Source organism: Chitinophaga sp. 01L420 (assembly GCF_056399985.1).
Genome location: NZ_JBFTSK010000049.1, coordinates 1 through 57,671, shown reverse-complemented (window position 1 = coordinate 57,671; position 57,671 = coordinate 1). Strand labels below are relative to the sequence as shown.

At 44.2% G+C, this 57,671-nt stretch carries 46 protein-coding genes and 2 tRNA genes (1 of these 48 running past the window's edge); 24 read left to right on the top strand and 24 right to left on the bottom strand.

Annotation, left to right across the window (positions count from 1 at the left end; translation table 11 throughout):
• Positions 1-445, bottom strand: partial view of a DUF4476 domain-containing protein gene (locus AC1DP6_RS30850; protein WP_477058320.1) — the beginning only. It extends 1,094 nt beyond the left edge of the window; the window shows 445 of its 1,539 coding nt (coding positions 1-445); its start codon is at positions 443-445; its stop codon lies off the left edge, out of view.
• A gap of 37 nt (positions 446-482) precedes the next feature.
• The gene (locus tag AC1DP6_RS30845) at positions 483-980 is read right to left on the bottom strand and encodes a biotin/lipoyl-containing protein (RefSeq protein WP_477027132.1); all 498 of its coding nucleotides are present in this window, start codon (positions 978-980) and stop codon (positions 483-485) included.
• 134 nt (positions 981-1,114) lie between these two features.
• Here AC1DP6_RS30845 and AC1DP6_RS30840 point away from each other — a divergent pair, with 134 nt between their 5' ends.
• Positions 1,115-3,664: a M1 family aminopeptidase gene (locus tag AC1DP6_RS30840; RefSeq protein WP_477058319.1), complete on the top strand. Its 2,550-nt coding sequence runs from the start codon at positions 1,115-1,117 to the stop codon at positions 3,662-3,664.
• Between the two features lie 108 nt (positions 3,665-3,772).
• Here AC1DP6_RS30840 and AC1DP6_RS30835 read toward each other — a convergent pair whose 3' ends face one another.
• The 4 genes from AC1DP6_RS30835 to AC1DP6_RS30820 form a co-directional block, all read right to left on the bottom strand.
• On the bottom strand, positions 3,773-4,693 hold the full coding sequence (locus tag AC1DP6_RS30835) for a hypothetical protein (RefSeq protein ID WP_477058318.1): 921 nt from the start codon (positions 4,691-4,693) through the stop codon (positions 3,773-3,775).
• A 17-nt stretch (positions 4,694-4,710) separates the two neighbouring features.
• Complete coding sequence (locus tag AC1DP6_RS30830) at positions 4,711-5,493, bottom strand: TPM domain-containing protein (RefSeq protein WP_477058317.1); 783 nt, start codon at positions 5,491-5,493, stop codon at positions 4,711-4,713.
• 36 nt (positions 5,494-5,529) lie between these two features.
• Positions 5,530-5,988: a TPM domain-containing protein gene (locus AC1DP6_RS30825; RefSeq protein ID WP_441576579.1), complete on the bottom strand. Its 459-nt coding sequence runs from the start codon at positions 5,986-5,988 to the stop codon at positions 5,530-5,532.
• Positions 5,989-6,107: 119 nt separating this feature from the next.
• Positions 6,108-6,686 (bottom strand): LemA family protein, encoded by a 579-nt coding sequence (locus AC1DP6_RS30820; protein ID WP_134643531.1) that lies wholly within the window; start codon positions 6,684-6,686, stop codon positions 6,108-6,110.
• Between the two features lie 389 nt (positions 6,687-7,075).
• On the opposite strand from AC1DP6_RS30820, the gene AC1DP6_RS30815 reads away from it, so the two are divergent.
• The 6 genes from AC1DP6_RS30815 (at position 7,076) to AC1DP6_RS30790 (ending at position 14,376) form a co-directional block, all read left to right on the top strand.
• Positions 7,076-7,540, top strand: a complete 465-nt coding sequence (locus tag AC1DP6_RS30815; RefSeq protein WP_477058316.1) for a response regulator — start codon at positions 7,076-7,078, stop codon at positions 7,538-7,540.
• Positions 7,541-7,706: 166 nt separating this feature from the next.
• Complete coding sequence (locus AC1DP6_RS30810; RefSeq protein WP_477058315.1) at positions 7,707-9,077, top strand: dipeptidase; 1,371 nt, start codon at positions 7,707-7,709, stop codon at positions 9,075-9,077.
• A 72-nt stretch (positions 9,078-9,149) separates the two neighbouring features.
• The gene (locus AC1DP6_RS30805; RefSeq protein ID WP_477058314.1) at positions 9,150-9,548 is read left to right on the top strand and encodes an RNA-binding S4 domain-containing protein; all 399 of its coding nucleotides are present in this window, start codon (positions 9,150-9,152) and stop codon (positions 9,546-9,548) included.
• Between the two features lie 418 nt (positions 9,549-9,966).
• A complete protein-coding gene (locus AC1DP6_RS30800; RefSeq protein WP_477058313.1) occupies positions 9,967-10,188 on the top strand; it encodes a helix-turn-helix domain-containing protein in 222 nt (73 codons plus the stop codon).
• A 383-nt stretch (positions 10,189-10,571) separates the two neighbouring features.
• On the top strand, positions 10,572-11,795 hold the full coding sequence (gene lysA, locus AC1DP6_RS30795; RefSeq protein WP_441576573.1) for a diaminopimelate decarboxylase: 1,224 nt from the start codon (positions 10,572-10,574) through the stop codon (positions 11,793-11,795).
• Between the two features lie 226 nt (positions 11,796-12,021).
• On the top strand, positions 12,022-14,376 hold the full coding sequence (locus AC1DP6_RS30790; protein ID WP_477058312.1) for a GAF domain-containing protein: 2,355 nt from the start codon (positions 12,022-12,024) through the stop codon (positions 14,374-14,376).
• An 82-nt stretch (positions 14,377-14,458) separates the two neighbouring features.
• Here the strand turns inward: AC1DP6_RS30790 and AC1DP6_RS30785 are convergent, their stop codons facing one another.
• Positions 14,459-18,109 (bottom strand): BamA/TamA family outer membrane protein, encoded by a 3,651-nt coding sequence (locus AC1DP6_RS30785; protein ID WP_477058311.1) that lies wholly within the window; start codon positions 18,107-18,109, stop codon positions 14,459-14,461.
• Positions 18,106-18,957, bottom strand: coding sequence for a hypothetical protein (locus tag AC1DP6_RS30780; RefSeq protein ID WP_477058310.1), 852 nt, complete (start codon positions 18,955-18,957; stop codon positions 18,106-18,108). The genes AC1DP6_RS30785 and AC1DP6_RS30780 overlap by 4 nt, the downstream gene beginning before the upstream one ends.
• Before the next feature lie 161 nt (positions 18,958-19,118).
• Here AC1DP6_RS30780 and AC1DP6_RS30775 point away from each other — a divergent pair, with 161 nt between their 5' ends.
• From AC1DP6_RS30775 to AC1DP6_RS30755, 5 genes are read left to right on the top strand one after another with little or no spacing between them, the layout of a single operon-like run.
• The gene (locus tag AC1DP6_RS30775) at positions 19,119-20,360 is read left to right on the top strand and encodes a Pycsar system effector family protein (protein ID WP_477058309.1); all 1,242 of its coding nucleotides are present in this window, start codon (positions 19,119-19,121) and stop codon (positions 20,358-20,360) included.
• A 6-nt stretch (positions 20,361-20,366) separates the two neighbouring features.
• Positions 20,367-22,358 carry a polyphosphate kinase 1 gene (gene ppk1 / locus AC1DP6_RS30770; RefSeq protein WP_477058308.1) on the top strand — a complete coding sequence of 664 codons (1,992 nt, stop codon included), beginning with the start codon at positions 20,367-20,369 and terminating at the stop codon, positions 22,356-22,358.
• Between the two features lie 28 nt (positions 22,359-22,386).
• Positions 22,387-22,890 (top strand): thioredoxin family protein, encoded by a 504-nt coding sequence (locus AC1DP6_RS30765; RefSeq protein WP_477058307.1) that lies wholly within the window; start codon positions 22,387-22,389, stop codon positions 22,888-22,890.
• A gap of 7 nt (positions 22,891-22,897) precedes the next feature.
• Positions 22,898-23,407, top strand: a complete 510-nt coding sequence (locus tag AC1DP6_RS30760) for a DUF4442 domain-containing protein (protein ID WP_477058306.1) — start codon at positions 22,898-22,900, stop codon at positions 23,405-23,407.
• Positions 23,408-23,439: 32 nt separating this feature from the next.
• Positions 23,440-24,843 (top strand): MBL fold metallo-hydrolase RNA specificity domain-containing protein, encoded by a 1,404-nt coding sequence (locus tag AC1DP6_RS30755; RefSeq protein WP_477058305.1) that lies wholly within the window; start codon positions 23,440-23,442, stop codon positions 24,841-24,843.
• A 37-nt stretch (positions 24,844-24,880) separates the two neighbouring features.
• On the opposite strand, the gene AC1DP6_RS30750 is transcribed toward AC1DP6_RS30755, so the two are convergent.
• From AC1DP6_RS30750 to AC1DP6_RS30740, 3 genes are all read right to left on the bottom strand, one after another.
• The gene (locus AC1DP6_RS30750) at positions 24,881-28,087 is read right to left on the bottom strand and encodes a two-component regulator propeller domain-containing protein (protein WP_477058304.1); all 3,207 of its coding nucleotides are present in this window, start codon (positions 28,085-28,087) and stop codon (positions 24,881-24,883) included.
• Between the two features lie 157 nt (positions 28,088-28,244).
• Positions 28,245-28,316, bottom strand: a tRNA-Glu gene (locus AC1DP6_RS30745).
• Between the two features lie 256 nt (positions 28,317-28,572).
• Positions 28,573-29,259, bottom strand: coding sequence for a DUF1345 domain-containing protein (locus AC1DP6_RS30740; protein ID WP_477058303.1), 687 nt, complete (start codon positions 29,257-29,259; stop codon positions 28,573-28,575).
• A 299-nt stretch (positions 29,260-29,558) separates the two neighbouring features.
• Between AC1DP6_RS30740 and AC1DP6_RS30735 the strand changes: the two genes are divergently transcribed.
• A complete protein-coding gene (locus tag AC1DP6_RS30735; protein ID WP_477058302.1) occupies positions 29,559-32,336 on the top strand; it encodes a TonB-dependent receptor in 2,778 nt (925 codons plus the stop codon).
• A gap of 67 nt (positions 32,337-32,403) precedes the next feature.
• Here the strand turns inward: AC1DP6_RS30735 and AC1DP6_RS30730 are convergent, their stop codons facing one another.
• Both AC1DP6_RS30730 and AC1DP6_RS30725 read right to left on the bottom strand, forming a co-directional pair.
• The gene (locus AC1DP6_RS30730; protein ID WP_477058301.1) at positions 32,404-33,057 is read right to left on the bottom strand and encodes a hypothetical protein; all 654 of its coding nucleotides are present in this window, start codon (positions 33,055-33,057) and stop codon (positions 32,404-32,406) included.
• Between the two features lie 596 nt (positions 33,058-33,653).
• Positions 33,654-33,725: transfer RNA gene (locus tag AC1DP6_RS30725), tRNA-Glu, on the bottom strand.
• 141 nt (positions 33,726-33,866) lie between these two features.
• Here AC1DP6_RS30725 and gap point away from each other — a divergent pair.
• From gap to AC1DP6_RS30710, 3 genes are all read left to right on the top strand, one after another.
• Positions 33,867-34,883: a type I glyceraldehyde-3-phosphate dehydrogenase gene (gap, locus tag AC1DP6_RS30720; protein WP_441576558.1), complete on the top strand. Its 1,017-nt coding sequence runs from the start codon at positions 33,867-33,869 to the stop codon at positions 34,881-34,883.
• A 161-nt stretch (positions 34,884-35,044) separates the two neighbouring features.
• Complete coding sequence (locus AC1DP6_RS30715) at positions 35,045-36,238, top strand: phosphoglycerate kinase (RefSeq protein WP_477058300.1); 1,194 nt, start codon at positions 35,045-35,047, stop codon at positions 36,236-36,238.
• Between the two features lie 134 nt (positions 36,239-36,372).
• The gene (locus tag AC1DP6_RS30710) at positions 36,373-37,785 is read left to right on the top strand and encodes a cation:proton antiporter domain-containing protein (protein ID WP_477058299.1); all 1,413 of its coding nucleotides are present in this window, start codon (positions 36,373-36,375) and stop codon (positions 37,783-37,785) included.
• Between the two features lie 153 nt (positions 37,786-37,938).
• Here the strand turns inward: AC1DP6_RS30710 and AC1DP6_RS30705 are convergent, their stop codons facing one another.
• The 9 genes from AC1DP6_RS30705 to AC1DP6_RS30665 all read right to left on the bottom strand — a co-directional run bounded on the left by AC1DP6_RS30705 (position 37,939) and on the right by AC1DP6_RS30665 (position 46,098).
• Entirely contained in the window at positions 37,939-39,240 is a 1,302-nt protein-coding gene (locus AC1DP6_RS30705; RefSeq protein WP_477058298.1) for a lytic transglycosylase domain-containing protein, read from the bottom strand.
• Between the two features lie 10 nt (positions 39,241-39,250).
• On the bottom strand, positions 39,251-40,696 hold the full coding sequence (gene gatA / locus AC1DP6_RS30700; protein WP_477058297.1) for an Asp-tRNA(Asn)/Glu-tRNA(Gln) amidotransferase subunit GatA: 1,446 nt from the start codon (positions 40,694-40,696) through the stop codon (positions 39,251-39,253).
• 62 nt (positions 40,697-40,758) lie between these two features.
• Entirely contained in the window at positions 40,759-41,058 is a 300-nt protein-coding gene (locus AC1DP6_RS30695) for a Sec-independent protein translocase subunit TatA/TatB (RefSeq protein ID WP_441576553.1), read from the bottom strand.
• Between the two features lie 161 nt (positions 41,059-41,219).
• On the bottom strand, positions 41,220-41,567 hold the full coding sequence (gene rplS / locus AC1DP6_RS30690; RefSeq protein WP_133807268.1) for a 50S ribosomal protein L19: 348 nt from the start codon (positions 41,565-41,567) through the stop codon (positions 41,220-41,222).
• 119 nt (positions 41,568-41,686) lie between these two features.
• A complete protein-coding gene (trmD, locus tag AC1DP6_RS30685) occupies positions 41,687-42,358 on the bottom strand; it encodes a tRNA (guanosine(37)-N1)-methyltransferase TrmD (protein ID WP_133807269.1) in 672 nt (223 codons plus the stop codon).
• A 70-nt stretch (positions 42,359-42,428) separates the two neighbouring features.
• The gene (gene rimM / locus AC1DP6_RS30680; RefSeq protein WP_477058296.1) at positions 42,429-42,950 is read right to left on the bottom strand and encodes a ribosome maturation factor RimM; all 522 of its coding nucleotides are present in this window, start codon (positions 42,948-42,950) and stop codon (positions 42,429-42,431) included.
• A 159-nt stretch (positions 42,951-43,109) separates the two neighbouring features.
• Complete coding sequence (rpsP, locus tag AC1DP6_RS30675) at positions 43,110-43,577, bottom strand: 30S ribosomal protein S16 (RefSeq protein ID WP_477027103.1); 468 nt, start codon at positions 43,575-43,577, stop codon at positions 43,110-43,112.
• 109 nt (positions 43,578-43,686) lie between these two features.
• Entirely contained in the window at positions 43,687-45,012 is a 1,326-nt protein-coding gene (ffh, locus tag AC1DP6_RS30670; RefSeq protein ID WP_477027102.1) for a signal recognition particle protein, read from the bottom strand.
• Between the two features lie 219 nt (positions 45,013-45,231).
• On the bottom strand, positions 45,232-46,098 hold the full coding sequence (locus tag AC1DP6_RS30665) for a sigma-70 family RNA polymerase sigma factor (protein WP_079473598.1): 867 nt from the start codon (positions 46,096-46,098) through the stop codon (positions 45,232-45,234).
• Between the two features lie 363 nt (positions 46,099-46,461).
• Here AC1DP6_RS30665 and AC1DP6_RS30660 point away from each other — a divergent pair, with 363 nt between their 5' ends.
• Entirely contained in the window at positions 46,462-46,842 is a 381-nt protein-coding gene (locus AC1DP6_RS30660; RefSeq protein ID WP_089888975.1) for an START-like domain-containing protein, read from the top strand.
• On the opposite strand, the gene AC1DP6_RS30655 is transcribed toward AC1DP6_RS30660, so the two are convergent.
• Complete coding sequence (locus AC1DP6_RS30655; protein ID WP_477058295.1) at positions 46,839-47,456, bottom strand: hypothetical protein; 618 nt, start codon at positions 47,454-47,456, stop codon at positions 46,839-46,841. The two genes, AC1DP6_RS30660 and AC1DP6_RS30655, sit on opposite strands and share 4 nt — an antisense overlap.
• A 132-nt stretch (positions 47,457-47,588) precedes the next feature.
• On the opposite strand from AC1DP6_RS30655, the gene AC1DP6_RS30650 reads away from it, so the two are divergent.
• The 3 genes from AC1DP6_RS30650 (at position 47,589) to AC1DP6_RS30640 (ending at position 51,465) form a co-directional block, all read left to right on the top strand.
• The gene (locus tag AC1DP6_RS30650) at positions 47,589-49,019 is read left to right on the top strand and encodes an LptF/LptG family permease (RefSeq protein ID WP_477058294.1); all 1,431 of its coding nucleotides are present in this window, start codon (positions 47,589-47,591) and stop codon (positions 49,017-49,019) included.
• Between the two features lie 11 nt (positions 49,020-49,030).
• A complete protein-coding gene (locus tag AC1DP6_RS30645) occupies positions 49,031-49,705 on the top strand; it encodes a phosphatase PAP2 family protein (RefSeq protein ID WP_477027099.1) in 675 nt (224 codons plus the stop codon).
• A gap of 137 nt (positions 49,706-49,842) precedes the next feature.
• Positions 49,843-51,465 (top strand): ArnT family glycosyltransferase, encoded by a 1,623-nt coding sequence (locus AC1DP6_RS30640; RefSeq protein WP_477058293.1) that lies wholly within the window; start codon positions 49,843-49,845, stop codon positions 51,463-51,465.
• A gap of 87 nt (positions 51,466-51,552) precedes the next feature.
• On the opposite strand, the gene AC1DP6_RS30635 is transcribed toward AC1DP6_RS30640, so the two are convergent.
• On the bottom strand, positions 51,553-52,278 hold the full coding sequence (locus AC1DP6_RS30635; protein ID WP_477058292.1) for a superoxide dismutase: 726 nt from the start codon (positions 52,276-52,278) through the stop codon (positions 51,553-51,555).
• Between the two features lie 450 nt (positions 52,279-52,728).
• Here AC1DP6_RS30635 and AC1DP6_RS30630 point away from each other — a divergent pair, with 450 nt between their 5' ends.
• The 4 genes from AC1DP6_RS30630 to AC1DP6_RS30615 form a co-directional block, all read left to right on the top strand.
• The gene (locus tag AC1DP6_RS30630) at positions 52,729-53,826 is read left to right on the top strand and encodes a ThiF family adenylyltransferase (RefSeq protein ID WP_477058291.1); all 1,098 of its coding nucleotides are present in this window, start codon (positions 52,729-52,731) and stop codon (positions 53,824-53,826) included.
• An 86-nt stretch (positions 53,827-53,912) separates the two neighbouring features.
• A complete protein-coding gene (locus tag AC1DP6_RS30625) occupies positions 53,913-54,563 on the top strand; it encodes a hypothetical protein (protein WP_477058290.1) in 651 nt (216 codons plus the stop codon).
• A 59-nt stretch (positions 54,564-54,622) separates the two neighbouring features.
• The gene (locus AC1DP6_RS30620) at positions 54,623-56,773 is read left to right on the top strand and encodes a sensor histidine kinase (RefSeq protein WP_477058289.1); all 2,151 of its coding nucleotides are present in this window, start codon (positions 54,623-54,625) and stop codon (positions 56,771-56,773) included.
• A 19-nt stretch (positions 56,774-56,792) separates the two neighbouring features.
• Positions 56,793-57,671 (top strand): response regulator (locus AC1DP6_RS30615; protein WP_477058288.1); only part of this gene is annotated, 879 nt, incomplete at its 3' end.

The window sequence follows — 57,671 nt, the reverse complement described above, 5'->3', positions numbered from 1 at the left end:
CCATCATTTCCTTTTTAGCCGTATCCAGCACTGGCACCAATGTATCAGCCACCACAAGTGTTTCGGCAGCTGCTACTGCGGGCGTGCCTGCATCTGACTTCATTTCCCGGAAAGTTTGCAGATTATATAAAGAATAACCCGCTTCCCCGGATTGCTTCAACAGGAAGCCCTGATCATTCTTGGCTATTTTCAGATAAAACTGCGCTTCGTGCGATTCATCCTTCGGAAAACCAACGGTGATAGGCACCGTACCGTTGTCCAGTTTGGGCAAAATGATATAACCCCGCTCTGTGGAACTCAGCACTTTGCCATTATGCTTTACATAAAATGGTTGCCCTTTCTCGCTCTGAATATATACGTAATGATGCTGTTCCTGCGCCCAAAGACGGCCGCAGAGTAACAGGCATGCCCAAACGAATATTACTGTCCTGTATTTGAGATGCATACTATAAATTGGTATAAAAACTATTCCTGTGCAAATATTATTCCAGCACGATCAGCACTTCACCTTTTTCAACGGCAGTGCGCTCTGCGACTTTAATTTCTTTAACGATGGCATCTGAAGAAGCTTTAAACACATTCTCCATCTTCATGGCTTCCAGGATCAGCACCGGATCGCCCTTGTGAATAGCCTGCCCGGGGGTTACCAGCACCTTCAGTACCAGTCCCGGCATAGGCGCCTTGATATCATTCACCTTCTTCGTCATGGCATCTTTAATCCCCATAGACGCCAGCAACTGGTCAATAGGTTCTTCTATAGCCACTTCAAACTGTTGCTGATTTACCTGTAATACGACTGTTTTGGTATCCCTGTCGATCCGCAAAACCTGCGCCTGGTAGCTATTTCCATCCATTATGATGCTATAATCACCGGTAGGCAATTTTGCGGCTGACCAATCTACTTCCTGGTTATCGCAGGTAAGCTTTGTGTCTGTATTCACGGCAAATGTAGATTTGCCATTCACTATTGCTTTGATCATAATACTGTTTTACTGGCCTATAAGCGTAACAAAAATAGCATTTTTAACCACTTACCTCATATTTGGCCCATTTGTTTAAATTTGACTCTTTTTAATATCGCAAGCCGATACATTTGTTTAAAACTGCCTTTTACATGAATCAACATCTGAAGCAATCCCTGATGGGAATGCTGATCGGAGGAATAGCCGGACTGGGAATGAGCACTTCCCTGATGGCCCAATCTGATAAAGCTGCCCAGGAAGACCCCGCATTAAAGATTTACCGTGCCGCTGCCACTAAAGTAAATGATCTGGTACATACCAAGCTGGACGTACGTTTCGATTATGCGAAAAGGTACCTTTACGGCAAAGCATGGATTACCCTGAAACCCCATTTCTATGCCACCGACTCCCTTACACTGGATGCAAAAGGCATGGATATTAAAGAAGTATCCCTGGTAAAAGCCGGCAAAAATAACCCACTGAAATACAGCTACGACAGCCTGCAGCTGCATATTGCACTGGACAAAAGCTACAAGCCATCTGAGTCTTATATTATTTATATCAGTTATACCGCCAGGCCTGATGAGCTGAAAGCGAAAGGCAGCGCCGCTATCTCTGATGCCAAAGGATTATATTTTATCAATCCTGATGGAAAAGATCCCAACAAACCTACCCAGATCTGGACACAGGGCGAAACAGAAAGTTCTTCCGCCTGGTTTCCTACTATCGATAAAACCAACCAGAAATGCACCGAGGAAATCAGCATGACGGTGGAAAAGAAATACGTAACCCTCTCCAATGGTAAGCTGGTAAGCCAGAAGAACAACGCTGACGGCACCCGTACAGATACCTGGAAGATGGATCTCCCCCACTCTCCCTACCTTTTCATGATGGCCGTAGGTGACTATGCCATTGTAAAAGATACCTGGCACGGTAAAGAAGTAAGTTATTATGTAGAAAAGGCATACGAGAAATATGCGAGGAATATTTTCGGCAACACACCGGAAATGCTCACCTTCTACTCTAACATATTAGGCTACGAATACCCATGGGTGAAGTATTCCCAGATCTCCGGCCGTGACTATGTTTCCGGCGCAATGGAAAATACCACCGCCACACTTCATGGTGAATTTATACAGAAAACAGATCGTGAACTCCTCGATAACAATAATTATAACGAAGGCGTAATTGCCCACGAACTGTTCCACCACTGGTTTGGCGACCTTGCCACCGCTGAGTCCTGGAGCAACCTTACCGTGAATGAATCTTTTGCAGACTACAGCGAATACCTGTGGCTGGAACATAAATATGGTAAAGACGCGGCAGATGAACATAGCCAGGAAGCTGCACAGTCTTATATGTCGATGGTACAATACTCCGGCGACAAAGACCTGGTACGCTTTCACTATCACGATAGAGAAGATATGTTTGACCAGATCACCTATCAGAAAGGTGGCCGCGTGTTGAACATGTTGCGTAATGCAGTAGGTGATTCTGCCTTCTTCAAATCCCTGAACCTCTACCTGAAAACAAATGCCTTCAAGGCTACAGAAGCACACCAACTGCGTCTCGCGTTCGAAGAAGTAACTGGTCGTGATATGAACTGGTTCTTTAATGAATGGTATTTCGGTAAAGGCTTCCCACAGCTGGATATCAGCTATAAGTACAATGACGCCGCTAAAACAGTGACCGTTATTTTACAGCAGATACAGAAAGAAGCTAAAGTATGGCAGATCCCTATGGCCATTGATGTATACACAGGTGGTAAAGCCGAAAGACATCAGATCTTCATGGAAAACCGGGTGGATTCATTTACTTTCTCTTATACTACCCGTCCTGATCTGGTGAACGTAGATGCAGATAAAGTAGTATTAGCCAAGATAGATGATCACCGTGCTTTCAGCACCTACGCTTATCAGTACGCACATGCTCCTAACTATATGGACCGCCGCATTGCCATCGATGAGGCAACAGACGCGCAAGCCACTAACCCGGAAGCAGTGAAACTGTTACAGTTGGCGTTGAAAGATAAATACCATGGCTTAAGGACTTACACCATTGGCAAACTGAACATGGCTAACAACGCTGTAAAATCCGCTGCCCTCCCCGTTTTGCTGGAATTGGCCAAACAGGATCCAAGTTCATTGGTACGCGCAGCCGCCTTACAACAACTGGGTGAACTGAAAGATGCACAGTATAGCCCGCTGTTTGAAAACGCTACAAAAGACAAGTCTTATGGCGTGGAAGCAGCTGGCCTGGAAGGCTTAGCCTCCCTGGATCTGGATAAAGCTTATACGATTGCCAAACAAATGGAAGGCGATACTAAAGGCAAGCTGGTAAATGCGATCGCAGGTGTATATGCCCGCAAAGGCAACGCTGCTGATGTTGGTTTTGTGGCTACCAAGTTTGATGAAACCAGCGGTCAGGACAAGCTCAATGCAGCTTTCGACTACCTTGGCTTCTTATCAAAAGTGAACAACACGACGGCGGTAACGAAAGGTGTGGATCAGGTGAAAGCGATGACCGCACAGTTCAACAACTCACAGGTAAGCACTTATATCAGTAACTGGATGCAGGAAATCAGCAAGAGTAAATCCCAGGAAGCAACGGGTGTTTCCGGCACTAACAGGGATGAACTGCTGAAACAGTCAGACTATCTGCGTAAAGCTGCTGAAGAAATAAGAAAATCCATTAAAGAGTAGTCAGCGGATTTTTTCTTTTTCGGAAGATATAAAAGGCAAAGAGGAAACAGCAGTGGCAATATCCACTTCGGTTTCCTCTTTATCTTTTAGTACATATCATGAAAAGTGTCAGATGGCCACTTCAACTAAAGCGCTGATAGCAGGATTCCATCGCCAGGTGGTATCAGCGAGTTTTACTCCTCCCAGCCAGCGATGTTCCAGGGAAACATAGTCCAGGTAATTTTCTTCTTCTTCCAATATTTCCCTACCAAGGCTGGTAATTTTAAGTATCTGTTCATGCTCCTCAATCACACCGGCATTTACCATACGATGGATGAGGATGTCCAGTTGAAAATTGCTGAAACCATATATTTCCAGTTCGTTCCAGAAAAGCATATAGAGATCATACCAGCGATAGCTGCCCAGCGCCAGTCGTAGCAGGAAATAGTTTTCAATAGTACTGAGTCCGGTATTTACATCCGGGAATCTTTTAAGGTGAGCAGTGATCGCTGCCGGCAGGGATGTTAGATTTCCGGCAGATAGTTTACTGATAGTTTCCAGCACCTGTGGCGTGCGAAGGCACCATGCATCCCATACATCCTCCGCCCATATCAGGTCATCGGGTTGCAGGCGAACGCGCTGTTCAAATATTTTTGGTAAGTCTTCTGGCTGCGCGTGATGTGGCAGGTCAATGATACTAATGGGGGGAAGTGTGGGAAGTTGACTGGTGATGTAGTGCAGGATAAACAACATATTTATCTGGCAAAACRGGTCGTATTCAAACCAGAGGACGATTTCATCAGCAGAGGAGCCGGAGAGATCTAACTTCTCCAGCTCCTGTACTACATTGGTATAATAAGTTTGTCGGTCTATTCCATATTGGAATTCGAGGTGTTTGGCGCGACTTTCAAAGAATTCAGTAAGGTCTTTGGTATACTTTACTTTTCCTTCGCACATCATTTCTCTACATACTACAATTTCTCCCGGCACCTCACTTTGCCGGAACAAGGTAAGGGTAGCATCTCCATTTAACACATGCACGTATGACATAAAATAGTTTTCATCTGTTACCAGCTGCCGCTGGCGCCGCCGCCACCGCCGGATCCTCCTCCGAAGCCGCCGAAGCCGCCCCCTCCGGAACCACCACCGCCTGACCAGCCGCTTCCACCACCGCTGCCAAAGCCACCCATACCGCCTAATACCGGCCATATCCAACCGCCACGTCTGTTGTAGGTAGTTCCACCACCTCCTCCTCCGCCACCACCGCGGCTAATGAGAGAAGCGATAATCACTATCACCATTATAATAAGAAAAATAGCGCCGGGACTAATGCCTGGCTTACTTTTCCGTGGGTCGGCCCTGTACTCACCTGCTGCGGCTTTTATCACCGCATCCACTGCACCATCTAGTCCTTCGTAATAATGTCCTTCGCGGAAGTCGGGTTTAATAATGTTGTTGATGATATCGTTGGCAATGGCGTCAGGTACTACCCCTTCCATACCATAACCCGTTTCTATCCTCAACTTTCTATCTTCTAGAGAAACAAGAATTAGTATCCCATTGTTCTTGCCTTTTGTGCCGATCCCCCAATCACGTAATATTTTTAACGATACCTGGCTGATATCGTAGTCGCCGATTGATTTCAGTGTAACGACAGCTATCTGGGTGGAAGTAGAATCGTAGTAAGCCCGCACTTTTTGTTCCAGCGCATCATCTTCATTCTTCAACAATACACCGGCAAAGTCATTTACTAAAGTTGGAGGATTAGGCCGGGGCGGTATGTTCTGTGCTTTTGCCAGCAAGCCCGCCATCATTAATAATCCCGGTAAAAACCAGCGTAGTATCCTCATTGTTTCTAAGCTAAAATCGTTTAAAAAGAGTGGCCTTTATTTGCCGAAGACGATATCATCCGGTAGTTCATTCACATCGCTGCCGGCTTCGTGCGGAAAGAAAGTGCGGAGTGAGGCACCTATTTCCTCAATGCATGCTTCTATGCCTTCGATAATACGATTGTCCTGAAAGTGATTGATCAGCATTCCGGCTTCTTTCACCCAGAAGTCATCGCCTACTTTCTCATGTATGCCCTGGTCGCCCAGGATGGCAAACTGCCGGTCTTTAATGGCCACATATACCAAAACGCCATTACGCAATTTCGTTTTGCCCATTTCCAGCGACGCGAATGCTTCTTTAGCTCTGTCCATGGGGTTTACATAAGTGCAATGACTTTCAACAAACAACCTGATTTCTCCGGAAGTAAGCCGCTCAGCTACCCGGATAGCCTGCACTAACCTGTTCTTCTCCGTTTCTGAAAAAATCTCTTTTCGTTTAAAAGGAAAAATGCGCATGCTCTATCTATTTTTTTAATTCCCGGTTTTCTGGTGCCGGGAAAGGATCGCAGAAAAAGTTGCCTTTCCCTGTGATCCCATCTCCACAACAAAAAACCGGAAATACTATTTTGGGTTGTTTAGAATTTTACCTGTGGCGCATTTTCAGCACCTGCAGTTGCTTCGAAATAACCTTTTGCTTTGAAGCCTGTGATGCCGGCAATGATATTATTAGGGAACGTACGTACGGAGCTGTTATAACCATTCACTGCTTCGTTGAAGTCGTTTCTGGCTACGTTGATCCTGTTCTCAGTACCTTCCAGTTGTGCCTGCAGGTTCTGGAAATTGGCATTTGCTTTCAGGTCCGGATAGTTCTCAGACACGGCGAGTAAACGGCCCAATGCCTGGCTTAACTGACCTTGTGCTGCCTGGTATTGCTGAATTTTTTCAGGGCTCAGGTCATTCACATCTACCTTGATCTGAGTAGCGCTGGCACGTGCCTGGATTACTTTTTCAAGGGTTTCGGTTTCGAAGTTAGCCGCACCTTTCACGGTGGCAACCAGGTTAGGAATCAGGTCAGCGCGGCGTTGATAGCTACTCTGTACCACACCCCATTTATTTTTCACGTTTTCATCTTTAGTCACAAGTCCGTTGTATTTGCCACAACCAAACATGACTAATAATACGAGTACTACAATTGCAATAATTCCTGTTTTCATCTGAATTAAAATTTAAGTTTTAAGTGCCGACAATAGTGCAAAACCTATTCCTGTTTTGAGGCTTGCCGGCGTAAGTGTTGTTTTCACCGGTGAACGCTATAAAAAAAGCGGTAAACGCACGCTTTTCATAACTACACGAAAATATGGAAACTAAGCCACTAAATAGCTATTGGATAAGGAAACGGCATTTTTTTAAAAAAGTTCATTCATCCTTGAAATATTCATCATAAAACAGTATGTTTATATGTACCTTTGCTACGTATAAAACGTTGAACGTTTTACTATATGATTTAAGGTGAATGGGGCAGAATGGATAACAAAATCGATATCGAAGGTTTCATTGTTTCTAACTCATTTATTATCAATAACTTGGAACTAAGTCTGCTTAAATGAGTGCACAACACATCCATATACTCTATATTGATGATGAAATACACAACCTGAATGCCTTTAAGGCTTCGTTCAGAAGGCTGTACAATGTTGTTACGGCCACCTCTGCAGAAGAAGCGGAAAAGCTCCTGGCAGAACAGGAATTTCATATCATTATCTCGGATCAGCGTATGCCCAAAACAACCGGGATAGAGTTTTTCGAATCAATACTGGAAAGATACCCCGAGCCGATACGCATGCTGCTGACAGGTTATGCCGACATCAACGCTGTAGTAGACGCCATTAACAAAGGACAGGTATACAAGTATTTCTCCAAACCCTGGAACGAGGAAGAGCTGCGGCATAATATTGAAAAAGCGTATGAAGTATATGCGCTCCGCAAGGAAAATAAAGAACTGACCGCCAAACTGTTGGATGTAAACCAGAAGCTGGAATTCCTGGTAAGACAGAAGTTGATTTCCTGATCATTTATAGGTGAACAATGTATTGCGTATGTTCCTTACAGGAATATTCCATCTTTTATGTGCCTGCCTTTATACATGGCCGTTCATCAAAATCCCATCGTCTGCAATTTCTGAATGTTGATTTTCCTTTAACTTGCACCACATTGTGAACTTAATTTCCTGAATCATGCAAGTTTGGAAAGATTACCAGGCAGAGAATAAAGATCGTTTCCTGGATGAATTACTGGCGCTGTTACGCATTCCTTCTGTGAGTGCGGATTCCCGTCATAATGGAGATACCCAACAATGTGCAGAAGCTGTAAAACTGCGACTGCAGGAAGCTGGCGCCGACAAAGTAGAAGTGTGTCAGACTGCCGGTCACCCGATTGTATACGGAGAAAAGATTATAGACCCATCCTTACCAACTGTATTGGTATACGGCCACTACGATGTACAACCCGCAGATCCGCTGGAACTGTGGCATAGTGGTCCATTTGAACCGGTTATCAAAGACGGTAACATATATGCCCGTGGCAGCGCAGACGACAAAGGCCAGTTTTACATGCACGTAAAGGCTTTTGAAACGATGAACAAAACCAACACCATCCCCTGCAATATCAAGTTTATGATTGAAGGAGAAGAAGAAGTTGGTTCCGCCAACCTGGGCATCTTCCTGAAAGAAAATAAAGAACGCCTGAAAGCAGACGTGGTATTAATTTCAGATACGTCTATGATCAGCCTGGAAAACCCTTCCATAGATACCGGCCTGCGTGGCCTGGCTTATATGGAAGTAGAAGTAACCGGTCCTAACCGCGACCTGCACAGTGGTGTATATGGTGGCGCTGTGGCTAACCCGGCTACCATCCTCGCTAAAATGATTGCTTCCCTGCACGATGAGAACAACCACATCACCATCCCTGGCTTCTACGACAAAGTACAGGAACTGAGTGCAGCAGAAAGAGAAGCGCTGAACGCTGCTCCATTTGATGAAGAGGAATACAAAGCAGATCTTGGCGTAGCAGACGTTTGGGGCGAAAAAGGTTATAGCACCATCGAAAGAACCGGCATACGTCCTACCCTGGAAGTAAACGGTATCTGGGGCGGCTACACCGGCGAAGGCTCTAAAACAGTATTACCATCCAAAGCATTTGCCAAGATATCCATGCGCCTCGTTCCTAACCAGGACTGGCACGAAATATCTGACCTGTTCACCAAACACTTTGAAGCCATTGCGCCAAAGAGCGTGAAAGTGAAAGTCACCAAGCACCATGGCGGCAGCCCTTATGTAACACCGATCGACTCTGTTGCATTCAAGGCAGCTCACCAGGCCATCCTTACTACTTTTGGTAAAGATCCTATTCCTGTTCGCGGCGGTGGTAGCATTCCTATCGTAGCCCTGTTTGAAAAGGAACTGGGACTGAAAACAGTACTGATGGGCTTTGGTCTGGATAGCGACAACCTCCACTCTCCTAACGAGAAATATGGTTTAGCTAACTATTACAAAGGCATTGAAACCATTCCTTATTTCCACAAGTTCTTTGCGGAAATGAGCAAATAATGATACAGCCTTTAGCTATTAGCTTTTAGCAGTCAGACTAAAAGCTAATAGCTAAAGACTAAAAGCTTTACTATGAGTAACAACGAAAAAGTACGCGTAGATAAATATCTCTGGTCTATCCGGGTGTTTAAAACCCGTAGCCAGGCTTCAGATGCCTGTGACGGCGGTAAAGTAAAGATGAACGGCAACTCCGTGAAAGCCGCTAAACCAGTATCTATAGGCGATAAATTTGAAATCAGAACAGAAGGCCGCAAATGGATGCTCGAAGTAACCGGCCTGCTCTCCAACAGACAAGCCTATAGCGAAGCCATTAAATATTATATAGATACTACCCCGGAAGAAGACAAATTAGCCCCTGCTTTCGTGGCATCCGTATTCCAGACAGGTAAGCGTCAAAGTAAAATTGGCCGCCCTACCAAGAAAGACCGCAGAAATATAGAAGGCTTTATGGAAGGAGATGAAGAAGAATAATTGTTAACAAGATATTTTATAAAAAGGTTCCTCTTTGTACTTCAGAGGCACCTTTTGTTTTTTAGAACCGGTCTTTTAAATCCTGTTGTACCTCCCAGGCCAGGTCTTTTATCTTTTCCATTTCAGCGATGCTCAAAGCTTTGTTGCTCCCTGCTTCACGCACTTTTTTGTAAAAGGTACTTTCACTCCAGCCGCATTCCTGGCAAACTTTTTTCGCGGAATTTAATGGCGCTGCCGGCAAAGCCTTCAAAGAGTGAGCGGAGATGGTTGTGTGTGGAGGATTTGGTTGTTTGCATGGTGTATATGGTTATGGTTAATCATAATTTCAACGTGAGTCAAAGATAAGTATATTTTACTGATTAAGGGGGAATACCCCCTCTGTTTTTCTATTCATTTTGTTCATATTCGGTTTGAGAATATGGATATCAATAAACAAGAAAAATTGGAAAGTTTTGGTCGAAAAGTCCGCGCATTTCGCGAAGCAAAAGGATGGAGTCAGCGAGATATGGCTGCAAACTGTAATATTGATTCCGCAGATATAGGCCGAATTGAACGAGGCCAGGTAGATATCAGATATACTACCATTCTTCAGTTAGCCGAAGTGCTGGAAGTGTCTCCTTGTAAGTTAATTGATTGTTAGACCAGGTGTAACCTCTCCTTAAAATTCATGGTAACCAATAAAGATTCGCTTTGTCTCAAAGCGCTGGGACATAGTGCGGTGAAAGAGTAGTGAAAGAGTAGTAACAGGGTAGTAAAAGAGTAATGTAACAGTAGTAAGAATGCCGTGGAACAGTAATAGAAGTATAATGGGAATGTAATAGATAGACGAGTCCTAAGTACCGGAGAAGTATGCGAGAAGTATACGAGAAGTAATAACTGCACCATCCCCCTGTCCCTATTGAATGGAAAATCCCAACAAAACCAGCTACTTACCCCTCTATTACCGGGTATTCGCCTTTTTTCTACAATTTCTCACTTTTGCGTAGTAATTTTGCCAACTCATTCTTAAACTAAGGATTTTCAATGCCTAAACAAAGCGACGTACTTACTGCCGATTTCCTGGTGAAAGTAGCAGAAGAATTTGGTACCCCGGTATATATATACCATGCAGAAAAGATTAAAACTCAGTACGAAAAGCTGCAAAAGGCCTTTCATAAGTCGGACACCCGCTTTTTCTACGCCTGTAAGGCATTGACCAATATCAACATCCTTAAGTACATCAATTCTATTGGCTGCGGACTGGATACTGTATCCATCCAGGAAGTACAATTGGGCCTGAAAGCCGGATTTGATCCTAAGAATATCATCTTTACCCCTAACTGTGTGGATTTGCAGGAAATCATTGCTGCCAAAGACCTGGGGGTAATCATCAATATAGACAACCTCTCCATCCTGGAGCAGTTTGGTAACAAGTTCGGTGGCAGCTATCCTATCTGCATCCGTCTGAACCCGCATATCATGGCTGGTGGTAACTTTAAAATCTCCACCGGGCATATCGATAGTAAGTTTGGTATTTCCATCCACCAGATGCGTCATATCGAACGTATTATCAATTCTACCAAATTGAAAGTAACCGGCCTGCACATGCATACCGGCTCTGAAATCAAGGATGTAGATGTGTTTCTGCGTGGTGTAGAGGTGATGTTTGAAATGGTGCAGCATTTCCCTGACCTGGAGTCTATTGACCTGGGAAGTGGCTTTAAGGTAGCTTACCAGCAGGGCGACCCGGAAACGGATATCGATCTGCTCGGTAAAAAACTGAGCGAGGCTTTCAACAACTTCGCTAAATCATATGTACGTCCGCTGCAGCTGTGGTTTGAACCAGGAAAGTTCCTGGTAAGCCAGAGCGGCTACTTTGTAGTAAAGGCGAATGTGATCAAACAAACGACTGCCAATGTATTTGTAGGTGTAAACTCAGGATTCAACCACCTGATCAGACCTATGTTTTACGAGGCATTCCACTTAATACGTAATATTTCCAATCCAAAAGGTACGGAACGCATCTATACCGTAGTAGGTAATATCTGTGAAACAGACACCTTTGGATGGGACAGGAAAATAAATGAGGTAAGAGAAGGTGACTACCTGGTGTTTTATAACGCCGGCGCCTATGGCTTTGAAATGTCTTCTAACTTTAACTCCCGCCTGAAACCAGCGGAAGTACTGGTAAAAGATGGTAAGCCACACCTGATCCGTAAACGTGATACGATAGACGATCTGCTTAGAAACCAGATTGAATTACAATAATTTGCAGCCTGGGGAATGCAGGTATTTGATTTTCAGGGAGATACTCCTGCTAACAATCACCTGCATTTCCCAATGCTGTCAATCATACAATATTTCCCCTACCTTTACGTCTACATTTAGTACCCCCCACTGTAATCCTGCACACTGATTTTACTGTAAATTGTAATAAGATATTTATTACTGGCACACCAAAAACGATGGCCTTTGGTTATAATTATACGTAGATATGAAAGTTTTAACTGCACACCCAGGTATATTTAACGATGATAAAGTAATTGAGTCTAACATATCATTCGTTCCCTTCCTGAACTATTTAAAGGAGAAGGTGAAGAATGCCGAAGAAGTTCGCTCCTCCTTCTATAAACTGATCATTGACAAGTTTGAAAGCAACCCGGAAGTACTGCAACCTATCCCCCCGGATAGTGATCTCAGTAAATATAAAGACTACCTGGATCTGTTGATATCCGCCATTTTCCCGGTTACCACAGATTCCACTAAAGATATTTATGGCATTGGCGTACCCTTTAAATTCGCCATCTTCTACTATTCCGATCTCTTTAAACAACTCTTTACACAAAATGGCCAGGAGCTGAGTACCGTTCCGGATGGTGTTTCCCTGACCCAGGTAAAGAAAGATAAGATGACCTGGCTCTATAAACTGATCCTGGAAAAAGTGTATCATTTTCCCATGACCTATAAAAACGAAATAATCCATACCGTGGAAACACCGGATGGAGGCAAGCGTTATGTGAAAGTGAACATAGACCCCCGGTTTGTAGATGTAAAAGTAAATGGAGATCTTCCCCCATTGGATTATGGACAGTTTTGCTCCAAACAGGTCACGGAAGAATCACTCCAGCAACTACTGCCTACCAGCATGTTTTCCCTGGAAGGCTTTGTGATATGGACGGTGAAAGATGTAACTCAATCAGAAACCCTCAATAATATCAAAAGCCTGGTGATGAATATGCGCACCAGCAACGAGGTGGAAAGCTACCGCACCCTGGAAAAAATGATCCCTACTATATTAGGTATTCCAGACGTTACCGCCCACCTGGTTCCCTTCCCTAAAGTGAATGGAAAGAATGTACTGGAAGAACAGTTTTCCAATACAGACCCCATTCTGGGCATAGGCAACAAAAAACAACAACAGCATTTCTTTTCGGCATTACTGGAGCACCTGGAGCTGCATCCTATTCCATTGATCATTCCGGATGTAAATGAAACGACCATTGCGCCGCATACATTTCTCAAATATTTGCCGATAAAGAATATCAAAAGCTTCCTGGTATTCCCCATCACACATAAAAAGGAGATACTGGGTGTGCTGGAACTGGCATCCTCCACTCCTAACCGGTTATCTGCAGATCCTTTATGGAAATTTCAGAATACCTATCCCCTGCTGGTGTTGATGCTGAACCGCAGTATGAACATACTGGAGAGCCGACTGAATGAAGTAATCAAAGATCAGTTCACTGCTTTACAACCTTCCGTAGAATGGAAGTTTGTGGACGCAGCCTGGGATTACCTGCTCACACCGCCAGAAGAAAGAAAAGATATTGAAAGCATTAGCTTCGATGAGGTATATCCACTCTACGGCGCGGTGGATATCCGTAACTCCTCCGTACAGCAAGGCAATGCCATCCGGGAAGATTTACAGGAACAACTGGAGCTGATCCGCGATACCCTCGCCACCATCGAACAAACCATACATCTTCCTTTGCTGGAAGAACTTCAGTTCAAAACAAATGACCTGCTCAACAATCTCAGTAATAGCTTGCAGGCAGGTGAAGATCTGAAAGTGAATGAATTCATGGACAACGAAATACAACCAGTGCTGGAACATCTGTGTGATGATAATGAATCGCTGAAACCATTACTGGCAAGCTATTTCGCCAAAATGGATAAATCAGAAGGACATGTATATCATCACCGGAGAGAATATGAAGAAAGCTTGTCTAAGATTAACGCAGCGATCAGTCAATACCTGGAGAAAGAGCGTCAATACATACAACACTCTTTCCCTTGCTATTTTGAGAAATACCGTACCGATGGCGTAGAGTACACCATTTACATTGGTCAGTCTATTGCACAGGAAAAGAAATTCGATCAACTGTACCTGCGTAACCTTCGTTTGTGGCAGCTTTCGTCTATGGCGCACATCGCAAGACTTACCAATAAACTGGGCCCTAAACTGAAGGTACCGCTGCAAACCACGCAGATGATCCTGATGCACAGCGCACCTATCACCATCAGCTTCCGTAGCGATGAACGCCGGTTTGATGTGGAAGGCGCTTACAACGTACGTTATGAGATCATCAAAAAACGTATCGATAAAGTACATATAAAAGACACCGGCGAAAGATTAACTCAACCCGGTACCATTGCTATGGTATACTCTTATGTAAGAGAAATGGAAGAACTGAAGAAATATATCACCTTCCTCCAGAGCAAAAAAATATTGCTACCTGAAATTGAAATGCTTGACCTGGAAGAATTACAGGGCGTAAGCGGATTGAAGGCGCTCCGGGTGAAAGTAAATATGGAAGAAGTGGAAGCTACTCCCAAAAACGTTGACTAACATTATAAGCTAAAAGTAAAAGCCCCATCTGATAAATGATCAGATGGGGCTTTTACTTTTAGCTATATACTACAAATGCACATCAGAATTTAAATCCAAATGTTACATATGGTACGGTTTCTTCCTTGGAATGCCCTACCACAGCAGTAATGATGAGTGCATTGATAGGTGCTATAAAAACACCACCACCATATCCATCATGCCATACATGTGAGGTTTCATTTTCTCTCCATACACGGCCTACATCATTAAAGGCAATCAATCCTACACCCGCAGGCAATATGTATGTTTTCAGGTCAAATAATTTTACCCGTATTTCTGTATTGTTATATACGCTGGCATCACCTGCAAAACGGAAGTTGCGATATCCGCGCAAATTCTGTACACCGCCTACCGTGAGTGCCTGGAAGTATTCATAGTTACCCCATAATTTACCACCACCAAACCTGCTTACAATAACAAAGTTAGCAGGGATGCGGAAGCTCATATACAGGCTCAGATCAGATTGCAGCTGCGTAGTACTGTGACTGTTGCTATTCAATCCAAAATTACCTGCATAGGTAGTCGTCCACAAAATACCACGGGTAGGAATGATTTTGTTATTACGGGTATCTATGGTAGCCACTATTTTACCACCGGCGTATGATTTATTACTGTAGATGCCGGCAGAGTCGAGTCCATTGTCTTTAAAGTTGGTGATGAAACGGTTATCGTTCTCCTCTTTATTAAAGGCATAGTTATTAAAAGTAGGGCCGTATGCCACGTACATATGATTGCCGAATGATGTTTTCAGCAATGCTTCTGCCGTATAGAAATTGAATCTGGCCCGGTAGTAGGAAATGGTTTTATTGGTCTTGTCAAATACCGTCTCGTTACCATAGCCAAAAAAGTTGATGGTATTGTTCGGCGCTTTCGCTCTGGCGAAGAGTAACAGATCCGTTTTTCCGATCACGTCTGTCAGTTCTCCTTCATAGCGAAAGTTCCAGGCGCGTGTAGCCAAAGCGTGTGTAGCGGTGAACAGGTGCTTCGCTGAAAAAGGCTCCCTTCTGAAAGCATGGCGGGTAACAGATAAGCCCAGACCTAATAAAAGACCGTCGTCCCTGTTATAGCCACCAGCCAGTAAAGGCATTGTTTTTTCGTACTGGAAAGCACTTCTGTTGTACTTAATATTAGCCGGATCATTAGACAGGCGGCGCTGTTCATTGCGGGAAAGTGCAAATGTATCATTGCCGGTGCGCTGATCGTATATGCGTATCCGTTTCCCTGCTTTTACAGTAGTGCTGTCAATGTAGGTATCCGCCTCTTTACCGCCAATGAGTCGTATACGTATAGGCGTGGCGTGGTCTCCTTTTATTTCAAAACGGTCATTGCCGCCCATGCCATATACATTCAACTCTTTGGTGACTGCCGGGTCAAAAGTGCGGGAATAGATATTCTGCTGTATAGCGCCCTTCTTACTGATCTTAAATATATTCAGCGCCACATTTCCACCAGACTGCTTTTCAACGGTGATCAGCTCATTTTTTTCTGTAGCCGGTACATCCACTCCTTTAGCAAGGAAACGATAATACTTCAACATATTTTTCTCCAGAATATCGCGGCGAACAGACAACCGATGTATCATCATAGGACCTACTAACGCGCGGATAGTATCCGGAAAAGCGTTTACTGCAGCCTGTATCACGCTGTCAGTCATCTTCTTCAGAAATTTATCTGTTTGCTTTTTCCAGTCCTTTTCTTCCAGTTCATTCAGGAAGGAGCGATCAAAAAAGCGGGAACTAAAGTTAAAGCCGTTCACGTCAGGGATGTTATCCCGGAAGCCCTGCACTCCTGGAAGCAGCCATGGGCGCGCAGCAGCACGCGGTATTATTCCTCCGTTAATAAAAAATGCCTGATCACGGTCGCGGGGTACCGGATAGTAATAATCTTCTCCCTTATGTGATTCCTTATACCAGCGCCACTGATCATCGTGACGGTCAAAGTCCATGATATAGGTATCCAGTATGCGGGCACGCAGTACCGATTTCTGGTCTACATGCACATCATTATCACCCCATATTTTTGCCAGCACCTTTTGGGTGTTATAGGTTTTATCATTTTTGCCGGTAACGGGTTCTCTTTCTTCAAAGAGATATACTTCATTCCCAAAAGCATTGGCAAATGAGCCCAGTGCGGTATCAGCGGGCAGGTATACAAAAGTGGGATTAGTATGTGGTACACCGGCTGCTTCGGCCAGCACGCTCACCGCGAGCGGAGCATATGGATTGGCGGCTGATATCTGATCCTGCACTACATCCCGGGCAATGGTTTCCCGCAGCAATTCAGGGAGCGCGGCCAGCGGAAATTTCTTCAGGGAGCGCATGGCGTATTCTGTGCCGGTGCTATCTTCCAGCCGAAGAGAATGTGTTTGTTTACCACCGCCGCGTTGCAGGATCTTTAAGCCTCCTTTGGCGGTTTTCAGGTCTAATACCGGGAAGTTCAAAGGCGTTGCCCATACTTTCCGGTAATTTTCTCCCAATAAAAATTTATGAAAACTACCTACCTTATTATACTGTGTATCGGCGGCCATTGCTATAAATGGAGGTAATTGTGCCGGCGTAGTATAGGTCATCGCCTGCTGTTGAATATCCTGCAAGCGGAAAAGATTATTGCTGTAAACCGGTGTAGCTCCGCTGTCTGCGAAATAATACTGTACCCGCACCGTACCATCCGACATTAATTCCACAGCACTGAAACCGTTGGCCGTAGAGGCAAACAAAGACTTCGATCCTTTCTTAACCCGGTTATGTTTTGCCCCGCTGCCGCTGACAACATAGCTGTTTTGCTTATCCTTTATGAGCTGCAGCGTATGATCATGCCCCGATACAAATACTACCGGACCATGTGGTTTAAATGCTTCCTCTACCCCTTTGATCATCTGCTGGTATTTGGGATTGGGAATATCTTCCGGGGTACCAAATACGCCACGTGCAATAGGATAGATAGAACCTATTACCGGCAAAGGCACATACAGGGCGGGATTCAGATCTGTTAACGGGAAAATGTGTTGCTTGATGGTATAATATCCTCCGTGAATACCGTAACTGCGGAACGGGTGATGCGTAGCAAAAATGATCAGCTTATTACGATTCAGGGCTACTATTTCAGATAGTTTGGTGAGTACTTCATCATTGTCTTTACAATCGCAGGAAGACTCTATCCCTGGCTTTTGATAGGGAAACACCCACCATTCACTGTCCATGATGATGAGGGTGATCTTATCTGAGATCTTCACTTCTATGGGACCAGGACAACCTTCTTTGGGTTCAAACTGTACATTATCCAGGTGTTGTGAATCTACATACTGTTGCTGGTTGCGGATAATATCCCAGCCATCGGGCTTGCTTTTATCCCAGTCGTGATTACCCGGAATGATATATCCCTGAGCTTTGGTACCGCGTACCAGGTTAATCTGGTAGTCGAGAATTTCTTTGGCGATGGGAAACTTGGGGCTGCTGGAGTCAGGTACCCCTCTCGGGTATACGTTGTCGCCCAGGAATAAAATGGTATTTCTATTATCCTGCAGATCGAATGTTTTACGAACGGCATCCACTACGGCATTTTGTCCGTTGCTGTGCAGCTCTCCTGCATCGCCGATGAGAATAATACGTTTTACTACATCGGGTGTTTGGGTATATCCGGTATGGTAACCGAACATGAATAAGGCAATAAAGATGATGGCTGATCTGATCATTTGGACTTGTAAGTGAATTTAAGAATACTGGCGGTACCGTCATATCCGCCTTCATTAGAAATAAACATATCCCCGTTAGGTGCAAAAGCAATTCCCTCCGGCTGTAGGAATAAACGATGTTTCAGGTTATAGGCTTCCTGTACATGGCCCTGCAGGTCGCAAATTACCAACAGGCCGTTAACGGATGCCACGATATACAGTCTTTTTTCAATTGGGTGAATGGCGGCGGCAGAAGGTTTGAAGAAACGCATATCTGAGCCCACCAGCTTGGCAATTTCCCGGTTATCGAAACGGTAAATGGCAGTGGTATCAAATGTTTTGGAGGCCAGGTCAAACCGGTAGGCGCTGGTAAATCCCACCTTTTTATCGTCTTCGCAGTTCTTACAGATCATCACGATACTGTTTTTAACAGAGTCATAATAGGTGGTTTCGAATTCCTTTTTACCCTGCTTTGGCAGTTTGTAATGGTCAGCAGAAATGCTGTCGGTAAACAGGCCATGTACGTGGAAGAGAGAACCGCTGCTTTTGAGCACAAACCAGCCGCTGTCGGTATGACAAATATCTTCATAGTCCCCGTCTTTGGCGAATTTATAATATGGGTACGGCTTTGTTGCCGCCACATCTACATCATAAATTCTACCTTCCTCATCGTTGATAGCTATTATCCTATGCTCATCGGGAAACAGCTCTATACCTGAAATTTCCTGCATAGACTCCCGCAGGCGATAGCGTACCGGCTCCTTTAGATCATAGCCAGCCGGAGAAGCATAGACTTTTTGTTCCCTGTCGCTGAAACCATTGCATGACAGTAAGAAAAGGAGAAAGATTAACCCGATCCGGACATCCATAGTGTAACTTTATAGCATAAATTTAACTCAAAAATGCAGTAACTTAGGTTACAATTGCGATTTGTATACGCGAAATAGCGAACATACCGTTATATGCACAACAAAAAGCGAGAAGCATACAACATATTTCGCCGTTCCTTATCTTAATTTTCGTCTTCCTTATGCAAAACAATGTTATTATAGATGCAGCCCGGGATTATGTACTAGCCCAGTATGAACAACACCCGCACCCTAACCTGGTGTATCACAATCTTGTTCACACACAACAGGTAGTACAGGCTGCTGCACAGATTGCCGCCCACTACCGTTTACAGGATGACGAATTACTGGCAGTATATGTGGCTGCCTGGTTTCATGACGCCGGTTATTTATTGGGAGAAGGAAAGCTGCACGAAGAAAATGGCGCCAAAGAAGCCCTGCAGTTTTTACAACAACAACAGGTCCCTGAAAATGTTCAGGCCATGGTGCAGGGAGCTATTCTGGCTACCAAAATGCCCCAGTCACCGCATACCCTGGTAGAACAAATTGTATGTGATGCGGATCTTTCCCACCTGGGATCCAAAGAATTTTCAGACCGCAACAAATTATTGAGGCAGGAATTACAGCTTACTTATGAGCAGGAAATACCCGCCGTTAAATGGCTCACCAACAATATCGCTTTTTTAACAGCACATCACTATTGGACAGATTACGCCCAAACGCTGTTCAAGCAACAAAAAGAAGAGAACCTGGCTAAGCTGCAAAAGAAGCTGGAGAAAAAATCAGCTGAAGCGGCCGATGAAGCCAGCGTTATTCCGGGTAGCCCTGAAGCTCCCAAAACTGCTACCGAAAAGGTGAAGAAAGATAAAGACAAGGATAAGCTGAAGAAGCCGGATCGGGGTGTGGAAACCATGTTCAGAACCACTTCTACCAATCATATCCGGCTTAGCTCCATGGCCGACAGTAAAGCCCATATCATGATTTCGGTGAACTCTATTATCATTTCCGTGATATTGAGTGTGCTGGTAAGAAGACTGGAGGACTATCCTAATATGGTGATTCCTTCTATCATATTCCTGACCACCGCCGTACTGACCGTTATATTCTCCGTGTTGGCCACCCGACCCAATGTAACCAGTGGCGTATTTACCAAAGTAGATATTGAGAAGAAAGATGCCAACCTGCTGTTCTTTGGTAACTTTTATAAGATGCAACTGGAAGAATATCAGTGGGGCATGAAACAGATGATGAATGATTCTGACTTCCTGTATAGCAGCATGACAAGGGATATCTATTTCCTCGGCGTAGTACTGGGACATAAATATAAGCTGCTGCGTATTTCTTATAATATTTTCATGTTTGGTCTTATTATTTCTGTGCTCGCATTTTTGATTGCAGCAATTTTCTTCCCGGTAAAAGCATAATGATTCATGGGTGTTCCTTTATATAACCGCGATCTCAGTTGGTTATCGTTTAATTACCGGGTATTACTAATGGCGGCAGACCAACAGGTACCACTATACGAACGAATTAAGTTTCTGTCTATTTTCTCCTCTAACCTGGATGAGTTTTTTCGCGTGAGAATGCCGGCGGTATTAGCCATCAACAAAGTACTGGAGAATGATCCGGCAGCAGGCGAAAATGAATCTATCAGCAGCGATACCCTCACCGAAGTGTTGCAGGAAATCAACCGGCAACAACAGGAATATGGACAAATATTTACCGGCAGTGTGCTGCCGGCATTATTATCTCAGGGTATACAACTGTACTATAATCAGCCATTGCTGGAAGCACATCATGCGTTTACCAAAAACTATTTCCTGACTACTATACTGGCTTATTTACAGCCGGTATGGCTCGTGGGTAAACAAAAGAACCTGTTCCTCGAAAACAATGCGCTTTACCTGGCAGTTACACTGGTACCTAAAAACAATGATACCATACAGGAATATGTCATTGTAAATATACCGGCATCCCTGCCCCGTTTTCTGCAGCTACCTTCACTGGAAGGCATTCACTATATCGCTTTCCTGGATGATATTATCCGTACACATCTGGGCTATCTCTTCCCTGACTATATTATTGCCGGCTGCCATAGCGTGAAACTCACGCGCAACGCGGATATGGATATGGATGAGATAAAAGGGGATATACTGGAAGAAGTAGAAACGTTGATCCGTAAACGTGAGTTAGGCGTACCTACCCGTTTCCTGTATGATGCCTCCATCCCACTGCCCCTGCTGCATTTCCTGGCGCAACAGTTTGATGTACGGGAAGATGAAATGGTGATGGGCGGACGTTATCATAACCTGAAAGACCTGGCCAATCTGCCGGAGCCTCCGGGTTTGGTACATGCAGATTATCCCAAAGTAATTCCTGCGGAAAATAAAACGATAGCTGCTACCGATCGCTTACTGGACCTGGTATTACAGCAGGACCTGCTGATTCACCTTCCTTATCAGCGCTATGATTATATATTGCGCTTTTTCAGCGAAGCCGCCACTGATCCGGATGTAGCAGAAATCTACGTCACACTTTACCGCATCGCTTCCGGTTCTCAGATAGCACAGGCATTGATCAGTGCCGCCAGGAACGGTAAAAAAGTTACCGTGTTCGTGGAGCTGAAAGCCCGTTTCGATGAAGCCAATAATATACGCTGGGCAAAGAAAATGAAAGATGCCGGTGTAAAACTGATCTATAGCATTCCGGGCATGAAAGTACATGCCAAAACCGCGCTGGTAAAACGCAATCGTGGCTATCAGTGGGATTACTGCGGATTAATTGCTACCGGTAACTTTAACGAAAGCACCGCCCGTTTCTATACTGATCATGTGTTGTTTACCGCCCACACAGGTATTACCAGGGAGATGGAATTGCTGTTCCTCTACCTGCAAAGCAGGGAACAACCGGTGGCCTATAATTTTTTGCAGTTCGAACATTTGCTGGTAGCACAGTTCAATATGACAACTCGATTTGCCGGCCTGATAGACCGGGAAATCAAACACGCAAAAGAAGGCAAGCCTGCCCGCATCATCATCAAAATAAATAACCTGCAGGAAAGAGGCATGATAGGCAAACTGTACGAAGCCAGCGAAGCTGGTGTACAGGTAGACCTGATTGTGCGCAGCATCAACTGCCTGGTACCGGACATTCCGGAAAGTAAGCATATCCGCATCATCAGGATTGTAGACCGCTACCTCGAACATGCCCGCGTATTCATCTTCCATAATAATAACCAGGAAGAAGTGTATATGGGCTCCGCAGACTGGATGAACCGAAACCTCCACCGCCGCATAGAAGTATGTGTGCCGGTGTATGTGCCGGCCCTGCAACAACAACTGAAAGACATTGTAAACCTGCAATTGCAGGACCCCAACAATGCCCAGCAGGCCATTCAGTCGTATGTGCAAAATATAGTGTAAATTAGATATCCTGATTTAATCGATTCTTATGAAGAAGTACGTTTGGACATTGTTACTCAGTATTGCCTTTGCGATTCCTGCCACCCAGGCGCAAACCCATGACCTGGAACACATTTATAATCCTGCCGCCGATGCAAAAGCCGACATCGCCGCCGCCGAAAAACAAGCCGCTAAAGAAAACAAGCATGTGCTGCTGCAAATCGGTGGTAACTGGTGCATCTGGTGTAAAAGATTCTATAAATTTATCGAGGATGATGCCGAGCTAAAAGCGGATTTGAACAACAACTATGTAGTGTATCATCTTAACTACAGTAAAGAAAATAAGAATCTGCCTATACTGAAAGAGCTGGGATTTCCACAGCGCTTCGGTTTTCCGGTAATGGTAATACTGGATGCAAAAGGCAACCGCTTACATACACAGAATTCCGGGTTACTGGAATCTGCAGATTCCTATGATAAGAAAAAAGTGCAGGAGTTCCTGAAACAATGGTCACCAGCAGCTTTGCTGCCTTCCCATTACATCAACGAATAACATTGTCATGGATAACGGCATTACCACTTTTAATACGGATGCTGTGCAATCTTTTCAAAAGTTTGCACAGCATCCGTTTAAATTTTCAGCCTATTTGTTCTGGAAACTTCCGGCAGCATGGCTTTCCGGCGTTCGACTACAATCACTCGAAGCAGATACCTGTGTTACCTCCGTACCTTTTCGCTGGTTATCACAGAACCCTTTTAAATCTACTTACTTTGCCTGCCTGGCCATGGCCGCAGAGCTAAGCACCGGGCTACCCGCGATGATGTATGTGCGCAGCGCTCCACGGCGTGTATCCATGCTCGTTACCGGCATGGAAGCTACGTTTGTTAAAAAGGCCACCGGCCTCACGTTATTTACCTGTTCGGAATTGCCTCTGCTGAGAGCTGCTATCGAGAGAGCGCTCAACAATAATTCAGCGGAAACCATTACCCTCCATAGTGAAGGCAGAGATAAAGACGGCATATTAATTGCCTCCTTCGCGATCACCTGGTCGTTTAAAAGTAAATCGTAAATGGTGAACCCGGTTCACCCAAAAACACAGATATGAAGATTGCATTTCATGGCGCCGCGCGCACCGTTACCGGATCAAAACACCTGATCACACTCAAGAATGGTAAAAAGGTTTTATTGGATTGCGGCATGTTCCAGGGTATGGGACATGAAACTGATTCCCTGAACAGGGACTTCGGATTTGATCCGCAGGAGGTGACCTACATGGTATTATCGCATGCACATATCGATCACTCCGGGCTGATTCCCCGCTTAGTGAAAATGGGCTACGGTGGCCATATTTTCTGTACACCGGCTACCCGCGATATGACAGAAATCCTGTTGATGGATTCTGCCGAAATACAACAATCAGATGCAAAATTCACTAATAAAAAAATGGCCCAGGAAGGTCTCCCCTACATACAACCACTGTACAGTGTGGAGGATGCCAAAATCGCCATCGGCTCCTTAAAGCCGATGGGCTATAACACCTGGACCCATATAGATCCGGATATTCAGCTTATGTTTACTGATGCAGGCCACATTGTAGGCGCCGCATCTGTGCATCTGCGGATTACGGAAAACGGTAAAACAGAACAAATCTCTTTCAGCGGTGATATAGGCCGTTATAACGACGCTATCCTGAAATCACCGGCTACCTTCCCGCAGGCAGATTATATCCTGATAGAATCTACCTACGGCAGCACCCTGCACGCCGATGCCGCACCTGCCGATGATGAACTGCTCCGCTACATCCGCGAAACCTGCGTAGAAAAAAGAGGTAAGCTCATTATTCCTGCTTTCAGCGTAGGCCGCACACAGGAATTGCTGTATGCCCTCAACAATGCACAGCTGAAAGGCACCCTGCCTAAGGTGGATATTTTTGTAGACAGCCCGCTCTCTACGGAAGCCACCGCCGTTACCAAAGCACACCCGGAAGTATTCAATAAGGAAGTATCCAATCTCCTGAGAAGAGATGATGATCCATTCGACTTCCCGGGCCTGCGTTACATCAAGTCTGTAGATGAATCCAAAGCACTTAACTTCCGCAAGGAACCCTGCGTGATCATCTCTGCATCAGGCATGGCCGAAGCAGGACGCGTAAAACATCACATCGCCAATAACATCGATGAACCACAGAATACCATTCTCATTGTAGGTTACTGTGAACCTCAATCGCTGGGTGGTCGCCTGATGCGCGGCGCCAAAGAAGTATCTATTTATGGTACCCGTTTCCAGGTAAATGCAGAAGTAGGCGTTATCCGCTCTATGAGTGCACATGGCGACTATGAAGACTTAAGTCAGTGGCTCGCCTGTCAGGATCCGAAAGCAGTGAAGAAATTATTCCTGGTACATGGAGAATACGAAGTACAACAGATTTTCAGAAACTGGTTGCTGAAAAAAGGCTTCCAGGATATTGAAATTCCTGAGCGGCATTTTGAGCTGGGGCTCAGCTAAATAACAGGGCACTGTGATGAGCAGCTCATCACAGTGCTTACTCTTCTACGAATGGAAACCACAAATTAACCCTGGTCCCTGTTGCCTTTCCTTCTTCATCGGTAAGATCTTCAATATCAAAGCTGGCATCTACATTAAAACGGCTGTTATACAGTGATAGCCGGTCTCTGGTAATTTGTAGTCCACGGGACTGATGCCGGGGTTTATTCAATCGCTTCATGGCGGCAGACCTTTCTCTGCCAATACCGTTATCTTCTATTGTACAACGTATACGATCATCTACTTTTTTGAAGATGATGGTCAGTTTACCTTTGTTTTTTTCATGCAGTAATCCGTGCCAGATAGCATTTTCCACAAAAGGCTGGATGATCATGGTAGGAACTTCTACCATATGGGCATCCAGTGACGGATCTACAATAATTTCGTATTCAAATTCATCTGTAAAGCGCAGCTTTTCCAGTTCCATGTAGTTTTCCAATACACTTACTTCCTGCGCAACTGTGATGTTATTGAGTTGTGAGTTGTCCAGTACATTACGGATTAATTTCGCAAAGCGGCTCAGGTAAGACAATGCCTGTTCTGTTTCGCTTTTCATCATAAATGTCTGGATGGAATTCAGTGCATTAAAAATGAAGTGTGGATTCATTTGTGCCCGCAGGGCTTTCATTTCCAGTTGGGCTATTTGTTGTTGTATGGCCTCCCGTTGTTTTGCTTCTTTTTTGATACCGTGAATACGCAATCTGAAATAAAGATATACCAGCGATACCGCCAGCAGAAAACATAACAGCTTAAACCAACCGGTTTGCCAGAAAGCAGGTTTAATAAATAACAACAACGTGGTGATATGATCTGAAAACGTGCCGGCCGTATTCACCGCACGCACCTTGAAAACATAATTGCCTGGTGGCAGGTTGGTATATTTAGCAACCAGGATGTTATCTGTCAGTACCCAGTTTTCGTCTACCCCTTCCAACTGATAGTAGTAACGGATCCTTTCCTGGTGGTATTGCAGACTCTTAAATTCGATGCCAATGAAGTTCTGCTTATGGGTCAGGTTCACCGGTACGCTATCCCTAAGGGCCGCCTGAATAAGCACTACGCTGTCCGGTACCCTCAGGTTTACGATGGTTACATCGGGTGGGTGGGGCGCCACGCGCAAACTTTGCGGATCGAAAGAAACAAAGTGGTCGGATGCACCTACCAGCAGACTGCCGTTTTTTAGTTTAACAATTCGCCGGCGTACTTTGCGGGCGTTGTCAATAATATCATCTCCCTGGATAAATGTTTCCAGCTTGTCGTCCAACGGGGAATACCGATAGAAGCCATATTGTGTAGTAAACCAGATTTCACCGGCCCCGCCTTCTTCCATACTCAGTACCCACTGATCAAACAATTTGTTGTTCGTTAGCAATGGTTTATAAGTATGTTTCAGGGGATTATAGATCCACAGGCCGTGGTCTGTTCCGGCCAGCAGCGTGCTGTCGTTATAAGGCAGCAAACAGGTTATATTGTTGTACATACGCGCATTCCAGGTAAACGATTCCCTGATGGCAATCTTACGCGTACGGGTGTTGAATAACATAAGTCCCGCGCTACTGGTCCCCAGCCACAGAGAGGTATCGCCTTGTGGCACAATATCCATTACAGATACCGGTCGTTTCAGTGAGTCGGTTATCTGATTGAAAGCCTGGAAAGTGTTTCGCACCGGGTTCCAGCTGGCCAGCCCTCTTTTGTATAAGCCAATCCAAACGGTGGTATCGTTTTGTACCTGTAGATGCAGCAGCGTTTGTTCATAGAAAGTAGGCGATGACAGGTGTTTGATGAACTTACCGGTAGTGGGATTGAAAAGGGAAAGATTCCCGTTTTCCTGTCCCACGAGGATGGTGCCATCTTTTAATTCAGCGAAACTCCACACCAGCCCGCGTTCTTCCGGGATTGTTATACCTGGATCGCCATCATCGTGTACATAATTTTGTATCAGATTCAGGTCTGCTGTTAAGCGGCTGAACCCTTTCCCCCAGTAGCCTACATATACATTGCCATTGGTGGCCTGGTAAATGCCGGTGACTTCCGTTGCCGGGAGATGTTCTTTGGTATTGGGAAATCTGGTGCGGTCATCCAGTAAACGGAAGGTTTTATTATGCAGACTAAGAATATTTATGCCGCGATCTGTACCAATCCAGAGATGACCTTCCCGGTCAGTTAAAAAGCAGTTGGCTTCATAGGTATAATGAAATCCTTTTTCATCTGCATTGTCGGCAATGATTTTCAGATCAAAAGTCTTCAGAGCGCCATTATACCGGAAAACGCCCCCCTTTTCGGTAGCCATCCAGGTATTTTTTTCCTTGTCGGAGATGATATCGAAGATGGCATCGCCATAAACGGGCTTTTGCCAGTTTGGTTTACCGGTTGGCTTGTCGAAAATATAGTTGTTTACTTTATGAGTAACAGGGTCATAGTAGTACAGTTGTGCACTTCTGCCTGCCAGCCATATCTGGTGGTAGGCATCCGTATATATTTTCTTAAAGGTATTATCGATATCCAATACGGACAGGTGTTCGGGGTTGTTAGCCCTGCTGTACAAATGTTTGCGCTGGCGATCCAGTATATAAACCCCTTTTTTTCCGCTGATCCAGAGATTACCTGATTCATCTTCCATGATAGCGTCCATCATTTGGATCCTATCGCCTTCGGGGATAATGGCCGCTTTTTGGAAATTAAATGCTTTTTCGTTGAAGCGGAGCAGCCCATCATGGGTGGTAGCCCATATGATACCGTCATGATCCTGCACAATCTGGCTGCATTGCAGCCCTTCCGGCCGGATATCCCTGTCGGATATCTTCAATGCCCTTACCTGGTCTGTAACAGGGTCGTATACACGAATATTATCGGGAGTACCCATCCAGATACGACCTTTCTTGTCTTCACACAGGCAGATGTCATCATAATAGATGGAGCCGGGCACACGGTCAAAGCTGGCGACGGTCACCAGGTTGGTACCGTCATATCGCTGCAGAGCGGTGCTGGCAATCCATATAAACCCTTTCCTGTCCTGCATAATGGCGGAAACGTGGTTGCTGGCCAGTCCGTTGCCGATATCCAGGTGGGAAAAGTTATAGGATACATTCCCAGGCTGCTGGGCAAAGGAAGCAGGGGGGTATGCAAGTATCCACAGCAGGTAAATGATATACCTGACTGCATTTTGCCATCGTTGGGCTTTAGCCTTGATATGCCTTAGAATCATTGCAATTTCCGGGAAAGAAGCAGTGTAGGAATAAAAGTACTAAATGTTGTTGTGAATATGCAGCATGTCAGACGATTGCTGGCAAACTAAAATTCAGGTGCGGGAATAAATCGGCGAAATAAAAAAAGGACTTCTTTGCAGAAGTCCTTTTTTCTTGTACCACGTACGGGAATCGAACCCGTGACTCCTCCGTGAAAGGGAGGCGTCTTAACCCCTTGACCAACGCGGCATTTTTCGTTTGGGATTGCAAAGATAGGAAAATGTTTTACAATCCAAAATTTTTTTTCGATTCTTTTATAAAGGTAAGAATTTCCGTGCTTTTCAGCAGCATTTTTTTCGGTTTTATGCCGCAAGCTGCCCCATCCTTTCCCGCTACCAACGGGCATTTAGGCACTAATTTTGCATTTTATTTCCACCATCAATCCTCTTCCATCATTTTTTTTGGGGAGATGGGTACCTGGGCCTAACCCTCAAGGCTATACGACCTATTGTTTTAGTCCGGCAATCAGGTTAATGGTTAATGCCACTACGAATGTATTCAATGCAAAAGAAAGTAATCCATGGGCCAGTGCTGTACGCCGTATCACCCGCGCACTGATTTCCACATCCGATACCTGGAACGTCATCCCTATCACAAAGGAGAAATAAGCAAAATCTATATAATCCGGGCATTTTTCCTTCGGAAAATCCAGTCCCCCGGCATGTTTGGTAACATCATTCTCATCGTCATCATAATACAGGTTGGCATAGTGAAACGTTAAGGTAGTATGCACCATGGTCCAGGAAGCCAGCATACCGGTAATCGCCACCGGCAGATAGATCAGTTTTGATCCGCCGGAAATCTCCTTCGATAACATCAGCAATAAAACAATCACCAGGCTGGCAACAGATGCTACCAACACGATGAAAGAAACAAAGAGACGGCTGCCATCATCCACTCTCGCCCACTTTCGTATTTCGTCTATCGTACGGTTATAAAAAACAACCCAGCCAGTAGTAATGTAGGAAAGCGCAAATACATCCCATAATATCCCATATATGATCAACGGGTGCAGGGCTACCCTGGTAAAAAATAAGATTACAAAAACCAATGCGGCTAAGCCCAGGCTCACCAAAATCCGCTGCATGGGATGCATAGCTACCAACAACTTAACGGCTTTCTTATGTTTCATAACAGATCGCTTATTGTTTAAAGATAACCCTGTTTTTCAAAGCATACGTATCATGCYCATAAATTATTATCCTATAAATTTAGTAGACTATTGTTTGGGTCATTCAATTTAGCTACTTTAGCGTAACATTAATCAAAGTCTATGACTGCAGACAAACAACCAGTCGCCCGCAAACAAACGGGATGCTGTCCGCCACCGCCACCCTGCCTTCGGGCCATCAATAAATAATAATCCTTGTTCCCTATTTCCTAAAGAAAGCAAACTCCTTTAGCGATCATCTCAGTAATAAAAAAAATTGTATGAAACCAAAATTGTACGCCCTTGTATGGCTTTTCCTATTGTCTTATACTGCTTATGGACAAACAATTGAAGGAATTGTTGCCGATAAAAAGCAACCATTGGTAGGCGCTTCTGTAAAAATAGTGGGGCATAATACCGGCGCCGCTACCGACCTTGGCGGACACTATAAAATAGCTATTCAACCCGGCACCTATAAAGTGAGTGTCAGCTACATCGGCTACCAAACGGCAACAAAAGATGTTACTATCACCACCGGTCAAAACGCATCGCTGGACTTTATCCTTAACTCCACCGATGACCTGAATGAAGTAGTGGTACTGGGTTCCAGGAGTGCTCCCCGCAGCCAGCTCACCACTGTGGTGCCGGTAGATGTAGTGGATGTAAAACAAATAGCACAATACTCCCCACAGGTAAGCATTAACCAGATACTCAATTATGTGGCACCGTCCTTTACCTCCAATACCCAGGCCCTGTCTGATGGAACAGATCATATAGATCCCGCTTCCCTGCGCGGTCTTGGCCCAGACCAGGTATTAGTACTGATCAATGGCAAAAGAAGACATACCACTTCCCTGGTTAATATAAACGGCAGCTTTGGTAAAGGATCTGTAGGTACAGACCTGAACGCCATTCCCACTGCCGCCATCAAAAGAATTGAAATACTGCGTGATGGCGCGGCCGCACAATACGGTTCAGATGCGATTGCAGGTGTGATCAATATCATTCTGAATGATGAAGTGAATAAGGTAAATGTGAATGTATCTACCGGCGGATACGTATCAAAGCATTCAGAAAACAACCTCGATGGACAAAATGTACAAGCCAATATCAACTATGGTCTCCCACTGGGTGACAAAGGCGGTTTCATTAACCTGGCTGGTTCTTACGACTACCGCAATTATACCAATCGCACCGGCACTTTCACCGGCACCATCTTCAATGACTATAACGATCCGGCCCTGGCCACTGTACCAGGTACACCTACCGGAAAAGATATCACCGACCAGGAACTCGCTAAAAGAGGATTGGCCCGCAATGACTTTAATTCAAGAATCGGGCAGTCGGCCAACCGCGGTGGCAGCCTGTTTTTCAATGCTTCACTCCCCGTTAGCGATAAAGCAGAAGTATATGCATTTGGTGGTTTAAATTATCGTCATGCTGAAGCCGCTGCTTTTTTCAGAACACCTTCGCAGCTTACACAAAACAACGATACGATCTATCCCAACGGCTTTCTGCCGCTGATTGTTACCGACAACCGCGACAAGTCACTGGCAGCAGGTATCAGGGGCTCTCTGCATGAATGGAAAGTAGACTTCAGCAATACTTTCGGCGAAAACGGTGTTGACTTCACCGTAGATAATACCCTCAACGCCTCTATGCTGAAAGCCTCTCCTACTTCTTTTGAAGCAGGTGGCTACCGCTTTCAGCAAAACACTACCAACCTCGATTTCAGCCGGTTTTTTAGTGATCCGTTAAGTGGCATCAACGTTGCCTTTGGCGCAGAACATCGCTATGAAAATTATCGCATACTGCCTGGTGAAACATCTTCCTATATCAACTACGGCAATGCGCTCAAAATTGGTACGGATGCTACCGGAAAACCTATATTAATTCCGGATCCTAAAGGAAATATCTCCACCCGTTTTGCGGCCAACGGTAACGCCTTTGCCGGCGGTTCACAAAGCTTTCCGGGTTTCAGCCCGGATAATGCCACCAACGCCTCCCGTACGGCCATTGCCGGTTATGGAGATGTGGAAGTAAACTTTACAGAAAAGCTACTGGTAGATGGTGCGCTCCGCTTTGAAAACTACTCCGATTTTGGTTCTACGCTTAACTGGAAACTGGCAGGCCGTTACCTGTTTAGCCCTAAACTCCTGATAAGAGCTGCTGCCAGCACTGGCTTCAGAGCACCATCCCTGCATCAGCGATACTTCAATGCTACCTCCAGTATCTTCACAGATGGTGCATTCGTGGAATCAGGTACTTTCACCAACGATAGCCGTGTAGCTGCTTTACTGGGAATACCTAAATTAAAACAGGAAACTTCCCAGAGCTACAGCGCCGGCCTGACCAGCAATCTCGGTCCCCTGAAGTTAACAGTAGATGGTTATTACATCCGTATTGATGACCGCATTGTGTATACCGGTCAATTCTCCGGTAAACAAAACGGTACACCGAAAGAACAGGAAATTTATAATATTCTCCGCTCTGCCAACGCACAAACAGCGCGGTTCTTCGCCAATGCTATCAACACAGAAACAAAAGGCGTGGACGTAGTGATCACTTACACTGCACATCCGGGTAAAGGTAATTTTAAGGCAGATCTCTCCGGTACATTTACGAAAACCTCCCTGGTAGGTCCTATCCATTCTTCCTCTCAGTTGGCCGGTCTGGAAAGTACTTATTTTGATGAGGCCAGCCGCATCTACCTGGAGGCTGCCGTACCACAAACAAAAGCGAATCTGTCACTGAATTATTCTATTCAGAAATGGGGTTTCTTCCTGCGTAATGTATACTTCGGAAAAGTAACGGAAGCCACTAATATCGTAGCTAACCAGGATGTATATAGTGGTAAAGTAGTCACCGATCTGAGTGCGAGCTATCGCTTCATTCCCGGTTTACAGCTTACTATTGGCGCCAATAACCTGTTGGATGTATATCCTGATGAGTTATCTCTGGCTAACCAGAGTTCCGGCCGGTTCCTTTACTCCCGCGCATCAYAGCAATTTGGCTTTAATGGCCGGTTCCTGTTTGCGAGATTGAGCCTGAGTTTCTAAGGTCACCTTTTAGCATAGAAAAAGGGGCTGTCTCTGTGAGATAGCCCCTTTTCTTTTATCACTAATTTTACTTTTCTGCTTCCAGCTGTTGAATGATAGATTTATAATTGTTGATCACATCCGGATCTGATGCATTATCAGTATCTGCTACATATGTTTTTAACTCCCGCAGATACTCTTCTTTAAAGGATTTGTTCTGCGGACTCGCCTTATACTGTATCCACGCTTTCTGCACCTCCTGCTGATTCTCTGCCATTTTTCTCAGGATACCATAGTTGGATTCATCACTTAAGATCACAATGTTTTTTTCATAACCCGGAATATATTTCACCAGGAAAGTTTCATTCACATTTGGAATAAGGATGCCGTTCCTGATCGGATAAATGGCAGCAGACATCGTAGAAAAACCGGTCAGCACATCTTGTCCATCTGCTGTCTTCACCAACACATCATAGTCATAAATATACTGGTCGTTGAGCGTGGAATTCGTTTGTTCTTCCTTTGTGATAATAGCAGCACCTTTAACGCCATATGCATTTAAAAACCAGGCATTCAGCATATGCGCCAGAAAGATGTTGGCCATAGGCATCAGGAGAGCAAGTATCCCATACACGGCCTTCTTTCTCCAGGCAAATAATAATAGAAAAAATAGCAGAATAATCGGGAATGACCATCCCGGATGATGGCTAAGAAAATAAAGAATGGCAGATATAATTTTCATGGGCTACAACTTTTAAACAATAGGTTCTTCTTTCTAATCAAGACAAACCTACTACTAAAAAATCGTATATGGAAACAGTATTATTGCCCTATCAGAAGTACGAACAACGGACTTGTTTCAGTGAAGTTCGCCTGGCATTATCCATTCTCTTAAAGTAGTTTCCAACAGAAATTTCATGGGTGCCGTTGTTATAGAAACGATACTTATTCAACGCATAATTGATGATTTAAAATTCTGTTCAAAATTGAAGGTTCAGCAGCAGTGCGTGAAGGAGAAGGTGCCCGAAGCGGACAAAATACCACGGGAAGGGGAAACAGGAGAATTAAGTGAAAAGAGGGATTTCCGGAGCGGTAGTATGATAGTAAATGAAAGCGTCCTTGACTTATAAAAAGCCTGCAATTGGATTCCCCTGCTAAATGCTCTATTGAAAAAAGCAATCATACCCAATAAAAAGTCTTATTTATTAATGAATTGGCTGTACTATCTGGGGTACAACTTCTGGTATGAATTTTTGGAGGGCTCCCGGTGGAGAGTGAGGAAATCCCAAATAAAAAAATGGAACAATACATTTAACTGTAATGTTCCATTTTCTCTTGTACCACGTACGGGAATCGAACCCGTGACTCCTCCGTGAAAGGGAGGCGTCTTAACCCCTTGACCAACGCGGCGCATCATTTTCGGATTGCAAATGTAGGATGTTATTTTATATTTCCAAAAAAATATTTTCATAACCTAAATTTATATTGATTAATAAGGGTATTGGTTGTAAATTCGCTCTCGATTTTTTCATACTCAAATCACGATGTAAAATGGGAACTACTCTCAAAATTGGTATTAATGGTTTCGGTCGCATTGGCCGCTTGGTATACCGCCAGATTTACAAAATGCCCGGCATTGATGTGGTAGCTATCAATGACCTCACCAGCCCTAACGTGCTGGCGCATTTGCTGAAATACGATTCRGCACAGGGTAGATTCGATGCAGACGTTAAGCATTCTGAAAACGCAATCAATGTGAACGGTGAAGATGTGAAAATATATGCACAGAGAGATCCGTCTCAAATTCCATGGAAAGAGCATGACATCGATGTAGTAATCGAATGTACCGGTTTCTTTGCTGACAGGGATAAAGCTGCTGCTCACATTACTGCCGGTGCTAAACGTGTTGTTATCTCCGCTCCCGCTACAGGTGATCTGAAAACGATCGTTTTCAACGTTAACCACGCAATCCTGGATGGCAGCGAAACTGTTATCTCCTGCGCTTCCTGCACCACGAACTGCCTGGCTCCAATGGCTAAAGTGCTGCAAGACAGCTACGGTATTGCTACTGGTTTAATGACCACTGTACACGCTTACACTAACGACCAGAACACCCTGGATGCTCCACATCCAAAAGGTGACCTGCGCCGTGCACGTGCTGCTGCTGCTAACATCGTACCTAACAGTACCGGTGCTGCAAAAGCAATCGGACTGGTATTGCCTGAACTGAAAGGTAAACTGGACGGTAGCGCACAACGTGTTCCTACTATCACCGGTTCTTTAACTGAGCTGACTACCATCCTCAACAAAAAAGTAACTGTTGAAGAAGTAAACGCTGCCATGAAAGCTGCTTCCAACGAGTCTTTCGGTTATACTGAAGATGAAATTGTAAGCTCTGATGTCATCGGTATTCACTTCGGTTCTTTGTTTGATGCTACTCAAACCAGAGTACTCACAGTTGGTGAGCATCAGATGGTTAAAACCGTATCCTGGTACGATAACGAAATGAGCTATGTATCACAACTGGTGCGTACTGTGAAGTACTTTGCCGGTCTGATCAGCAAATAATTATACGAAGTACTCCCGGCGCAAACCGGGAGTCTTTAAATTTCCGCGGGACTACACCATAGCAGCAATTGGCCAGAAATTTTTGGTTGTATACTCGCTTTGCGCTGTTGGTACCGCGGTTTTTTAATGATACCCTTTCTCGTTATCTTAAATTGATACATATGAGCAAATTCTCTGACTATAATTTCAATGGCCGCAAAGCCTTGATTCGTGTGGATTTCAACGTTCCCCTGAATGATAAATTTGAAATCACCGATGATACCCGCATGCGTGCAGCTGTACCTACTATCCAGAAAATTCTGAAAGATGGTGGTGCTGTTATCCTGATGTCTCACCTGGGTCGTCCGAAAGATGGTCCTACCGATAAATATTCTTTAAAACACCTGGTATACCACCTCGTTTCTTTATTAAGTGGTGTTACTGTAAAGTTTGCAGAAGACTGCGTAGGTCCGGTTGCTGAAAAAGCGGCTGCTGACCTGCAGATGGGCGAAGTGCTGTTACTGGAAAACCTGCGTTTCCACAAAGCAGAAGAAAAAGGTGACGCATCTTTTGCAGAACAACTGTCTAAACTGGGCAATGTATATGTAAATGATGCCTTCGGTACTGCACACCGTGCACACGCCTCTACCGCCGTTATTGCACAATTCTATGCACCTGAAAACCGCATGTTTGGTTTGCTGATGGAAGCAGAAGTAAACAGCGCCCAGAAAGTACTCAATGATGCCGCTTCTCCTTTCACCGCTATTCTCGGTGGCGCCAAGGTGAGTGATAAAATACTGATCATTGAAACCCTGATGGATCGCGCCAACAACCTCATTATTGGTGGCGGTATGGCTTATACTTTCCTGAAAGCACAAGGCAAAGAAATAGGTAGCTCCCTTTGCGAAAATGACAAGCTGGATCTGGCAAATGAACTGGTAACAAAAGCAAAAGAAAAAGGTGTGCAGCTGATACTGCCAGTGGATTCCATTGCTGCCGATAAGTTTGCTGCTGATGCCAATACCCAGGAAGTTTCCAATGATAACATCCCTGCAGGATGGATGGGCCTTGACATAGGACCTAAGTCTATTGCACTGTTTGCAGAAACCATTGCTGCCTCCAACACTATTTTATGGAATGGCCCTATGGGTGTATTTGAAATGGCTGCATTCCAGGCTGGGACCAAAGGTGTAGCAGACGCTATTGTTACTGCCACTGCAAAAGGAGCTTTCTCCCTCGTAGGTGGTGGTGATTCCGTAGCAGCTGTAAACCAGTTCGGTATTGCAGACAAAGTAAGTTATGTATCTACCGGTGGTGGCGCATTGCTGGAATTCTTTGAAGGAAAAGAATTGCCAGGAATTGCTGCTATCAGCTAACCTGTAGTAAAATATAAGGCGAAAAGCTATTTCAGCGATAAAGGGTTTGCGAAAAATTAATATGCGCAACACTTCGTCGCTGAAATAGCTTTTCGCTTTTTTATATCTTGCAGACAATCATTAACACTTTTGTCATGAACAAACGCTTTCTATGGTACCCCGCCATCATCGGTGTTTTCGCAGCGCTGATCTGGGTGATCCTTCAGAAGGGACAATCTCTCCCCGTTAACCCGCACGCCATCGCTCCTGCAGCGCCGGTATCGGCTGCTGTAGATACACATAGCTGGTGGCGCTACCTCGACAATCTGAAACACCCGCTGGGACTGCTGTTACTGCAAATCATTGCGATTATGCTCACCGCCCGGTTGTTTGGTATTATCGCCAATAAATTAAAGCAACCTGCAGTAGTAGGCGAAATCATCGCCGGTGTATTGCTGGGGCCTTCCCTGTTAGGTTGGGCCATGCCAGCCTTTTCTACCTTCCTGTTCCCTGTAGAATCCCTTAAAAACTTACAGTTCCTCAGCCAGATAGGGCTGGCCTTCTTCATGTTTATTGTGGGCATGGAACTGGATCTCAGTAAAATCAGGAATAAAGCCCATGATGCAGTCATGATCAGTCATGCCAGTATTATAGTCCCCTTTTTCCTGGGCGTTTGGCTGGCTTATTTCCTCTTTACCCGCTTTGCCCCTGCTAATGTTAGCTTTTTATCTTTTGCCTTGTTTATGGGCATCGCGATGAGTATTACTGCATTTCCGGTGTTGGCCCGTATTGTTCAGGAAAGAAAGCTAACCCATACTCCGCTGGGCATTATGGCTATTACCTGCGCCGCTGCCGATGATATTACCGCCTGGTGTATTCTGGCAGTAGTAGTAGCTATCGTAAATGCTGGTGGCGTATTAAGTGCGGTAGTCACCATTTTGCTGGCATTAGTATTTGTGATCGTGATGCTGCTCCTGGTACGCCCCTGGCTCGCCAGAATTACCGCAGCACAAATGGCAAAAGGAAGAGAGAAAGCATCGGTATCCCTGGTGTTTTTTGTACTCCTGATATCTGCCTGGCTGGCGGAAGTAATAGGTATACACGCTTTATTTGGCGCTTTCCTGGCTGGTGTGATCATGCCTGCCAACACCAATATCAAAACACTGCTGACCGATAAACTGGAAGATGTAAGCGTCATGTTGCTGCTGCCTATTTTCTTTGTTTATACTGGTTTAAGAACCCATATCGGTTTATTGAACCACGGAGATCTTTGGATCGTATGCGGCATGATTATGCTGGTAGCGGTGGCAGGTAAATTCGGTGGCAGTACTTTTACTGCAAAACTTATGGGTCAAACCTGGCGGCAGTCGGTATCTATTGGTGCCCTGATGAATACCCGCGGGTTAATGGAGCTGGTAGTACTCAACATTGGTTTTGATCTTGGCATTCTATCTCCCGAAATATTTGCAATGATGGTGTTGATGGCACTGGCTACCACCTTTATGACGGGGCCATTGCTGGACCTGGTGGCCTTCAGTGAAAAGCGCAAAGGCTTAATGACAGTGTAGCTGATGCGATATGGTGATGTTGCAATACATGTTTATAACCTTAGGAACAACTATAACAAACAGCCAACTTCCACTGGTGTAACGACATAAAAAAAGAGCGTGTATCCTATTGATACACGCTCTTTTTTTATGTCATTACACCAATGATGGTGATTATTTCTTTTTAGTAGTATGCTTCTTTTTAGCCGCAGTATGCTTTTTAGCGCTGTGGTGTTTTTTAGCGCTGTGGTGTTTTTTAGCAGTATAATGTTTTCTGGAAGTAGTCGTTGTTTTCTTTGCTACTGTGGTGCTCTTGTCTGCCATTCTCACTGGTGGTGGGAATTTGGATTTATCTACACCTACTGCTTTATCATCCAGTGTGAGCTGAACGGATTCTTTCAACATTTCATCTTTTTCGGCCATGAACAGCTTCATCTTTTCTTTCGGGATGCGCAGGTCATAGTTATTTTCAGCGCTGCTCATTGCTTTTGTAAAGCCAGGATTGAAGCGGTCTAATTCTGCCACCTGCATATCCAGTTTCTTTGCAATAGCTTCCAGGCGGTATTTGCCGGTTACGTTGATTTCAACAGTATTGAATATTTCGTCTTCTGTTAACGGACCACGTGCGATAGGCGCAGATACGTTATCAGCAGCCGGCATATTTACCGTAATAGTTGGATTTACATCATCGCTTACACCGAAGAAGTTATTGAACCTGTCGAGTATATAACCGGTAGCGATGAATTTGTATACATGGTTACGTGATTCTGCAGGCAGGAAATATTGCATACCCCAGAAGTCTTTACGTCCGCTGGCATTGATAGCGCGTTGTACGCCACCTGCACCGCAGTTGTAAGCGGCTACTACCAGCAACCAGTCATCAAACTGTGCATACAGTTGATTCAGGAACTGAGCGGCAGCCAGGGTAGATTTGTAGAAATCTTTTCTTTCGTCTACTTTTTTACCTACGCTTAAACCAAAAATGCGGGCAGTACCAGCCATAAATTGCCAGGCGCCTACAGCACCCACTCTGGAGCGGGCATTGGTGTTAAAGCTGGATTCAATTACCGCGAGGTATTTCATTTCCTCAGGGATACCATTATCACGGAACACTTTTTCAATCATGTTAAAATAAGGTTGGCCCTTATCAATCATGATTTGTAAATGCTGACTATACCGGGTAGCATAGTTACTTACGTAACCGGCAACCAGGTTATTATTGATCTGTTCATATACTTTCGCGCTGCGAATAGTATTAGGCAGACTTTGTGCTGCTTTTTTCACGGCCACGGAGGTCGGTGACGCCTGTACAGTTGTATCCTTCGGTAAACGTACCTTGTGATTCAATTTCAGTACAGAAGTATCAGGCGCTCCAATTGGATACACCGTCTCTTTAGGATTGCTATTGCCCCCCATCGCACTCACACTCACTAAACTTGTTGCTGGCAACAGCAGTAGTAAAAAGATTTTTCTCATACAATTTATTTTAAACAACAGTAACCTGCTCCTTAGCCATCACCTGATGAGCTATATGTAACAAGTTTGCTTCGCTAAACTTCTTTGTGATGATCTGTACACCGTATGGCATCCCGTTTGAATGCCGGTACAAAGGAACGGATATAGCCGGAACCCCTGCCAGATTTGCCAGTACCGTATAAATATCTGCAAGGTACATAGCTATAGGGTCATCTGTTTTTTCCCCTAATTTAAATGCTGTGGATGGCACAGTTGGCATTAAAATGGCGTCRTATTCTTCTAATATATCGTTGAGTTTGTCTGTTACAAGACGCCTAACCTGTTGTGCCTTAGTATAGTATGCGTCATAATAGCCCGCGCTCAGCACAAAAGTCCCCAGTAATATACGACGTTTTACCTCTTTTCCAAATCCTTCTGATCTACTTTTTTTGTAAAATTCGGTGAGATCCAGGTTTTTCTCGGGTGTTCGGTGCCCATATTTCACCCCGTCAAAGCGGGACAAATTGGAGGATGCTTCTGCTGTAGTGAGCACATAATAGGCTGGAACTACATGGTCAAGGTACTCAAAACTCTTTCCTGATACCGTATGACCCAGTGACTGCAAACTTTCAAAGAAATCAATATAGCCATCTTTCATCTCTGCGTCCAGACCATCGTGGTACTGGGCATCTCTTAAATACGCAAATTTGAACGTTTTATTGTTCTCCAGGTTTTCCTTATAATCAGGCACTTCTTTTTGAGAAGCAGTACTATCGAACTCATCTGGTCCTGCGATCACCTGTAGAACAGACGCCACATCGGCAATATCCTTGCCAAAAATACCGATCTGATCAAATGAAGAGGCATAAGCAATGAGCCCGTAGCGCGAAATACGGCCATAGGTGGGCTTTAGTCCAACTATGCCACAAAAGTCAGCCGGTTGGCGGACAGAGCCGCCAGTATCGCTACCAAGACTCACCTGACATAAATCAGCCTGTACGGCTACCGCAGAACCGCCGGAGGAGCCACCCGGTACACGGGTATTATCCAGGGCATTCAGGGTAGGTCCAAAAGCAGAATTTTCATTGGTAGAACCCATTGCGAATTCATCGCAGTTAAGATTCCCAATAATAATAGCATCTGCTGCCAGCAATCTTTCAACTGCGGTAGCAGAAAACAGGGAAGTGAACCCTTCCAGTATATGGGAAGCGGCACTTACATTATGGCCTTTATAGCAGATTACATCTTTAATACCAACCACCACACCTGCAAGTGCACCCAGCTTTTCCCCGTTTTTAATGCGGGTATCAAGCTCACGTGCCTTTTCCAGGGCCTCCTCCTCATACACTTCCAGGAAGGCATTCAAATGTTTTAGCTGGGCTATACGGTCAAGGTAATAACGTACCCTCTCCGTACAGCTTGTGCTGCCGGCGTATAATGCTTTATGGAAAGTAATTATACTGCTGAATTCAGACAAGACTAAACCAGTTAAAAATTAAACTAAATCAGGAATATACTCTCTACAGGGAGCCGGACTGATTACTGCCCGTTATGCTGTTGTGTAGCATCCGAAATTACAGTGCTAGTGGTATGCGGTGCATCAGTGGTTGCCGGTGCAGAAGGTTGAACAGGCTTTTCTTTCATACCCTCTTCTATTTCCTGGCGCACATTGTTCTTGGCGTCATTGAATTCACGGATACCTTTACCCAGGCCACGCATTAATTCAGGGATTTTCTTGCCTCCAAAAAGCAGCAATACTACCACAGCAATTAAAAGCAGCTCGGACATTCCTATATCCTGAAGAATCAAAAATGATGATTTAACAAAAACAGCAGTCATCTTCTCAAATGTTTATATTGTTCAGGCGACAAAGATAGAGCATATAATCGGCTTTTTCACCCCTTTGCGTTATCCGGCCTGAGTTTTAATACCATTTTAAGCACACGAAAAAAGCGGCACCCGGTAAGGTCCCGCTTTTAACAAATTTCCCTGTATTTATACTAAACCCTTTTTTCTTTGATACGGGCTTTCTTACCAGCACGTTCGCGCAGGTAGTAAAGCTTAGCTCTTCTTACCTTACCCACCTTGTTCAACACGATACCATCGATATGAGGAGAGTAGAGCGGAAACAGTCTTTCCACACCAATGCCATCAGAAATTTTTCTAACAGTGAAAGACGTTGTGGATCCTGTACCCTGGATTTTCAACACATCACCTTTAAAGGACTGAATCCTTTCTTTATTACCTTCCACGATTTTATAGTTGACAGTGACGTTGTCGCCTGCTTTAAACTTCGGGTACTGTTTGTTAGCTGTCAGTTGTTCGTGAACAAACGAAATTGCGTTCATCTTTCAAATATTTATGGGAGTGCAAAAGTAAGTCAAGAAATAGCATTTACCAAATTAAAAATCAAGAAATTATGTTATTCAAATGGTAAAGCGATCTATATGACCTATGTATCATTAAGTTATAACAGGTCGGGCCTGCGTTGTTTTGTTCTTTCTACTGATTCCTGGTGTCTCCATTCATCGATTTTCTTATGATCACCGCTGAGGAGAATGTCCGGAACTTTCCAGCCACGGAATTCTTCCGGGCGGGTATAAACCGGAGGCGCCAGCAAATTATCCTGGAAAGAGTCGGTTAAGGCACTGGTTTCGTTGTTCAGCACACCCGGTAACAGGCGGCCAATGGCGTCAACCAGTACGGCAGCCCCCAGCTCTCCCCCACTCAGCACGTAATCGCCGATGGAGATCTCCTTCGTGATAAAATGATCGCGGATACGCTGATCTATTCCCTTGTAGTGACCACACAGCATCAACAGGTTACCTTTGAGCGACAGCTGATTGGCCATTTTCTGGTTCAGTGTTTCGCCATCAGGGGTGAGGTAGATGACTTCATCATACTGCACCTTTGCCTGAAGCGATTCAATCGCATTTACAATAGGCTCCAGCATCATGACCATCCCTGCACCACCGCCAAACTGGTAGTCGTCTACCTGGCTGTGTTTCAGGCTGGAATACTGCCTGAGCGGATGCACATGTATTTCCAGTAAACCTTTGGCCTGTGCTCTTTTCATGATAGAATGAGACAATGGGCTTTCCAGCAGTTCCGGTAATACGGTGATTATATCGATTCGCATAGCTTGTTTTAGCTTTTAGCAATTAGTTGTTAGCCTTTAGCACTAATGGCCGATTGCTAACAGCTAAAAGCTATCCGGTGTACAATTCAATCAAACCATCCGGCAGATTCAGGTGCACGGTCTGATTCTTCTTGTCTACTTTCACCAATGACTGTTCATTCACCGGCAACAGGGCTTCCTTGCCCTTAATGAATACTTTCACGAGTACCTGCATTGGCATCTCGATCACCTCTTCAATGGTGCCCAGAGGACCATATTGCTGATCTTCCACGGCATACCCCAGTAAAGCCAGGGGAGCTGAGGAAGCGGTTTGTTGTTTAAAATCATCTTCCTGCAGGAATACCTGCGCTGGCATCAGTTTATGGGCAGCTTCTTTGGTATCAATGCCTTCCAGCTTGATATACACACTTTCGCTGTCCTTCACGGTTACCTGCTGAATAAAGTAAGGAATAAAGCTGTTCTTCCGTTCTTCCAGGAAGATAACGGTCACTCCTTTCAGTGTTGATTTTTTGCCGAGACTGTGTCTTAAAACCAGATCCCCTTGCAAACCATGCGCCGATGYGAGCTTACCTATACTAAAATAATTACTCATATTCCCGGCTTTTAGCCATTAGCTTTTAGCAGTTAGCCTTTAGCGAGTTATTAACAGCTAAAAGCCAATGGCTAAGAGCTGGTTCAATAAAAATTAAAAAAGGAAATATTTGCGGTTGCAAATATTTCCTTTTTCAGGTATTGTTAAAACGTTGCCGTTTTATGCTTCTGTACCTTCTCCTTCTGCTGCTGGTGCTTCAGGTGCTGGAGCAGCTGGAACGTCTTCTACCTTTCTTACGATTGGAGCAGCAATCCGTGCTTTTTTGTGACCGTCGCGGCGGGCAGAAACTTTTTGTTCGTGTTCAGCTTGCCATTGTGCGAACTTTTGGTAAGCAGTAGGCTCGTCAAACAGGTTCAAAGTAACACCTCTTAACAGGTGTTTCAAATACAATACACCTTTGAATGACAAGATTCTTCTAACAGTGTCAGTAGGTTGTGCACCTTTCTGTAACCAACGCAATGCCTTTTCGGTATCGATGTTGATGGAAGCTGGAACTGTTAAAGGATTGTAAGTACCAATTTTCTGGATGAATTTACCATCTCTTGGTGCGCGTGCGTCGGCTACTACGATAAAATAGAAAGGCCTCTTCTTCGCGCCATGTCTCTGCAGTCTGATTTTTACTGGCATAAATAAGTCGAGTTATTTTTTGCGAGTTAGGAAATATTGTTTAATTAGGGATGCAAATGTAATCAGTAAGTTTTTATTTGCAAAAAAAATTTATGTCAATCTGATCTTATTATCTCACCATTCCCTTCAAACCCTTACCACCACCGCCAAATTTATTCATCATCTTCATCATCTGCCGCATTTGCTCGAACTGCTTCATGAACTGATTGACATCCTGGATGTCTTTTCCGGCTCCTTTTGCAATGCGTTTACGGCGGCTTCCGTCGATCATATCGGGGTCGGCACGCTCTGCCCTCGTCATGGAGTTGATCATGGCCTCAATGCCCTTAAAAGCATCATCGCTGATGTCTAAGTCTTTCACTGCCTTCCCTACTCCCGGGATCATACCCATCAGATCTTTCAGGTTACCCATTTTCTTGATCTGCTGCAGCTGTTCCTTGAAATCGTCAAAATCGAACTGGTTCTGACGGATTTTCTTTTCCAGCTTCTTGGCCTGTTCTTCGTTAAACTGCTCCTGTGCACGTTCTACCAGGGTGGTGATATCACCCATCCCCAGGATACGCTGCGCCATACGTTCAGGGTAGAAAACATCGAGGGTATCGAGTTTTTCACCCATGCTCACGAATTTGATGGGCTTTTCTACCGTGTATTTGATAGTCAGCGCCGCACCACCGCGGGTATCACCATCCAGTTTGGTCAGTACCACCCCGGTAAAGTCCAGGCGTTCGTTAAACGCTTTGGCGGTGTTTACCGCATCCTGGCCGGTCATGGAATCCACCACAAACAGAATTTCCTGTGGTTTAACGGCTGCTTTCACGGCCGCTACCTCGGTCATCATCGCTTCATCCACCGCTAAACGGCCGGCAGTATCGATGATGATAACGTTGAAACTGTTTGCTTTTGCGTGTTTGATGGCATTTTCAGCAATCTGAACCGCATTTTTATTCTCCGGTTCGCTATATACTTCTACGCCTATCTGCTCTCCCAGTACTTTCAGCTGATCAATCGCCGCAGGGCGGTAAATATCTGCTGCTACCAGTAAAGGCTTTTTATTCTTCTTGGTTTTAAGGAAACTGGCCAACTTACCAGAGAAGGTGGTTTTACCGGAACCCTGTAAACCTGCTATCAGGACTACAGTAGGATTGGATTTGAGGTCAAATTCAGCCTCAGTACCACCCATCAGTTCCGCCAGTTCATCCTTCACGATCTTCACCATCAGCTGTCCGGGCGAGATAGAGGTTAATACCTTCTCTCCCAGCGCTTTATCCTTTACCTTATCAGTAAATTCCTTGGCAATCTTATAGTTCACATCCGCATCTACCAATGCACGACGGATCTCTTTAACAGTAGTGGCTATATTTATTTCGGAAATCCGGCCTTCCCCTTTAAGCTGTTTAAACGCGGAATCGAGTCTCTCTGATAATGATTCAAACATTGTTGGTATTTTAAACGGACTGCAAAAGTATATTTTTTTAGCGGAATTTGTCTTACTCCGGATTATACTGTCTGCACAGATTTCCTTTCAGGGATTAAAAAAGATTAGCGAAGACCATTGCGGATATCGCATCTGTCTTCGCTAATCTTTATAAAATCTTTACAAAATCAACTAAAAAAACAGGACAATGGTTGTTTATCCTGTGCAAGACAACATTCTTTATCCCAGGTAATTGCGGAGCAATTTACTTCTGGACGTAGTTCTTAGTTTAGTGATGGCTTTGTCTTTGATCTGACGAACGCGTTCGCGGGTCAGGCCAAATTTTTCGCCGATATCTTCGAGTGACATGGGGTGTTCTACGGCGATGCCGAAGTACAGCATGATCACGTCTTTCTGACGGTCTGTTAAAGTAGAGAGGGAACGTTCTATTTCGCGGCGGAGTGAATCGTGATGATCCAGTTCTTCGTCTGCGCTTACAGCGTTCGGGTTTTCGAGTACATCCAGCAGAGAATTGTCTTCCCCATCAATAAACGGCGCATCCATAGACACGTGGCGGGCGGCTACACCAAGGGTAGCTTCCACTTCTTCCGTATTAATTTCCAGGATGGTAGCAAGTTCATCGGGAGATGGTTCTCTTTCATATTCCTGTTCCAGCTGGGAGTACGCTTTGCTGATCTTGTTGCTCAGGCCCACTTTGTTAAGTGGTAAACGAACAATTCTGGATTGTTCTGCCAGAGCCTGCAGGATAGACTGACGGATCCACCATACGGCGTAGGAAATGAATTTAAAACCGCGCGTTTCATCAAAACGTTGAGCAGCTTTAATTAACCCGAGGTTCCCCTCGTTGATCAGGTCACTGAGCGACAGCCCCTGGTTCTGATACTGTTTCGCAACGGATACCACAAAGCGAAGATTTGCTTTAGTAAGCTTCTCCAACGCTCTCTGATCGCCCTGCTTGATCCGGATAGCCAGGTTTACCTCTTCTTCCGGCGTAATTAAATCCACTTTCCCAATCTCCTGTAAATACTTTTCCAGGGATTGAGACTCCCTGTTGGTAATGGATTTAGTGATTTTAAGTTGGCGCATTGACATAGAGTCGGAACAGTTACAGGTTAATAAAAAGTTAAGATTTGATGAATGCCTGACAAAAATAACTTTTTTTAGATAGCCACCAAAAAAAATCTATTGTTTTTAAATCATTTCCAAATAAAATCGATTGATCATTAAGGGCTTGCAATTCTCGTGGAAATTCGCCACTATGGAGGCAAAACACGCGGCCCTTCCATATGTTTAATTTTAATATTTATTAAAAACATAATATATATAGTTTTACTAAGGCGAATAAAGTTTTTATCTATTCTATAAAAAAAAACCGTAAATTATTTTGACAGAGTAAAATATTTTCTATAATTGCAACTGGATGATATTGATTTACTAATTATTTGAGAGATGTCTAAGAAAGTGCTTTATGAGTTAGAATTTCCGGTACGGTGCTCACCCGGTATCCTGTATGAATTCTTATCTACGCCCGCTGGTTTACAGGAGTGGTTTGCAGATAGAGTTGATTTCAGAGATAATGTTTTTTCCTTTTCCTGGAACGGCACTGCTGAAGAAGCAGAAGTCCTGGAACAAGAGGAAGATGAGTACATCCGGCTGCACTGGACGCATGCTCCCAAAGAGGAATATTTTGAGTTCCGCATACAAATTTCTGAAGTAACGAATGAAACTATCCTGATAGTAAAAGATTTCGCAGAGAAGAAAGAAGTGAAGGACCAAAGTCAACTGTGGGAATACCAGGTGAAAGATCTCTTCCACCGCATCGGCAGCTAAATGCCCCGTTTATTGTCAAGTATACTGAGTAGCGTGGCATAGGCTACTACTACATCAGTAATTATTTCGCCCCAATGACCGATCACGAAGGGTTTAGCCAACTTAATAAAATCATTACGGCTAACCAGCGTCTTCCACTCATCTAAACTTAGCGTGTCTATGAAACAATAATTTCCATTTTCGAAATCATGCTCCCAGGGATTTTCCTGCACGTAGACCTGAAATCCGGCTTCCGCCAGCTTCGTATACTCTTTTTCCAAGGTAGTGCTGAAATGCGCTTTTACTTTACCCGCCAGGTGCAGGGTAGCGCTGAAGTAATGTCCCCACCAGAACATGGTACGGAAGGCAAAGACATCCGTTTTACTGAAATACCGCGGATAGTCCAGCATTACCCATGGCAAACCTTTATACTGCTCTCCCCTCGAAATTTTACCACCCTGTAACAGCCATTCCGGCTCAAAGGGAAAATCTGTGTCCCGGTCATAAGCCGCCAGCGCTGCCTGCAAATTTCCCATCAGCCCCATTACTTTGTCTATTGCGCTGTTTTTCAAGCGAATAAAGTGAGCGCTGCCTATAATTGAAGCCTCTTCAGGTGTTAAATCAAAATTTTCCATATAATTTTAACGGTATTTTCAGGTGACGCTTAGCACTCCTTTGTGAAATCGTGCTAACTTTACCGTTTAGTAGCATCCTGAATAGTAAAATACGAATATCGGGATTCCATTTTTTTTAATACCGCATTATCAGTGAAAAAACTCGACAAACTAATCATCAAAACATTTCTGGGTCCTTTTGTTGCCACCTTTTTTGTCACCTTATTCGTGCTGGTAATGCAGTTCCTCTGGAAGTATGTGGATGACCTGGTGGGTAAAGGCTTGGATACAGGTGTGATCATTCAGCTGATATCCTATACCAGCGCTACACTGGTTACCCTGGCCCTGCCGCTGGCGGTATTACTGTCTTCCATCATGACCTTTGGTAACCTCGGGGAAAGTTTTGAACTCGTAGCCCTGAAATCTTCCGGTATTTCCCTCCTCCGATTCATACGCCCCTTACTGTTTGTTTGTACAATCATCGGTATTCTGGCCTTCTTATTTGCCAATTATGTGATCCCCGTAGCTAACCTGCAGGCAAAATCTTTGCTCTATGATATTACAAACTCAAAACCTGCGTTTAATATCAAAGCAGGGGTTTTTTATAAAGATATTCCTGACTATACCATCAAAGTAGCGCAGAAGGACAAAGACAATCAGACCATCCACCAGGTAATGATCATTGATCATAAAAACGGGAATGCCATGATCCTGGCAGAGAAAGGGCAGATGGTACTGACAGCCAATAAACGTTTTCTGTATTTTGTACTGGAAAATGGCTGGCGTTATGAAGAAAGAGGCAACCGGGGATACACTGTTCCGGGAGACATGATAAGACAAGGCTTTAAAAAATATAGTAAAGCGTTTGACCTTAGTTCTTTTGCCTTTAACCGGTTAAACATGGATTTGTTCGCGTCTAACCAGCAAATGCTGAATGTACGGCAGCTGGATGTAGCCATAGATTCTATGCAAAAAGCAGAAGTTCAGTTCAGTAAAACAATAAATTCGTATGTAACAGTACGTTATCCGTTTTTTAAATGGAAGGATACAGCGTGGGCCGCCAGTGCACCACCGCTGAAAGCAAAAAGTTTTGAAGGGATTATACCCGAAAAAAACATGCGCTCGGTGCTGGAAAGAGCAGAACAGAATGTACGTGAAACACAGAGCGCCCTGGAGCAGCCTACACAGGAATATGAAGACAAACACGGTCTCATCCTGATGCATAAAGTAGAATGGCAGCGTAAATTCACATTGGCAGCAGCCTGCATTGTGATGTTCCTGATCGGAGCCCCGCTGGGCTCTATCATTCGAAAAGGAGGCCTCGGTACACCATTGGTTTTTGCAGTGATATTCTTTGTTATCTTTAACGTGTTTTTCATGATCGGGGAAAAAATGGCCAGAAGTGGCGTGATGTTTACCTGGTCGGGAATGTGGTTATCCAATATGGTTTTGCTGCCTATTGCAGGTTTCCTTATTGTTAAGGCTATGAATGATTCACAGCTATTTAATAAAGAATATTATTTTCGCATTATTCAACAAGTAAAAAAGTTCTTACAGAGATTTAAAAAGCAACCTACAATTTAAAACCTACAGACTTGAAAACGCTGTTTACACTGTTCAGGAAGAATACCTACTTCTTTCTGCCCTTCCTACTATGGCTGATAGTTGGAGGAGTGATGCTGGCAACCTACAGCCAAAGGGAATTATTCCTCAGTATTAACGGGGAACATTCCGAATGGGGCGATGTGATTGTCACCGGGCTGACTTACCTCGGTGATGGTATTATGTTTGGAATAGTTTTGTTTCTGATGCTGATTACGCAAAGATTCAGATTATTTTTCATAGGACTGGCAGTATTACTGCTGGTCACCATTATAGTGCAGGTAGCCAAACATTATTTTGATGCCCCCAGGCCCATCAGCTATTTTGGCGCTGAAACAGCCACCCTGGTACACACGGTAAAATGGGTGAATGTACATAGTAGCTGTAGTTTCCCGTCCGGACACTCCGCTGCTGCATTTGGTATGTTCAGCTTTCTGGCGCTGATTTCGCGCAATAAAAAGCTGGGTTTAGTGTTAATAGTGATGGCGCTTTGTGCTGCTTACTCCCGTATCTATCTGGCACAGCATTTCTTTGCCGATGTTTATGTGGGTAGTATAGTGGGCACCCTTAGTACTATTACGGTATACGGATTTTTTAAATTCAGGGATACCACGTCATCGCCGGAAGTATGTGCGGAAGCAATACTACAGGCAAATACCACTACGTAAAAAATTACAGATTACGAATTATTAGATGACGGATTTGCGGGTAGATCATCATGCGAATAAATCATTCGCCGATATCTATCTGCAAATCCGTCTTTTGTAATTGGGTATTTGTAATACTAAATATTTAAAAACTGTCAATGAAATACCTGTTGATTGCCCTGGTGGCTGCTTTACTATTCATACCTTTTTTAGGTGCTGTACATTTATTTGACTGGGACGAGATAAACTTTGCTGAAGCAGCACGGGAAATGATAGTGAGTCACAACTATAGCCAGGTGCAAATAGACTTCCGTCCCTTCTGGGAAAAACCGCCGCTGTTTATCTGGATGCAGGTTGGAAGTATGATGATATTCGGTGTAAACGACTTTGCCGCCCGCTTTCCCAATGCCATTATCGGCATTGCCACTATTGTCAGTTTATTTGCCATTGGTAAAAAACTGAAAGATGAAAATTTTGGTTTCTGGTGGGCCCTGGTATATGCCGGTTCCTGGTTACCACATTTCTATTTTAAGTCAGGCATCATAGATCCTACTTTTAATTTCTTTATTTTCCTTTCCATCTACTTTGCCTATCGTATAGGCTACAACAGCAAAACCTTCCGCATGGCCATTCTCAGTGGCTTATTCCTCGGGCTGGCCGTATTAACCAAGGGGCCTGTGGCCATACTCGTGGCTTTACTCACCCTGCTGGTATACTGGATCTGGAACAAGGGAAAAATAAGTATCCGTCTTTCCCATATCGGCCTCATTGCCTTATTTGCCTGCTTAACTACTCTCTTATGGTTTGGCTATGAAATTATCGCACATGGCTGGTGGTTTGTAAATGAATTTGTGGCTTACCAGATCCGCCTGCTGACAACAGAAGACGCCGGTCATGGTGGCCCTTTCTTCTACCACTGGATTGTACTGCTGATAGGGTGTTTCCCCGCCAGTACCTTCCTGTTCACCTATTTACAGAGCAGAAAGAAAACCATCTACTCCACTCCTGCTGCTACCGAAATGAAAGATTTTAAAATATGGATGTGGGTGTTATTCTGGGTTGTGCTGATCCTGTTTTCCATTGTAAAAACGAAGATTGTTCATTATTCTTCTCTCTGTTATTTCCCGCTTTCTTTCCTGGCTGCATGGCAGGTATATAAATTATCTGAAGGTAAACAGCAATTACGGGGCTGGAATATTGCACTGATCCTGTTTATCGGGCTTGTGCTGGGCCTGGCAATTGCCGTATTACCACTGGTGGGTGTTTACAAGGATATGCTGATTCCTTACATCGGCGATAAGTTTGCTGAAGGAAACCTGCAGGCAGTAGTGCCCTGGTCTGCTGCCGAAGCAACTTACGGTGCCGGCTATATGATTTTAGTGATTGTAAGTGGTGTGTTACTGATGCGGAAACAAATTACCAAAGGATTGCTTTGCCTGTTTATCAGTTCCATCCTGGTAATACAGGTTACTGTGTTACACTTTGCACCTAAGATAGAAGCTTACTCACAGCGGGCAGCCATCGACTACTTCATTTCCTTACAGGGCAAAGATGTATATGTAAAAGCACTGGGCTATCACAGCTATGCACAACATTATTATTCAAGGGAACAACCGCACGCCAATAAAAATTATTATGACCTGGAATGGTTGCTGAACGGTCAGATAGACAAGCCCGCCTACTTCATTTGCCGTATTACGGATAGTGAGCCTTACCGCCATCATCCTAACCTGGAAGTGATTGGGGAGAAAAATGGATTTGTGTTCCTGAAACGGAAATAACGATTTTAGTATATCGCTGTACGAAGCGAAAGAGAAAGCCCTTCCGGTATACCGGAAGGGCTTCATTATTTAAACAGCATACTGTGTTTATGCAGCATTATAGCGTTTTTCTACTTCATCCCAGTTAACTGCATTCCAGAATGCGTCAATATATTCAGGGCGTTTATTCTGATGTTTCAGGTAATATGCATGTTCCCATACATCGAGCGCCAGAATAGGTGTGCCTTTGTCTTTCACTATATTATGCATCAAAGGATTGTCCTGGTTAGGGGTGTTGATGATGGCCAGTTTTTTATCCGGCGTAACGATCAGCCATGCCCAGCCCGAGCCAAAAACGGTTTTTGCGGCATCATTGAATTTTGTCTGAAATGTTTCCCAGCTGCCGAAGGCACTGGTGATGGCTGTTTTCAGTTTTGCTGAAGGCGTTTGTTTACTGGGCGACAGCAATGTCCAGAAGAGGGAGTGGTTATAGTGTCCTCCGCCGTTGTTGCGGATGGCTTTGTCTTTATCCGTCACCTTCCTGAGTATTTCTTCCAGTGTAAGGCTGGCAAAAGCGCTGCCGGCAATGGCGTCATTCAGGTTTTTCACATAGGCAGCATGATGTTTATCATGGTGGATTTCCATTGTGAGCTTGTCGATATTGGGTTCCAGTGCATCGTATCCATAAGGTAAAGCAGGAAGTATAAAGGGTGCTTTAGGATCGGCAAAAGCCTGCTGGCCGGATACAGAAGAAGTGGCCAGACTGCTCAATGGCCCGCTCAGAATAGCGGCGCCGGCAAGACTGGTAAGCTTGAGAAATTCTCTCTTATCCATATTTATTTTTTTAAATATATTATAGTGTAATAAAGATCGAAGTCAGCCGCGAAAGGCCACAAATATTAAACCAAATCTCATTGGTGGGAAGAGATGAAAAGTAATATTAAAACTAAGGTAAAAGTATAAAAACAGGAATTTAATATCAAAATAAAGGAAAACTTTTAGGTTGTTTTCATATTAAATTACTATTTTACCATACATTCATATCATGGTTACAATTATTAATTGTAATTAACTTTATGATTGCCAGACATATTTATCCCGGGCCTGGCAGGTAACAAGCAAACCTGTTCATTAACCCGCCAATTAAGCCAACATATAACCGACTACATAAATATATATAATAAGAAGCAAATACTACAGAGCAATGGGAATTGCTGTACACAACGATATTACAAAGTAATCTAGTGCGAGCAAACAGAGCACTACCTCGATAAAGCAGGAAACATGATACAAGAGTACCTCAGGCAACAACAGGATGAAAGCAATGACTATAAGCCTGTTTTTTATGATTTGAAGCATGCACAAGATCTTCAGGCTTTTGAAGCCCTTCTGAAATCCCGTCCGCAGATACGCATCAATGATAATATTTATTCCCAATTAAGGGAGCTGATGAAAATCAGGAATCCTACTAAGCGCCTTACCACAGAAGAATCAGAAGAACAGATACATGCCTACCTGGGCGATATTCCAATGGAGAAATTCGGTATCTGGGTATATTATTCCTGGATCGACCGTTTGGTACACCTGGTAGATGAGGTTGATTTTATTGAATTACGCACCAGCCGGAATCAACATAAGATCACAGCGGCAGAAATTGCTGTATTATCAAAAAAGAAGATAGGCATTGTCGGCTTATCAGTTGGGCAATCGATCGCATTAACGCTGGTGATGGAAAGAGTTTGTGGAGAACTAAGACTGGCAGACTTCGACACGCTGGAACTCACCAATATGAACAGAATTCGCTGTGGGGTTCATAATTTACAAACATCTAAAGTAGTGATAGCAGCCCGTGAAATTGCAGAGCTCGACCCGTTTATCAAAGTAAAGATTTACGGCGATGGTATGACGGAAGCCAATATGGACGACTTCTTCACAGGTGGAGGTCTACTGGATATTTTTGTGGAGGAATGCGATGGCGTAGATATTAAAATATTAAGCAGGATAAAAGCAAAAGAGTTAAAGATCCCTGTCGTAATGGAAATGAACGATAGGGGGATGATAGATATTGAACGTTTTGATCTGGAACCGGACAGGCCGCTTATGCACGGGCTTATTCCGGAAGTCGATATTACTACACTAAAAGGGTTGACAGATGCGGAAAAGCTTCCCATCTTCAGTCCTATGCTGGCCCTGGAAAATGCTTCCGCCAGAATGAAATTCTCTTTGGGTGAGATTGGTAAAACCATTACTACCTGGCCCCAGCTTGCTTCTTCCGTTGTTTTAGGAGGCGCACTGGTGGCCGATACATGTCGACGCATAGCCTTGGATCAGCTAAAGAGTTCAGGCAGGTATTACATAGATTTTGAGCAGTTGATTGTTTAACATACTTATGCCTTGTATAAGCGCTATTCCGCAATGTCATGATTAATGTAAGGGTATTTAGGGCTCCGGATGATCCTGAGGCTTGTATGAGATTTTATACCGGTCACCTCAAGTTGCTGGAAATTTATTTTGGTATTGCCCAGGTAACATCCGGCAGCGCCGACTGGATGCAACACGAAAACACAATAGTGATCATTGTTGAGGACGACAGCCGTACCAAAACATATGGGGGAGCGCGTGTTCAAATTGCAGACGGCGTATTACCACTACCCATTGAAACGGCAATTGGTAAATACGATGAAAAGATATACTCTTACGTAAAGAAAGGAAGTGCAGAGATATGTGGAATGTGGAATTCAAAAGAAGTAGCGGGAATGGGGATTGGCAGCCAGGTACTGGCCAGAGTAGGCGTAGTACTGGGCGCCCAGTTACCGATAGACACCTATCATGTACTGTGTGCCCCTATTACAACCCGTGTTGGCAAACGAGTTGGCTTTGTTATTGATGAGTCGCTGGGAAACAATGGTACTTTCTTTTATCCGAAAGATGACTTCCTGGCTACTGCAATGGTAATCAACGACCCTTATGAGCTGCCYTATGCAGACCCTAAAGAGAAATTACTGATTGCTGATCTGCGGGAAAATCCGATTCAGTCGAAAATAGAAGTGGGGCCAAAAGGATCCTATGACGTAAATTACAGCCTTAAGATCCCCACCCATGCGCACTCTATTATGTAAACAGATAATTACAAAAAAATAAATTTAAATTCAAGCCTCATAATTAATCTCTTTAATTGATGTTGTCTAAGATTGTAGTATTGTGGTCAATCTTTACCCTATTATTCCTGTTTCCCACAACAGCGCAACCTGTTGTATATAAAAACAGCAAGTCTCTATTACAGATAGGCAGCCATCTTGCGTTGTATACCGATAAAGACAACATGCTTACCATAGATGGTGCAAAGCAAATAGCCTTTAAGCCTTCCGGACAGGATGTACCCAATCTGCAAATCACACCATATACGCAATGGGCAAAATTTTCCATTCTTAATCAAACCAATGCGGAACAGCTTTTACTGGAAGTAGAATACCCGATCATCGATGATATTACCCTCTATGAATTACTACCGGATGGTACTACCAAAAGTACCAGGCTCGGAGAATTCACCTCGTATAAAAGCCGTGGTTACGATCATCAGAATTACCAGTTTGAAATCCGGGTTCCTACGAATGAAACAAGAGAGTATTACCTGAAAGTAAAGGCGGGTGAACAGTTACAGCTACCCGTTTACCTGGGTACATCTGAAACAGTATATGAGAAAAACAATAAGCGGGAACTGATTTTTGGTATATACGTTGGCGTTATTCTCGCCATGGCATTTTATAATCTTTTCATTTATATATCTACCCGGGATAACAGCTACCTGATTTACGTGAGTTACATTATCTGCGTAGGGCTTACGCAGGTAACGCTACAAGGTTATTCGTTCCGTTTCCTGTATCCCAACAGCCCCTGGCTGGCGATGCATGCCACGGTGCTGGTCCCGGTTTTCAACGGACTCACCGCCGTCATATTCATTCAAAAGTTTTTGTCTACCAAAATAAATTATCCACTGGGACATAAGCTGTTGAATGTTGTTATTGTGCTATACCTGATTTGCTTTATTCCTACTTTCCTCAATAAATACAACTACGCGCAGATACTGGTGCAGATGAGTGCTTTCCTGGCAGCCATCATGGCTTTCATTGTAGCTTACCGTATCAGCCTGAAGGGAGTGAATGCCGCACGGTTCTTCCTGCTGGCCTGGTCAATATTCCTGATCAGCATCTTCGTATTTGTGTTACGCAATTTCAATATGCTGCCTTACAACAACTTCACATACTATGCGCTGCAGATAGGATCCGCAGTAGAAGTATTGTTGCTGTCGTTTGCACTGGCACATAAGATCAACGTTTTCAAAGCAGAAAAAGAGGCTTCCCAGCAAATGGCCCTGGCTATTTCACAGGAAAATGAAAGACTGGTAAGAGAACAGAATATCATACTGGAAAGCAAAGTAAAAGACAGAACGGAAGATCTGCAGACGACCAACCTCGAACTGAATAATGCACTGAACAACCTGAAAGATACCCAGACCAGACTCGTAGAAAAAGAGAAGATGGCATCCCTGGGTCAGCTAACGGCCGGTATAGCCCATGAAATCAACAATCCGATCAACTTCGTCACATCGAATATCAAACCACTGAAGCTGGATATTGCAGACCTGAAAGAACTGCTGAACCGCTATGACCAGATACCTACCAGCACGGATGTCCCTAAATCGCTGGCGGATATTGAGCTGTTCAAAAAAGAAATTGATATCGATTATATACACGAAGAAATTTCTTCCCTCATCAAGGGTATTGAAGATGGCGCTGCCCGTACCGCGGAAATTGTGAAAGGATTGCGCACGTTTAGCCGCCTGGATGAAAGCGAAGTCAAATCCATCGATATCCATGAAGGGCTGGATTCCACCCTGGTATTGTTACGTAATGGTATCCCTCCTTACGTAAATATTGTTAAAGAATATGGCAGTTTACCGAAGATAGAATGTTATGCAGGGAAAATAAACCAGGTGTTCATGAACATCTTTTCCAACGCCCTGAATGCGATTAAAACCAAGAAAGAACACCACAATGAATTCATCTCTATAAAAACAGAACTGGAAGGTACTTTTATTGTTATTACTATCAAAGATACCGGTATTGGTATGTCAGAATCAGTTCGGGAGAAAATCTTTGATCCGTTCTTTACTACCAAAGATGTAGGAGAAGGTACAGGGCTTGGATTATCTATTGTATTCAGTATCATTGAAAAGCATAAGGGTAGAATCATAGTAAACTCCGCACCGGACAAAGGAGCAGAATTTATTATATATTTACCGCTCGACATAACAAATCATTTATCGTAATTAACCATAAGGTCCTTTAATGAGAGAAAACCGCATAAGAATATTATACATAGATGATGAAATTCATAACCTAAACGCATTCAAAGCGGCTTTTCGCAGGAGTTATGAAATTTATACGGCTACTTCAGCACAGGAAGGGAAAGTCCTCCTGAAGGAGATCATGGTGCATATTATTATCGCCGATCAGAAGATGCCTGTATCTACCGGTGTGGAATTTTTCAATGAAATAAAAGATACGCTTCCTGAGCCGATGCGTATTTTAATGACCGGTTATACCGATGTGGAAGATATTATAGACGCCATTAACAAAGGCCATATCTATTCCTACATCAAAAAGCCATGGGACGAACATGAGCTGCACAAAACCATCAACAACGCGTATGAAATATACCGCACGCGGAAACAACTGCGGGAAAAGATAGAGGAGCTGGAAAAAACGAATGATGAGTTAAACCGGTTCATCTACTCCACCTCTCATGATCTGCGTTCGCCACTGATGTCTGTGCTGGGTATCATTAACCTCTCCAGGCTGGATAATTCGGTGGTAGATCCCAATGGGTATGTTAACATGGTAGAAACCTGCGTGTTAAAGCTGGACGATTTTATACAAAAGATCATAGAGTATTACCGCAATTCCCGCCTGGAAGTGGAGTATGAAAAAATTGATTTCCGAAACCTGCTGAATGACTGTATCACCGCATTTAAGCCACAGAATACTGATATCCGCTTTCAAACCCAGGTGGAACAGGCAATAGAGTTCCGGGGAGATACTTTCAGAATCAGCGTTATTTTAAACAATCTGATTTCTAATGCTGTTAAGTACCAAAAGCCGGAAGAAACGAATCCAATGGTGAACCTCGCGGTGAAAGTGGAGCCTCACAGAGCCACTATTTGCATT

Coding starts and splice junctions, on each gene's coding strand:
- AC1DP6_RS30845 (WP_477027132.1), bottom strand. CDS start 980: ATGATCAAAGCAATAGTGAATGGCAAATCTACATTTGCCGTGAATACA.
- AC1DP6_RS30840 (WP_477058319.1), top strand. CDS start 1,115: ATGAATCAACATCTGAAGCAATCCCTGATGGGAATGCTGATCGGAGGA.
- AC1DP6_RS30830 (WP_477058317.1), bottom strand. CDS start 5,493: ATGAGGATACTACGCTGGTTTTTACCGGGATTATTAATGATGGCGGGC.
- AC1DP6_RS30825 (WP_441576579.1), bottom strand. CDS start 5,988: ATGCGCATTTTTCCTTTTAAACGAAAAGAGATTTTTTCAGAAACGGAG.
- AC1DP6_RS30820 (WP_134643531.1), bottom strand. CDS start 6,686: ATGAAAACAGGAATTATTGCAATTGTAGTACTCGTATTATTAGTCATG.
- AC1DP6_RS30815 (WP_477058316.1), top strand. CDS start 7,076: ATGAGTGCACAACACATCCATATACTCTATATTGATGATGAAATACAC.
- AC1DP6_RS30810 (WP_477058315.1), top strand. CDS start 7,707: ATGCAAGTTTGGAAAGATTACCAGGCAGAGAATAAAGATCGTTTCCTG.
- AC1DP6_RS30805 (WP_477058314.1), top strand. CDS start 9,150: ATGAGTAACAACGAAAAAGTACGCGTAGATAAATATCTCTGGTCTATC.
- AC1DP6_RS30800 (WP_477058313.1), top strand. CDS start 9,967: ATGGATATCAATAAACAAGAAAAATTGGAAAGTTTTGGTCGAAAAGTC.
- lysA (WP_441576573.1), top strand. CDS start 10,572: ATGCCTAAACAAAGCGACGTACTTACTGCCGATTTCCTGGTGAAAGTA.
- AC1DP6_RS30790 (WP_477058312.1), top strand. CDS start 12,022: ATGAAAGTTTTAACTGCACACCCAGGTATATTTAACGATGATAAAGTA.
- AC1DP6_RS30785 (WP_477058311.1), bottom strand. CDS start 18,109: ATGATCAGATCAGCCATCATCTTTATTGCCTTATTCATGTTCGGTTAC.
- AC1DP6_RS30780 (WP_477058310.1), bottom strand. CDS start 18,957: ATGGATGTCCGGATCGGGTTAATCTTTCTCCTTTTCTTACTGTCATGC.
- AC1DP6_RS30775 (WP_477058309.1), top strand. CDS start 19,119: ATGCAAAACAATGTTATTATAGATGCAGCCCGGGATTATGTACTAGCC.
- ppk1 (WP_477058308.1), top strand. CDS start 20,367: ATGGGTGTTCCTTTATATAACCGCGATCTCAGTTGGTTATCGTTTAAT.
- AC1DP6_RS30765 (WP_477058307.1), top strand. CDS start 22,387: ATGAAGAAGTACGTTTGGACATTGTTACTCAGTATTGCCTTTGCGATT.
- AC1DP6_RS30760 (WP_477058306.1), top strand. CDS start 22,898: ATGGATAACGGCATTACCACTTTTAATACGGATGCTGTGCAATCTTTT.
- AC1DP6_RS30755 (WP_477058305.1), top strand. CDS start 23,440: ATGAAGATTGCATTTCATGGCGCCGCGCGCACCGTTACCGGATCAAAA.
- AC1DP6_RS30750 (WP_477058304.1), bottom strand. CDS start 28,087: ATGATTCTAAGGCATATCAAGGCTAAAGCCCAACGATGGCAAAATGCA.
- AC1DP6_RS30740 (WP_477058303.1), bottom strand. CDS start 29,259: ATGAAACATAAGAAAGCCGTTAAGTTGTTGGTAGCTATGCATCCCATG.
- AC1DP6_RS30730 (WP_477058301.1), bottom strand. CDS start 33,057: ATGAAAATTATATCTGCCATTCTTTATTTTCTTAGCCATCATCCGGGA.
- AC1DP6_RS30715 (WP_477058300.1), top strand. CDS start 35,045: ATGAGCAAATTCTCTGACTATAATTTCAATGGCCGCAAAGCCTTGATT.
- AC1DP6_RS30710 (WP_477058299.1), top strand. CDS start 36,373: ATGAACAAACGCTTTCTATGGTACCCCGCCATCATCGGTGTTTTCGCA.
- AC1DP6_RS30705 (WP_477058298.1), bottom strand. CDS start 39,240: ATGAGAAAAATCTTTTTACTACTGCTGTTGCCAGCAACAAGTTTAGTG.
- AC1DP6_RS30695 (WP_441576553.1), bottom strand. CDS start 41,058: ATGACTGCTGTTTTTGTTAAATCATCATTTTTGATTCTTCAGGATATA.
- rplS (WP_133807268.1), bottom strand. CDS start 41,567: ATGAACGCAATTTCGTTTGTTCACGAACAACTGACAGCTAACAAACAG.
- trmD (WP_133807269.1), bottom strand. CDS start 42,358: ATGCGAATCGATATAATCACCGTATTACCGGAACTGCTGGAAAGCCCA.
- rpsP (WP_477027103.1), bottom strand. CDS start 43,577: ATGCCAGTAAAAATCAGACTGCAGAGACATGGCGCGAAGAAGAGGCCT.
- ffh (WP_477027102.1), bottom strand. CDS start 45,012: ATGTTTGAATCATTATCAGAGAGACTCGATTCCGCGTTTAAACAGCTT.
- AC1DP6_RS30665 (WP_079473598.1), bottom strand. CDS start 46,098: ATGCGCCAACTTAAAATCACTAAATCCATTACCAACAGGGAGTCTCAA.
- AC1DP6_RS30660 (WP_089888975.1), top strand. CDS start 46,462: ATGTCTAAGAAAGTGCTTTATGAGTTAGAATTTCCGGTACGGTGCTCA.
- AC1DP6_RS30655 (WP_477058295.1), bottom strand. CDS start 47,456: ATGGAAAATTTTGATTTAACACCTGAAGAGGCTTCAATTATAGGCAGC.
- AC1DP6_RS30640 (WP_477058293.1), top strand. CDS start 49,843: ATGAAATACCTGTTGATTGCCCTGGTGGCTGCTTTACTATTCATACCT.
- AC1DP6_RS30635 (WP_477058292.1), bottom strand. CDS start 52,278: ATGGATAAGAGAGAATTTCTCAAGCTTACCAGTCTTGCCGGCGCCGCT.
- AC1DP6_RS30630 (WP_477058291.1), top strand. CDS start 52,729: ATGATACAAGAGTACCTCAGGCAACAACAGGATGAAAGCAATGACTAT.
- AC1DP6_RS30620 (WP_477058289.1), top strand. CDS start 54,623: ATGTTGTCTAAGATTGTAGTATTGTGGTCAATCTTTACCCTATTATTC.